Genomic DNA, 57,671 nt, shown 5'->3' with positions numbered 1-57,671 from the left:
AGCATCAGCGCCAGCCCCAGGATGAGGTGCGAGCGGATCGAGCGGCGCGCGCCTTTCAGCTCCGCGGTCATGATTTCTTCACGGCTCCCGCTTCGGACACGATCTTGATCGGCGGCGGCGCCGGCACCCGCTGGAGCACCTGGCCAAGCACGGTCTCCTTCGGACCGAACGCCTGCATGCGGCCGTCCTTCAAGACCAGCAATTGATCGACCGCCTCGATGCCGATCGGCCGGTGCGCCACCACGACCACGATGGCGCCGCGCTCGCGCGCGGCACGCACAGCGCGGGTCAGCGCCTCGTCGCCCTCGCTGTCGAGGTTGGAGTTCGGCTCGTCGAGCACGATCAGGAACGGATGGCCATACAGCGCGCGCGCCAGCGCCACCCGCTGCGCCTGCCCGGCCGAGAGCGAAGCGCCCTGCTCGCCGATCTGGGTATCGTAACCCTCGCGCATCTTGATGATCATGTCATGCACGCCGGCTTCCTTGGCGGCGGCGATGATGTCCTCCGATTTCGCCTCAGGGTCGAAGCGGCAGATGTTCTGCGCCACGGTGCCGGCGAACAATTCGACATCCTGCGGTAGATAGCCGATGTGGCGGCCCAGCACGTCCGACGACCATTGGTCGAGCGCCGCACCGTCGAGCCGCACCTTGCCACGGGCGGGCGTCCAGACGCCGACCAGCGCGCGCACCAGCGACGATTTTCCGGAGCCGCTCGGCCCGATGACGCCGACGCCGGTGCCGGCCTCGACGGCGAAATTGACGTCCTGGACGATGACGCGCTGCTCGCCCGGCGGCACGATGCTGACGGCCTCGACCGACAGTCGCCTGGTCGGCGCCTGCAACAGCGTCTGCGCGTTCGACGCCGGCATCTGCTCCAGGAGCTTGGAAAGCCGATGCCAGCTCTGCCGCGCGGCGACAAAGCCTTTCCAGTGCGCGATGGCGAGATCGACCGGCGCCAGCGCGCGGGCGCTCAGGATCGAGCCGGCGATGATGATACCGGCGGTGGCCTCCTGATGGATCACGAGGTAGGCGCCGACCGCGAGCACCGCCGATTGCAGCATCATGCGCAGCACCTTGGCGACGGCCCCCAATCCGCCGGCGATGTCGCTGGCGCGCTGGTTGCCGGCCAGATAGGTCTCGTTGGCCTCGCCCCAGCGCTTCATCAGCCGCCCCGACATGCCCATCGCGACCAGCACTTCGGCGTTGCGCCGGCTGGTTGCGGCGAGATCGTTGCGCCGCGCCGCCAGCGTCATCGCCTCCTTGGCCGGCGTGCGCGACAGGAACTCGGTGATCAGCGTCAGCGTCACCAGGATGATGGCGCCGGCCAGCGCGGTGACGCCGAGCAGCCAGTGAAACGCAAAGCAGATCGCGAGATAGAACGGCAGCCACGGCAGATCGAAGAACGCACCCGGTCCCATGCTGCCGAGGAAAGACCTGACATTGTCGAGGTCGCGCAGCGGCTGCAGCCCCTCGTTCCGGCTGCCGACCATCAGCGGCAGGCGCACCACGGTTTCGAACACGCGCGCATTGATGGCCTCATCGAGCGCGGTGCCGATGCGGCCGAGGATGCGGCCACGAATCAGATCGAGGCCACCTTGTGCGATGTAGAGGCCGGCGGCGAGAATCACGAGGCCGACCAGGGTCGGCACGCTGCGGCTCGGCAGCACGCGGTCGTAGACCTCCAGCATGAAGATCGAGCCGGTGAGATACAGCAGATTGATCATGCAGCTCATGACGCCGACGCCGATAAAAGCGTTGCGGCAGGCGCGCAGCGCCTCACCGAGCTCGGACTTCCGGACGCCGGGAGCGGCTGCCATTTATGCGTATCTCTTCAAACGGATAAGGTACGTGCTGATTTTATCGGTGTTTTCGTACACCGTCCATTTTAAGTCACGTTAACCTACATCCAGTTCACCGCCATAAAGGGGGTGAAGCGCGGTTTTCGGCAGCTATTTTGACGCCGGCGCCAGTCCCGCCGCGGGTTCGGGCCGGGGGCTGGGGAAAAGGCAATCCCTGTCGAGACCCAGCCGATTCGCCGCATACGTCGGGCTGGACGCCGCTATCGCCCCCAGCCCGTCAACCTCCACCTGGCTTGTGCGAGGACGCCGCGGCGCGGCGCTGGGTTGTCGACGCAGTGGCGCACGGGAAATTGCGGCGCGCTACCACCGACCGCCCGTTCGGAGCAGCCGCACGATCACCAGCAGGATGATGGCGCCGATGGTGGAATAGACGATCTCGGACACCAGGCCGGTGCCGAGACGAATGCCGAGCTTGGGAAACAGCAGGCTCGCCAGCAGCGCGCCGGCGATGCCGACGAGAATATCGCCGATGATGCCAAAGCCGGTGCCGCGCACGATCTTGCCGGCGAGCCAGCCGGCCACCAGGCCGACAAAGAGAATGACGAGAATGCCTTCGTTGGAAATCACCATTTAAAGCCCCCAAGGTTTGCTGCGCAAGCCGACGGCCGCCTGTCCATCATGGTCTGATGTGACGAGCCGTCCGCGCGCTTTGCCAATGCGGCCAGCGAAGTGAAACTTTTTTATGTCACGCGCGTTATGTCGGCATGAAACAGAACGATATTTGGTACGTCACTTTTGGTCCGGACAAGACGGATGAGACCGCGGAGAGCATGGCCCGTTCGACCCGCACCTTCAAATCCGAGATCGACGCCAAATTGTTTGCGATGCAAATCCTCGCCAAGGGCTGGTCCGCCAGCGCCGGCACGCTCAATCCGCATCAGCCGAAGCAGGTGGTCGGGCCGGCGCAGATCGAGCAATGGGCCGATCCGGGATTGGGTGGGTAAGGCAAGCGCAATCGGAGAGCCGATTCCTTTGTCATGGCCGGGCTTGTCCCGGCCATCCACGTCTTTGTCACAACGAGCCGCTAAGACGTGGATGCCCAGGACATCTAGAGCGAGACGCGCTTCTGCCCGGGCATGACGAATTCAATTGCACCATCACTTGTCAGGTAACAGCAGCGTCAGCCGACTCCGCCAGCACGCAACGCGCCGTGCGATCCGCCGACACCTGCACGTTGGGCGGCAGGCGCTCGCTGCAGCGGGGCTGCGCGACGCTGCAACGCGGCGCGAACGAGCAACTGGCGGGCGCCTTGTCCAGCGAGGGCGGCGTGCCCGGGATGGTTTCGAGGCGCTGGCCGCGCTTGGCGCCGTGGACGGTCGAGGCCAGCAGGCCCTTGACGTAGGGATGCACGGGCGTGCGGACGATATCGCGCAAACGGCCCTGCTCCACGATCTGGCCGGCATACATCACCGCAACGCGGTCGCAGATTTCAATGGCGACGCCGATATCGTGGGTCACGAAGATCACGGACATGCCGAACTCGCGCTGCAATTCGCGGAGCAGCAGCAGGATCTGGATCTGCACGGTGGCGTCCAGCGCCGTGGTCGGCTCGTCGGCCAGCAGGATCTTCGGCTTGCAGGCCAAGGCAAGCGCGATCATCGCGCGCTGGCGCATGCCGCCGCTCATTTCATGCGGATAGGCTTCGAGGCGGCGCTTGGCGGAGGGAATGCGGACCACCTCCAGCATTTCCAGCGCGCGGGCCGTCGCCTCCTTTTCGCTCTTGCCTTCGTGACGGATCACGCTTTCGGCGATCTGGCGGCCGATCGTGTAGACGGGATCGAGCGCCAGCGCCGGCTCCTGAAAGATCATCGAGACGGTCTGGCCCCGAAACGCCGATAGCTCCTCGTCGTTCATCGCCAGCACGTCGCGGCCCAGGACTTTCACCGTGCCCGAAATCTGCGTCCGCTTCCTCGGCAATAGCCGCATCAGCGCGCGGAGCGTCACGCTCTTGCCCGAGCCGGATTCACCGAGCAGGCCAAGCACCTCGCCCTGGCCCAGCGAAAGCGAGATGTCGTTGACGGCATGAACCGTGCGCTCGCCGGTGAAGCGGATGTTGAGGTCGCGGATGTCGACGAGGTTGCTCATGCCAGCTTGGGGACCTTTTGGTGATGGTCGGTGGCGCGCTGGAAGGCGGCGCCGATCCGCACCAGTCCGGCTTCATCGAAGGGACGACCGATCAACTGCATGCCGACCGGCAGGCCCTTTCCGGTGAAGCCCGTGGGAATCGAGAGCGACGGCAGGCCAAGATAGTTGATCGGACGGGTGAACTTCGTGATGCGCTGGATCACGGCCTCCGCATCGAGGCTGTTGCCGACATCGCTTTCGGCAATGGTCACTGCGGGCATCGGCGCCACCGGCGCGATCACGGCATCGGTGCCTTCCACCGCCGCGACGTAGGCGGCCAGCGCCGGGCCACGCCAGCGCATCGCTTCGAGATAGGTCACGGCCGGAATCGCGAGCCCGTTCTGCAGCCGCATCAACACTTGCGCGCCGTAATCCTGCGGACGCTCGATCATCCAGCGCTTGTGGAAGGCGGCAGCCTCGGTGGCGAGCACGATCTGGCAGGCGGCGGTGAGCTGGCGCTGGTCAGGGAGTTCGACCTTGACGATTTCGGCCCCCTCTTGTCTGAGGGTAGCGATCGTCTCATCGAGTACGCGCGCGACTTCGGAATCGAGATCGTCGACATAGAAGGCGGTCGGCACGCCGATCTTCAGGCCCTTCATCGAGCCTGTGGTCGCGGCCATATAGTTCGGCACCGGCCGCGACGACGTGGTCGGATCCAGGGGATCGGCGCCCGCCATCAAGCCCACCAGCAGCGCGCAGTCCTCGACCGTCTGTGCGAGCGGGCCTACGGTATCGAGCGATTGCGACAGCGGCATTGCGCCGGCGCGGCTGATCAGGCCGACCGTGGTCTTGAAGCCGCTGACGCCGCAGAAATGCGCGGGCATCCGGATCGAGCCGCCGGTATCGGAACCGAGCGCTGCAAACGTCAGCCGCGCCCCGACCGCCGAGCCGGAGCCGGATGACGAGCCGCCGGTGATGTAATCGACGTTCCAAGGATTGCGCACCGCGCCATAGTGCGGGTTGTGGCCGGTGGGACCGTAGGCGAACTCGACCATCTGCAGCGAGCCGAGCCGAACGGAGCCGGCGTCCTTCAGGCGCTGCAGCGCGGTCGAGGTCGTCGTCGGCACGAAATCGCGGCGGATCTTCGAGCCGCAGGTCACGACCTTACCGGCGTCGTAATACATGTCCTTGTGCGCCAGCGGCACGCCGTGCAGCACGCCGGCAATATTGCCCTTGGCAAGCGCCGCATCCGCGGCGTCCGCAGCGGCCAGCGCCGCATCAGCCTCGATCGCCATGAAGGCGTTGACGCGCGGCTGCCACTGCGCGATCCGGTCGAGGCAGGACTGCGTCGCCTCGCGCGAGGAGATTTTCCTGGCTCCGATCACCTTGGCGACCGCAACCAGCGACATCAGGGCCGGTTCGCCGCTCATGTCGACACCTTCGCATTCTGCACCAGCAGGAAGCTTGCGGGCTCGAGATCCATCGGCAGCGTGCCGGCGACCGGCGCAAAGCCGTCAAAAGCCGGGCCGATGGAATTGGCGATGCGGGCGGCTACTTCCGCATCCTGCGGCACGCCGGCGATTTCAGTCATTACCTTGACCTGTTTGGGATCGGGTCTTGTCATGCGGCGCTTGCTCCCATGTTGTTCTTGTTGGCCGATGCGCGGCTGTGCCCGGAGCCCGGGATGGCCATGTAGCACGCCGCCTGATGGCCCATTGTATCGACATCGCTGAGGTCTGGTGTCGCATTTGCGCAGAGCGGCTCCGCAAACGGACAGCGGGTGTGAAACCGGCAGCCGGATGGCGGGTCGATCGGGTTGGGCGGATCGCCTGAAATCGGCGGCGTCTTGGTGCGATTGTCAGGGTCGGACGACGGCATGGCGGCGAGCAGCGCCCGCGTATAGGGATGCGCCGGCGCGTCCCAGACCTTGTCGACCGGGCCGAGTTCGACCACCTCGCCGAGATACATCACGAGCACGCGGTCCGAGATGTAGCGCACGACGTTGAGATCGTGGCTGATGAACAGATAGGTCAGGCCGAATTCGCGCTTGAGATCGGCAAGCAGATTGAGCACCTGCGCCTCGACCGATTTGTCCAGCGCCGAGACCGCTTCATCCAGGATCACCAGCCGCGGCGACAGCGCCAGCGCACGCGCGATGTTGACGCGCTGGCGCTGGCCGCCGGAAATCTCGTGCGGGTAGCGGTTGGCGAAAGTTTCCGGCCGCAGGCCCACCTTGCCGAGCAGTTCGCGCGCCAGCGTGCGCGCGGCGGCATCGGCCATGCCGTGCACCTTTGGGCCGAACGCGATCGATTCCTCGATGGTGAGGCGCGGATTCAGCGAGGCGTAGCTGTCCTGAAACACCATCTGCATGCCGCGGCGCAGTTCGCGCAGGGAAAGCTCGCGGCCGACTTTCATGCCGTCATAGACGATGTCGCCGGCGTCGTGTTTCATCAGGTGCATCAGAAGCCGCGCGGTGGTCGACTTGCCGCAGCCGGACTCGCCGACGATGCCCACGGTCTCGCCCTTGGCGATCGAGAACGAGACATTATCGACCGCGCGCACGGTCTTGCGCGGGCTGAACAGGTCGCCCCGCACCGGGAAATGCTTGGTGAGGCCCATGACCTGCAGCAGCGGCTGCGCCGCGCCGCCGACGTCCTCGACCTGCTCCAGATGATCGACTGACTGATACGTCTCACTCATCACGTCAGTTCCTGATATCCATGGCGCTGCGCATGCCGTCGCTGAGCAGATTGAAACAGATCGACACCGCAAAGATCATCACGCCCGGCAGCGCCGCCACCCATGGGTTGACATAGATCGCCGTGCGCAGCGTGTTGAGCATGAGACCCCATTCCGGCTCCGGCGGCTTGGTGCCGAGGCCGAGGAACGAGAGGCCGGCGGCGAGGATCATCGACACCGAGATCAATCCCGTCGCGTAGACGAAGATCGGCCCCAGAACGTTGCCGAGCATGTGCACGCGCATGATCGTGAAGGGACCGGCACCGGAGGCACGTGCGGCCTCGACGAAATCCATGTTGCGCACGCCGGTGGTGACGCTTTCGGCGACGCGGGTGATCTGCGGCACGAACACGATGGTCAGCGACACGATCGAGTTGACGATGCCCGCGCCGAGCGCGCCCGAGATCGCGATTGCCAGCAGCACCGAGGGGAAGGCGTAGAACACGTCGATCGTGCGCATGATCGCGGTGTTGAGCCGGCCGCCGACATAGCCGGCGACAAGGCCGAGCGAGGTGCCGATCACGAAGGCGAAGATCACCGGAAGAATGCCGATGATCAGCGACAGCCGCCCGCCGTAAATCAGCCGGGCCAGCATGTCGCGGCCGAGCTCGTCGGTGCCGAGCGGATAGTTCGGCGTGCCGATGTGGCGAAGCCTTCGGATCATCGAGCCCTGGTAGGGATCGGCGAGACCGAGCCATGGCGCCAGCAGCGCAGAAGCAAAGATCAGCACCAGCACAAATGCGCAGACCATGCTGACCTTGTCGCGCACGATACGGCGGCCGACGGTCGCCCAATAGCCGCGCGCCTTGGTGATGGGTGCGGCCTGTAGTGCGGTATCCGACATCACGCTCATGATCAGCCCCGCTTGATGCGCGGATCGATCGCGGCCTGCGCGATATCGACCAGGAGATTGAGGGTGACGAAGAACAGCGCCAGCACCAGGATGGTGCCCTGCAACAGCGGCAGATCGCGCTGGAAGATCGCCGAATTGAGCAGCAGGCCCGAACCAGGCCAGGAGAACACGGTCTCGATCAGGATCGAGCCGCCGAGCATGTAGCCGAGCTGCAGGCCCATCACCGCCAGCGCAGTCGGCGCGGCGTTTTTGATGACGTGCTTGAACACATCCCATTCGCGCAGGCCTTTGGCGCGCAATGCCTCGACGAAATCCTGCGAGAGGATGTCGCCGGTGAGCGCGCGCACCGTGCGGGTGACGATACCCATCGGGATGACCGAGGTCGTGATCGCCGGCAGGATCAGATATTTCATGTGCTCCCAATCCCAGCCCCACGAACCGGAGCCGCCGGGACCGGCGCCGACCGCGGGGAGCCAGTTGAGCTGCACCGAGAAGATGATGACCATCACCATGCCGAGCCAGTAATGCGGCACCGACACGCCGGCGATGGCGACGGAGGTCGCGACCTTGTCGACCCAGGTGTCGCGGAAATAGCCGGCGATCAGGCCGAACAACAGCCCGAGCGTGAAGCCGATCAGCGCCGCGGCAATCGCAAGCGTCACGGTGTTGCCGACAGCGCGCAACACTTCCGACAGCACCGGGCGGCCGGTGGCGATCGAGGCGCCGAGATCGCCGTGGAGCGCGCGCCAGATCCACAGCCCGAACTGCACCGGCAGTGGCCGGTCGAAGCCGTACGCGGTGCGCATCTGTGCGGCGAGTTCCTGCGACGCATCCGCCGGCAGCACCGCCACCAGCGGATCGCCGGGCGTGATATGCACGAGCAGAAAACACACCAGCGCGACGCTGAGCACGATCGGGATGACGTAGACGATACGTCGGGCGATATAAGCAAACACGAGCGACTCTTTATCTTCCCTTCTCCCCTTGTGGGAGAAGGTGGCGCGGACAACGTCCGCGCCGGATGAGGGGTTCTATCCGCGGATGCAGACATTGCAGACGAGAGAGGGATGTCCGCGGAGAGAACCCCTCACCCGTCTTGAATGAGCTTCGCTCATTCGATCCACCCTCTCCCACAAGGGGAGAGGGGAAACGAGCGAGCGGAAGCGTCCCTTCCTTACGGCGCCATCGTTACCGGCGAGAAGTCGACGAACCAGCTCTTCGGCTGCACGAAGCCCTTGACCTTCTGGCTCATCGCGCGCGGCGAGACGTCGTGGGCGACATAGAGGAACGCCGCATCATCGACCGATGCCGCATGCAGTTCGGCCAGCGCCGCGTCACGCGCCGCGGGATCGAAGGTCTGGCGGGCCTTGGTCACCAGCTCGTCGAACTTGGGGTTGTTGATGAAACCCCAATTGTTCGACACCGGTGGCGCCATCGACGACTGCAGGAAGCGCACCAGCGCGAAGAACGGGTCCATCGCCGCATAGGTGACGTTGGTGGCGTTGGCGCCGTTGGCGGTCGGATCCTTGGCGCCACGGCGCCAGTTGGTGAACAGCGTGTTCCACTCGATGACGTCGAGCTGGACGTCGAAGTAGCACTCGGCCAGCGCCTGCTGCAGATATTCGTTCATCGGCAAGGGCTGCATCTGGCCCGATCCCGACGCCGAGGTCTGCGTCTTCACCGTCAGCTTCTTGCTCGGGCCGTAGCCGGCTTCCTGCATCAGCTTCTGGGCGGCCTTCAGATCATACTTGATCTCGAAGGTCGGCTTGCCGCGCCAGGGATGGCCGGCCTCGAAGGTGCCGGTGGCCGGCACCATCAGGCCGGCAAGCAGGCCCTCCTTGAGACCTTCGCGGTCGATGCAGAGATTGGCGGCCTTGCGGACGCGGATGTCGTTCCAGGGCGAACCTTCGATGCGCGAGAACTGCCAGGGCCAGACGTGCGGCGATTCATTGGCCTTGAGCTGGAAGCCGCGCTGCTTGATTTCCTTGACGGCATCCGGCGCCGGCGCCTCGACCCAGTCGACCTGGCCGGACAGCAGCGCCGCGGTGCGGGCATTGGCCTCCGGCATCGGCAGCAGCACCATCTTGTCGACCTTGGGCACGCGCGCCTTGTCCCAATAGCCGTCGTTCTTGACGAGTTCGAGCCGTTCGCGCGGCGTGAACTTCGACATCTTCCATGGGCCGGTGCCCGACGCGTCCCTGGCGAAGGCCGCCCACGCGGCCTGCGACTTGGCCTTGGCGTCGGCGCCCTCAGCCTTGTCATAGAACGCCTGCCACTTGGCGGGGCTCGCCATGAACAGGTTGGTCAGGTTGATGGGCAGGAAACTGTCCGGCTCCTTGGTGGTCAATTCCACCGTCAGGTCGTCGATCTTGCGCGCGGAAGCGAGCGTCGGCATGCGCGAGGCGGTGACGCCGACCTGGCTCGCGTCGAAATGCGGCGCATCCTGCTTCAGCACCTTCTCGACGTTCCAGACCACGGCATCGGCATTGAAGTCGCTGCCATCGTGGAATTTGACGCCGGGACGAAGCTTGAAGGTCCATTTCTTCTTGTCGGCCTCATCGACCTTCCACTCGGTCGCGAGCCCGGGAATCATCACGCTCGCCTTGTCCGCCGAGGAGAGGTCCCACATCGTCAGACCGTCATACATGGTCAGGCCGGTGAAGCGGTTGCCCTCGAACCCCTGATCGGGCTGGCCGAGCGTGCGCGGAATATCGGCCGCCGTCATGCCGATCCGCAGCACGGTCTCGGCGCTTGCGAGCTGCGGCAGACCCACCACCAGGGCGGTCGCCAGCAGCCACGCGGTGGCCGTCTTCTTTGATGTCTCGTTACGCATATGCAGCAATTCCTTCTCGACTTGGGTGACTAATTCTTATGCAAAGGTATGCAACGCCTGTGCCAAAGACGGCGCCTTGCGGGAGGCCATTAGCCGCACAACTCCCGTGAGTGCGCGCATGCAAGTGCGCCTTCCATGCTCCATTTGGCACCAAGTTTGCATTTTTTAGCTCCAACCCCTGCCCGATGGAGCTTAAATCATGCGCACCCGATATTCGATGCTTCTTGCTGCCGCGGCAATAGCCCTCGGATTCCCTCTTGGCTTGCCCACGATTTCGGCGCAGGCGGAAACCGTTGTGCGCTACGGCATATCGATGGCGGACATTCCGCTGACCACCGGCCAGCCCGACCGCGGCGCCGGCGCCTACCAGTTTTCGGCCTATACGATCTATGACCCGCTGGTGGCCTGGGAGATGGACGTATCCGACCGGCCGGGCAAGCTGGTGCCGGGGCTGGCGACCGAATGGAAGGTCGACGAGGCGGACAAGAAGAAGTGGCGCTTCACCTTGCGCAAGGGCGTCAAATTTCATGACGGCAGCGAATTCAATGCCGATGCAGTGATCTGGAATCTGGACAAGGTGCTCAACGACAAGGCACCGCAGTTCGACAAGCGGCAGAGCGCACAGGTAAGGACCCGCCTGCCCTCGGTCGCCAGCTATGCCAAGGTCGACGACGGCACGATCGAGATCACGACCAAGACGGTGGATTCGTTCTTCCCGTATCAGATGCTCTGGTTTCTGGTCTCCAGCCCCGCGCAATATGAAAAGCTCGGCAAGGACTGGGACAAGTTCGCCAGCCAGCCCTCCGGCACCGGGCCGTTCAAGCTGACAAAGCTCGTCCCGCGCGAACTCGCGGAGCTGACGAAGAATGCCGACTATTGGGACAAGAAGCGGCTTCCGAAGGCCGACAAGATCGTGCTGATCCCGATGCCGGAAGCTCTGACGCGCACCAATGCGTTGTTGGCCGGCCAGGTCGACCTGATCGAAACGCCGGCGCCGGATGCGGTGCCGCAGCTCAAATCCGCCGGCATGAAGATCGTCGACAACGTCACCCCGCATGTCTGGAATTATCATTTGAGCGTGCTGCCGGGATCACCCTGGACCGACATTCGCCTGCGCAAGGCGCTCAATCTCGCGATCGACCGCGATGCGGTGGTCGGCCTGATGAACGGATTGGCAAAGCCCGCCAAGGGCCAGGTCGACCCGTCGAGCCCGTGGTTTGGCAAGCCGTCGTTCGAGCTCAAATACGATGTCGCGGCGGCGAAGAAGCTGGTGCAGGAGGCAGGCTATTCGAAGGAAAAGCCGCTGAAGACGACCTTCGTCATCGCGCAGGGCGGCACCGGGCAGATGCTGTCGCTGCCGATGAACGAATTCCTGCAACAGAGTTTCAAGGAAATCGGCATCGACATCGACTTCAAGGTGGTGGAACTCGAGACGTTATATACGGCGTGGCGCAAGGGCGCGGCTGACGAGATGAACGCAGGCATCACCTCCAACAACATCGCTTATGTGACGTCAGACCCGCTCTACGCCATCGTGCGTTTCTTCCACTCCGGCCAGATCGCGCCTGTCGGCGTCAACTGGGGCGGCTACAAGAACCCGAAGGTCGATGCGCTGATCGATGAGGCGAAGCAGACCTTCGATGTCGCCAAGCAGGACGAACTCCTGGCACAAGCGCATGCGCTGATCGTCGATGACGCCACGCTCGTATGGGTGGTGCACGACACCAACCCGCACGCGCTGTCGCCAAAGGTGAAGAAGTTCGTGCAGGCCCAGCACTGGTTTCAGGATCTGACGCAGATTGGGCTGGAGTAGGAATCGTAGGGTGGGCAAAGGCGCATAGCGCCGTGCCCACCATTCCATACCGCGCTCGTGATGTGGGCACGCTTCGCTTTGCCTACCCTATGATTCTGCGATTTGCGACTCCCGTAGGATGGGTAGAGCGCAGCGAAACCCATCATGCTTCCGCGCAAGGATTTGATGGGTATCGCTTCGCTCCACCCATCCTACGGCCCTCACTTCGTCAGCAGCGCGAAGGCGCCGTTCCAGTCTTCCGGCGGCGGGTTTTCGAGATAGTTGCGAATCCGGGCTTCGTACAAATTGTAGAGCAGCTCCAGAGAACGCGCCTCGTCGGTCTTGCGGCCGCGTTCGATCGCGGCCAGCGTGCCGTTCCAGTCGCGGTTGCGATAGCAGGAGAGCATCTCGATGGTCAGGTTGCGCAGGCGCTGGAAGCGGCCGGACTGCGCGGTGTCCGCGCGGCCGGCGATGGCGTAGATCACCTCCGGCTCCTTCTTGCCCTTCACCATGATGAAGTCGAGCTCGAGGATGGCGAACTTGTCCTTGACCGCCAGCGCGGTCCTGGAGCCGACGATGATCGGGAAGCCGTATTCCTTGGATTGCCCTTCGAGGCGCGAGGCCAGATTGACACTGTCGCCGAACACCGAATAATTGAACTTGAGGTCGGAGCCCATGTTTCCGACCACGCAAATGCCGGTATTGAGCCCGATGCCGGCATTGAGCGGAATGAACGGACGCCCCTCTTCCTTCGCCTCTTGCTCGCGCGCCTCGTTGAGCTCATCGACGCGCTCCAGCATGTCGACCGCCGCCTCGCAGGCATTGAGCTCATGGTTCTTGTCGTCAAGCGGCGCGTTCCAGAACGCCATGATGGCGTCGCCCATATATTTGTCGATGTAGCCCTTGCGCGCGAGGATCGCGTTGGTCAGCGGCGTCAGGAAACGGTTCATCAGCGCGGTGAGGCCCTGCGGATCGTTTTTGTAGGTCTCCGAGATCGAGGTGAAGCCGCGCATGTCGGAGAACATGATGGTCAACTCACGCTCCTCGCCGCCGAGCACGAGCTTTTCCGGCGACTGCGCGAGCTGTTCGACCAGCACGGGCGACATGTATTGCGCGAAGGCGCCACGGATCTGCTTACGCTGTTGCTGCTCGCGCACGAAGCTGGAAAAGATCAGCGTAAGATAGATCGCGGTAGTCGACATCAGGGGATAGGTGAAATCGATCAGCAAGCGGTGCTGCGCGTAGAAATACGCCGAAGTTCCGACCAGCACGGTTGCAAACGCGCCGCCGACGATGACCAGCGTGACCGGCCCGAACAGCGGCGCGAACGCAATCACCAGTAGCCCGAACAACATCGCTGCCGTGAATTCGAGGACGATACCGTAGATCGGCTGCGAGATTACTTCGCCGGTCAGCGCGCTCTCCAGCACCTGGGCATGGATCTCGACCCCGGGCATGGCGCGCGACACCGGCGTGGTCTTGATGTCGTTGAGGCCGACCGCCGACGTGCCGATCAGAACCAGCTTGCCGGCGATCATGTCGGGCGCGACGCTCTTCTCCAGCACGTTGAAGGCAGGAACGTAGATCGAGGCGTCGTTGCGGGCATAGTGAACCCAGAGCTGGCCGTTGTGGTCGGTCGGAATCTGGACGCCCTTGATGCCGAGGCTCTTGATGCCGGCCTTCTCGGCCTTGATCAGGATGGTGCCGGAGCCGGTGGCGACGCGGAGCATCTCGAAGGTCAGCGAGGGCATGGTCTGGCCCTGCGCCTGCATGATCATCGGCACCCGCCGCACGATGCCGTCGCGCTCGGGCTTGATGGTAAACAGGCCGCGCCCGGCGGCGGCATGCTCCAGCACTGGCACGTTGCGCAACAAGCCTGGAAATTCGAACATGAAGCGCTGCGGCTCCTCGCCGAGCATCGCGAGGCCCGTGACCGGCAGCGTCTTGTCGAGGGCCGTGATTTCCTCCGGCAGGCCGGACTCGCCGAGCACGACGCGCGATTTCCGGATCGCATCGGCGAAGATCTGATCGTTGCTCGGCAACGAACGCAGCTTGGCGCGTGTTTCCTCGTCGAGCTGCGGGATCGCATCGGCCGCGACGGCGGGATTGAGCCGGTCGGGCTCCGAAAACACCGCGTCGAAGGCGATCACTACGGCGCCCAGCCCGGTCAGCTCGTTGACGAGCGCTGCGATCCGCGTCCGCGGCCATGGCCACTGCCCGAGCTTCTCGAGGCTCTTGTCGTCGATATCGACGATGGTAACCGGCCTTGCGGTCTTCTTGCGGGGATCGATACGCTGGAAAGCGTCAAAGGTCCTGACGCGAATTTCCTCGACCGGCGCCGGATCGGCGATGCGCAGCGCCGCGAACCCGATCAGCAGCACAAGGCACAGCAGCCTCGCATAGCCGATGCGCCGCTTGAACCACCTCGGTAAGGCCCGTAGTCGCTTCATGCTCTCGATTGTTCGCTAACTGGCGGCGCCAGACAAGCGGGAAGATGGCACCGATATCCCTAAGTTAGCGAGTGGCGAAGCGCCATATTAGTGATGCGGCGACACGATGAAGTCGCTCGCATGCAGACTGGCGGTGGCGAGCCCCTTAAGGGTGATGGTGTCGCCAGTATCGAGCATGATCAGCTTGTCACCGCCACTGACTGTCACATGGTCTGGATTTGCAAGCCACGTAGCGATGTTTTCGGCGTTCACGAACTGGGCGAACGCACGGAGATCGATATGGTCCTCGCCCTGCGTGAAGTCGGTGATCACGTCGGCGCTCGGGTCGTATTGGGGTTCCGACGCAAACACGAACTGGTCAGCTTTGGCGTTGCCGGTCAGCGTATCATTGCCTTCCGTTGCAAAGATGACGTCCTTTTCGTCCGTACCCTCGAGCGCGGCGCCATTCCATCCGGATTGCTGGAACACGAAGTTCAGGGTGTCGCTGTGGCCATTGGCGTCCGTTGCGGTCACCGTGACGATGTCGTTCAGGTGGCTATCGCCGTTGTAGTCCGTCGGTGTGTAAATGATGCCGTTGGCAAACTGGGTATTGATTTCCGAAACGTTGCCGACCTCCACCGGGGAGAGCGTGCCGTGCAAGGCGCTCGCCGTGATCGTGACGTCCGAGTTCTCATCGTCATCGGACAATTTGATATCGAACATGGTGCTGGTAACGGCGGTATCGTCGTTCTCCACCACGCTGATGCTTTCGGCGCTCAGGACCGGGGCCTGATTGGTATCGGCCTCGACGTCGACCTTCGCGGTGAAATAGGCCGAATCCTGCGCGCCATTGGCAGTGCCGCCGCCGTCCTGAAGCGTGAAGGTCACGGTGCGCTCGCCGGCGACAGGGTCGGGCGTGGAATTCGAGAATTGGATCGCCTGCGCCAGCGCGGCGACGGCGGCATCGTTGGCGATTCCGTTCAACGTCACCGTCAGGCTGTTGGTATCATAATCCGAAAGCGTTCCGACGATCTGGGCGCTGGCGGGGCCGGCCACCCCGTCGGCGTCGTACAGGATATCGGTGCCGCTGAGCGAAATGAGGTCGCCATTCGCGATGGTGAGCGTGTCGCCCTGGTGTCCGCCATCCGCCACGGTCGCGGTGAACGATCCGCCGGCGTAGTTGCTGCTGTCGACGTCGCTGGCCGAGACGCTGCCGGCCAGAGCCACCGCCGCCTCGCCTGCCTGATAGGTCGGCGCGAGATCGATGCCGGTGAACACCGGGGCGTCGTTGGTGCCGGTAACGGTGATCGTGAAAGTCTTGGACGCGGTTCCGCCGTCGCCGTCGTCGATCGCAACCGTGTAGGTCAGTGCGACCGACTGGTTCGCCGCGAGATAATCGAAAAGCGTCGAATTCGCCGAGAAGTCGAGGTTGACCGATCCGACCGACGAGCCCGCGGCTTTGACGACTGTTCCCGGCGTCACGAGCTGAATCAGATCGGCCTCACTCAGGCCGGCCAGGCCGTCCGTATCGCCTGCAAGCGTCACGCCGGTAATATCAGCGGCATGGTCGACATCGGCCAGGTCGACATCCGTGAAAGTTACCGGAATCGTCGCCGTGAGCGGCGCGGCATCTGCCTGTTCGGTGAGATCGACCTGCGCCACCGCTGCAATGACCGGCGCGTCGTTGGTGCCGGTGATGGTAACGTCAAACGTCTTCGACGTAGTTCCGCCGTCGCCGTCGTCGATCGCAACCGTGTAGGTCAGCGTCAGGACCTCGCCCTTGGCCAGATAGTCGAACGCCGTCGAGGCCGCGGAGAACGACAGCCCGACCGAGCCGGACGAGGAGCCCGCGGCCTTGGTCACCGCACCCGGCGTCACCAGCGCAATCAGCGACGCCTCGTCAAGCGCAAGGCCAGACGTGGTGCCGGACGCCACCGCGTCGATGATGGTGGCGGTGTGGCCGACGTCAGACAAATCGCGGTCGGTGAAGGCGACCGACATCGTCGTCGTCAGCGCCGCGGTATTGGTCGGCTCCGTCAGGTCCTGCGGCGCGATATCGGCGATTTCAGGCGCGTCGTTGCTGCCGTTGATGGTAACGACGACATCCTGCGACGTGACACCGCCATGATGGTCGTCGACCTGCACCGTATAGGTCAGCGTGACCGCCTCACCATCGGCGAGATAGTCGAAATATTTGTCCGGCGCCGAGAACGACCAGATATTCGAGCCCTGCACGCCATTCGTGGAATCGGTCAGCGGCCCCAGCGACAGCCAGCTCAGTTGAACCGCGCCATTGGTGAGGCCCGTCATCACGCCGGAAGCGCTGACGCCGGTGATCTTGACCTCATGCGTATCGGTCAGGTCGGCATCGGTGAACGTGATCGCGCCGCTGGCGGTATCCAGCGCCGACGAATTGTGGCTGTCGGCCTTCTCCGCAATCGTCGCGACCTGCGGATCGCTGATGATCCCGGCCGTATCGTTACTGCCGGTGACCGCAACGGTAAACGGCTTGGTCACCACGCCGCCATGCCCATCATCGACGGTTGCCGTGTAGGTCAGGTTGAGGATTTCGCCATCGGCGAGAAAGTCGAACGCGCCGTCGGCCACGCTGTAACTCCAGCTCGCCGAACCGTTGTTGGTATTGCCGCCTGCCTGCACCACCGTCAGCGGCACATCCACATTCGCGATCACGGCGAGCTGGGCTGCGGTGAGCGATGAGGTGACGTCGGTGTGGGCGGCGTTGGCATAGGAGAAAGACGTGAACGCCGCGCTCGCCACTGGACGGTCGGTCAGGTCGACATCGGTGAAGCCGATGGTGCCCGATACGGTATGAAGCGCTGGTGATCCGGTCGGATTCGGCTGGCTGGGATTCGACAGCTCGGGAAACGCAGCGCTCGTCGCCTCAACAGTCGGAAGGTCATTGGTGCCGGAGACGGCAACGTCCGCGCCGTCGATGGAGACCGTGATCGACGTGGTGATGACGCCGCCATGGCCGTCATCGACCTCAGCGACATAGTTGAGCACCAGCGTCTCGCCCTTGGCGAGGAAGTCGAACTTGCTGTCCTCGATGCTGTAGGTCCAGCTCGCCGAGCCGTTGTTGGTGTTTCCGTCCCCCTGCACCACGCTGAGCGGCACCTTGACGGCCTGGATCGCCGCCAGCTGCTCCGGCGTCAGCGTCGCCGTGACGTCGTTGCCCTCGGCGTCGTAATAGCGGAACGGATCGGTCGTGGAGATCGCCACGCTGACGACGGGACGGTCGGTCAGGTCGACGTCGCCGAAGGTGACGGTGCCGGATACGACGTCGATCGCGGTGTTGCCGGTGCCGATCCGCTCCGTGATCACGCCGCCGGTCGCCGAGATCGTCGGCTTGTCGTTGGTGCCGGTGATGACGATCGTAAACGGCACGAATGTCGTTTCGTTGAACGGCGCGTAGTTGTTGTCGACCCGCGCCAGGTAGGTGAGCTCCAGCTTCTCGCCGGCGGCGAGGAAGTCGAACGCGCCGTCGGCGATATCGTAGGTCCAGGTCGCCGTCCCGAAATTCTTGCTGTTGGGATCCTGCGCCACGGACAGCGGCACTTCGACCCCCTTGATCGCAGCGAGCTGCTCCGCCGTCAGCGTGGCGGTAACGTCGGCGCCCTGCGCATTCTGATAGATGAAGGAAGAAAACTGCGCACTGACGCTCGGTATGTCGCCGCGGTTGAGGTCGAGATAGCTGACGCTGCCGGAGATGCTGTTGAGCGCGGCGCTCGCGGTCACATCGATGCGTTCGGTAACGGCGCCGTCGGATGCATCGGCCTGCGGCGGGCCCGGAATGTGCTCGAGCCTGGGCGGCGGGCCCGAATCCGAGGTGGAGGTGACCCTGTTCGGGATGTTGACCAGCGCAACAGTCACGGGAATGAACTCCCCGCCGGTCAGCTTGACGAACAACGTTTCCGGAATGATCGAGTCGGTAAAATTGGTGGTGAGCTTGGTGTTCGGGTTATTCAGGTCGGTGAACTTCAGCGAGAACACGTCGCTGATGATCTTCTGTGCGTCGGGCGATAGCTGCACCGACGATTGGAAGCTGACACCGCCCTGGCCATTGATGATCGTCTGCGTGCCGGCCCGGTTGACGGTCGCAATCGGCGTCAGCGTGGTCTTGTCGAACAGGATGTAGGAGCCGGTGGTGCCGTCGGGCTCGACCAGCACCTGGAATTTCGCCGGCGGCGCGACGCCGGAGCCAGGCACCTCGAAGTCGATCTCGACCAGCACCGCGGTGCCGCGGATGCCCATGGTCGCAACCGGCGTGTCGACCTTCATGTCGCCCTTCTTGGCGGTGGCGCCGGCGACGAAGGAGATCGTGCCCTGCACCAGGCTGAGCAGCGATTTGTTGTCCGACCCGTTGGGGTCGTAGACCATCTCGTTCAGCACCATCCTGGCGTTCGACGCGAGGCCGAACACGGTGCCGTCGATGAAGGTGATGCCAAGCGTCGAGTCGGAGCCGGACTGAACGACGTCGCCTTTGTGGACGGTGTCGCCCTGGTTCAGGATGATCGACACGCCGTTGCGGATCGCGGTCGCATTGCCGACCAGCTTCGTCACATGGCCGATCATTTGCGGCGCGACGCTGGCGGTGCCGCCGGCCTGCGCGAACTGGGTGTGCCCGGCCAGCGCATTGACGATGTCGCCGGTGAGGTGGGCGCCATCGGGCGAGGCGAGCGCGGCGCGCTTCTCGCCCTTGAAGTAGTCGGGCAGCACGAGCTCGCGCTCGCCGCTCGAGAGGATCAGGTCGACGCCTGACCGCTTGAAGTCGCCGCTGAACAGCAGATGCGCATCAGGAACAACAATGGCGTCGGACGGCGCATGTGTCGAAACTTTGTCGACCTGGACCTTGCCGGGAGATGAAAGATGGCCGTGCGGTGACAGCGATGACCCAAGACCGATATCCGCGCCGGAAAAAGGGCCGAGTTCGCCCGATCCGAATTTGCCGGCGTAGTTCAATGGACCACCGATCTAAATGGTTAAGAAGTATGAAATTTCCCCACGTGGTTTTCATACCACGCAGGTAAGGAACACAAAAGTACGCCCGCAGAGAACACCCTCTATATGGGGTAAGTCTGCAACAGGACCGAAAAGGTCCGGAAAAAGTGTCGGGCGAGAGTGTGGCAGGGAAAAGGCGGGGCCTGCCCCGCGCCGATCGAAAAATGGGCGCGGCCTTCCCAGGCCATAAAGATAAGCAGCCATAGTACTTTATCGTTGCCGAACCGCAGCGGTGCTGCTTCCTGAGGGAGGCGACAGCCGCCTGACGGCCGATCACTTCCCCCAGTCCGATCAATGCCGCCATCCCTTCGAGGCGTCGGGACAGGTTGCAATCGCCCCACAGAGCGACCCAGCGGACACGGTTAATTCGGTGACGCTGTGACCCTTTCGCAACCGTAAACTTTGCGCCGTATCCCGCCGGCCCATCCCGGTAACCGAGCGGCTTTGACGAGCGCCAATCCGAGTGGATCGATAAAATTAGCCGTAACTGGCAAGGCCACGTTCAGGCTGTTTCGCCCTTTGGGGCTGGGAGTACCCCGTTTTAAGCAGATCAAAAGCCCCCTCGCCCATCCTTTCCCCCTGCGAAATGATCCGGTCGCGAGCAGGCAGAACAAGCCAGCCGATGCCCGGACAAGGGGCGTCAGATGGGGTTGTCAGTGTTTTCGCGCGCATGGCGCGCGGGCATCATTGCGTGCGGCATGGCCTGTTTCGGCCCGGGTGATCTGCGCGCCGAAATGCAGCCGCTGCCCAATTCTGCGGAATCGATGACACGATCGACCGAGCCGTTCGGACTTCCGGTCTCCGCGCTCACCAGTGGCGGACTGCGCGACAAATGGCTCGGCGTTCAGCACCGGCTCGACGACGAAATGGTGCAGCTTGCGCTCTGCGAGGGCGACCGTGACGGCTGCGCCTCTCCGGCCGCGCTGACATTCCTCGACATCGTCGACGCCGCGCGCTTGCGCGAAGGCCGCGCCCGACTTGGCGAAATCAACCGCGCCATCAATCTCGCGATCCGGCCGGCCGGCGATCTCGCCCAGCACGGCCAGATCGACGTCTGGATGCCGCCGCTCGCAACGCTCGCCCGCGGCGGCGGTGACTGCGAGGATTATGCGATTGCGAAATTCGTGGCCTTGCGCCGCGCCGGCCTAGCGCCCGACGATCTCAGGATCGTGGTGCTGCGCGATACCATCCGCGGCGAGGATCATGCGGTGGCTGCCGCGCGGCTGGATGGACGCTGGCTGATGCTCGATAACCGCCGCATGGCGATGGTTGCGGACGCCGATGTCAGAAACTTCCGGCCGACATTCGTGATCGGCCAGCACGGCGTGATGCGATATGCCGATGCTCCCGCGCTCGCCGACGCCTCGGGCAATAATTCTGTGGCTTCGCTCGTCGTGACGTCTCTGGCCGACTCCGCTTCCCGACCATTCGAACGCGCCGATTGACGAATAGCGGCGCGCAACTATTGCGCGGCGACGGTCGACAACAATCTGCTTTTCTTGCCTGATCTTCCTTCCGATCGTCCTTGCCCTCGCGACCATGCTGCGCTGCAGCCAGTATACCAGCTTGCACTCGTCCGCTCAAAACACGACGAGACGAATCTTCTCTTTTACATTTCGCGCATCGCTTTGATTGACGCGATCCTTCTCACCGGCATAGCATTCCACCAGATCCGCTAGAGATCACTTGGGAGGAATGAGATGATACGTTCGCGCGTTGATTCCGCTCGCCGTTTTTTTCCTGACACTGCCGCTACTTCCCGCCGGTCGGCGCGCCTTGCGCAGGCCGCGACCGCCATCGCTCTCGGCCTGACGCTGTCCTGCAGCACAGCCCTTGCGCAGACACCCGCCAAGGGATCGCCCGAGCACATCAAGGCCGTCACCTCGGCGGTCGACGGCGCTTCGATCAAGGCCAACACCGCGACCTCGAACGACTGGCCGACCATCGGCCTCGACTATGCCGAGACGCGCTTTTCCAAGCTCAACAAGATCAACGCCGATAACGTCAAGCAACTCGGGCTGGTGTGGAGCTATCCGCTCGAATCCTCCCGCGGCGTCGAGGCGACGCCGGTCGTGGTCGACGGCATCATGTACCAGACCGCGTCATGGAGCGTGGTGCACGCCATCGACGCCCGCACCGGCAAGCGGATCTGGACGTTCGATCCGAAGATCGACCGCGAGAAGGGCTATCGGGGCTGCTGCGACGTGGTCAACCGCGGCGTCGCGCTCTGGAAGGGCAAGGTTTATTTCGGCGCCTATGACGGCCGGCTGTTCGCGCTCGATGCTGCGACTGGCAAGGTGGTCTGGGAAAAAGATACCATCGTCAGCAAGGAGCACTCCTACACCATCACTGGCGCGCCGCGCGTATTCAACGGCAAGGTGGTGATCGGCAATGGCGGCGCGGAATTCGGCGTGCGCGGCTATGTCACCGCCTACGACGCGGAGACTGGTAACCAGGCGTGGCGCTGGTTCACAGTACCAGGCGATCCGTCCAAGCCGTTCGAGGATGAATCGATGGCGGCGGCGGCCAAGACCTGGGATCCGGCCGGCAAGTACTGGATCAACGGCGGCGGCGGCACGGCCTGGGACACCATCACCTTCGACCCTGATCTAAACCTCGTCTATATCGGCACCGGCAACGGCGCGCCCTGGAACCAGAAGGTTCGCAGCCCCGCCGGCGGCGACAACCTCTATCTGTCCTCGATCGTCGCGCTGAACGCCGATACCGGTAAGTACGCCTGGCACTATCAGGAAACACCCGGCGATCACTGGGACTACACCGCGACCCAGCCGATGATCCTGGCCGACATCACGCTCGATGGCGCGCCGCGCAAGGTGATCCTGCACGCGCCAAAGAATGGCTTCTTCTTCGTCATCGACCGCACCAACGGCAAGTTCATCTCGGCGAAGAACTTCGTCGATGTGAACTGGGCGACCGGTTACGACGCCAACGGCCGCCCGATCGAGGTGAAAGAGGCGCGCGGCGAAGAAGCGTATGACAGCATTCCCGGCCCCGCCGGCGCCCACAACTGGCATCCGATGTCGTTCAATCCGCAGACCGGTCTGGTCTACTTGCCGGCGCAGGGCATACCGATCAACCTCACACCGGAGAAGGCCTTCAAGCACAATGCCGTTGAGCCCGGCAAATTCGCCAGCGCGACGGGCTGGAATCTCGGCTTCCTGATGAATGCCACGCCACCGAAGAACCCGGCGTTCGGACGGCTGCTGGCCTGGGATCCCGTCAAGCAGAAGGAGGCCTGGCGCGTCGAGCATGTGGCGCCGTGGAATGGCGGCACCCTCACCACCGCGGGCAATTTGGTGTTCCAGGGCACGGCCGACGGGCGCTTCGTCGCCTACAACGCCACGACGGGCGAAAAGCTTTGGGAAAGCCCGACCGGCACCGGCGTGGTGGCGGCGGCCTCGACCTACATGATCGACGACCAGCAATATGTGTCGATCGCGGTCGGTTGGGGCGGTGTGCTCGGCCAGTGGATCCGGGTCACCGAGTTGAGCAGCCCCGGCACGGTCTACACCTTTGCGCTCGGCGGCAAGACGCCGCTGCCCGCCTTCACGAAGTACCAGACCGAAGGCCTGTTGAAGGGCGTGAAGTATGACCCGAAGGATATCCCTGAAGGCACCGCTATCTATGTCGCCGCCTGCGCTGCCTGCCACAGCGTGCCCGGCGTCGACAACGGCGGCAACATCAGGAACCTCGGTTATGTTGCGCCCGAAACCATCACCAACCTGAAGGACATCGTGTTCAACGGCCCGTTCCGCGACCGCGGCATGCCCGACTTCACCGGCAAGCTGAAGGAAGAGGATATCCCGAAGCTGCAGGCCTTCATCCAGGGCACCGCCGACGCGATCCGGCCGAAGTAGCAAAGCACGCTCGCCCCGGGCAAAAGCGCGAAGCCCGTCTTCGCGCAGATGTCCGGGGCATCACGTCCCGAGCCAGATGGGACTTTCAGCCGCGAACGCTGCGATCCAGTTCGCGTCTTGTCCGAGTTCAGCAAATAACATCGACCCGGCTTTAGATTGGCCAGCGGCAACGCGCCGGTTGCATGCGCTCGCCCGTTGTCCGTTCAAGGCGAACGGAATGAAGCAGCACATGCCAGCTAGCCCCTCTGCGCAGTTTTGATCTGGCGCAAAGCGCCAGACATCTCCCGCGCGCATTCTGTTCGGGCTCATCTCCTTGAGATGGGCTCGACCCGGATGACGCCAGTATGAAATATCTGCGCATCATCGTTCGCCGTCTTGGCGGGCCCGAGGTCCTGGAGACGGTTGAGGAAGAGGCACCGGAACCGGCGCGCGGCGAGGTACGGGTGCGCGTATTCGCTGCTGGCGTCTCCTTTGCAGACCTGCTGATGCGGGAGGGTATCCATCCAGAGAAAACGCTGCTCCCCTTCACGCCGGGATGGGACATCGTGGGAGCCGTGGACAAGGTCGGAGAAGACGCGCTGCAAGCCATGCTCGGTCAGATGGTTGCTGCAATGCCAATCCATGGTGGCTACGCCCAATACATCTGCCTGCCATTGAGTGAACTCACCCTTGTTCCGGCCGGCCTTGACCCCGATGAGGCCGTGAGCCTCGTGCTCAATTACATCACGGCCTACCAAATGATCCATCGCGTTGCCCATGTCCTGCCCGGCCAGCGCGTGCTCATTCATGGTGCGGCCGGAGGACTGGGCACTGCTTTGCTGCAGCTTGGCCGCCTGGCCGGCCTCGAAATGTATGGCACCGCATCACTCGCAACCCATCGGATCGTATCCGATCTGGGCGCCACCCCGATCGACTACCAGAAAGTCGACTTTGTCGAAGAGATTCATCGCCTGACAGGCGACGGCGTGGATGTCGTTTTCGACGGGGTTGGCGAGGCAAACGTCTGGCGCTCATTCCAAACGTTGAGACAGGGCGGCCGTGTCATCGTCTATGGCTTCACTTCATTTCTGCGAAAGGGCCAGCTGACGGGTGGCTTGCGGTACCGTTTTCGAGGCATTGTGCGGCCTGCGTGGTACGCGCTCCGTGCACTCCTTTCACCTGGCAGGAGGCGCATCCTCCCATACAGCATACAGATGCTGAAGCGGCAAAAACCCGAATGGTTTCGGGAAGATTTGAGCAAGCTCCTTGATCTGCTTCGTGACCGGAAGATCCAGCCGATCATTGCGGAACGCATTCCATTGCGCGACGCCCGTCACGCGCAAGAACTCCTCGGCCAGGGATCGGTAAGGGGCAAGCTTGTGCTGGTCTGCGATTGAGCAGAAATGCAGCTCGAAAAGTTTTCGTCGCACCGCGCAATAGAGCAGCGTCGATTCGCCTGTCAGTCCTCGTCCTCAACCCAAAGACAACCGGCTTTGGTCGTCCCTATCACGAGAACACCCATGTCAAACGTGGCTGGTGTTGCCGGCATCCAGGAGTCACACTCAGATCCAGCGTTCGAGACAAACACAACGTCCTTTCCCTCGAACAGCGACATGAACTGCCGCCAGAGATCGGCCGCCTCGGACACACTCATGATTTCCAGGCTATAGGCGAGATCGGCGCACAGCACGTGGGTTGCGATCTTGTTTGCCTCGACGCTTCCGATCGATCGGTAGATCGCGCCATCATCAGCCAACCCAAAGGCGCGGGCGACCTCAGTAACGCTCATCCGGCCTTCAACGACGCCGCATCGGATGTAGCCGGCCCGGCGCTCGCGTTGAATCCGGCTGCAAATGTCAGCGTCCTGGCCCGTCAGAGCTGGCTCCTCTCCGTTCGTCATCTGCACTCACCCCACCATCGAGGTGTGTTAGCAGAGCGAATGCGCTATCCAAAGCAAAAGGGCTGCGCGATCGTCTCGCGCAGCCCTTTGTCGTCTAGCTCAGTGTCGTTGGAGCCACCGCTCCCTCAGAACATCAGGCCTTCCTTGATCAGCACCCAGCGGCCGTTCTTGACCTGCTGGACCTGGGTGATCGTAGTGGCGAGATGATCGGTCTTGGAGAACTTGGTCGGCGGCGAATTGAAGATGTCGCGGAACTGCTCGCCTGACTCCAGCGAGTTCATCATCTTCTGGCCAGTCAGGTCCTTGCCGGCCTTCTCGGCGTAGAACGCAAACGTCATCATGGCGTTGTAGCCGATGATCGCTTGGGTGTTGGCATCCGAACCGAACATCTTCTTGTAGTTCGCGAGCCAGTCCTTGACCTTGCCCTTCGCGGTGTCTTCGTACGGGATTTCGAAGCCGGACGCGGCGTAGAGGCCTTCGACGGCTTCCTTGCCGAGCGCCGGCACTTCCAGCACGTTGGTCGGCGTGGCGCCGAGGAAGGTGACGTCCCAGCCGAGTTTCTTGGCTTCGCCCATCGCGCCGATGGTCTCGCGAATAACGGTGCCGAGCACGACCACATCACAGCCGTCGGCCTTCATCTTGGCGACCTGCGCGCTGAAGTCGGAAGCGCCTCGCTTGTAGCTCGTGACCGACGCCGGCGTCAGCTTCATCGCGGTGAGTTGCTGGGTGAAGCCGTCGAGCACGTTCTTTCCGTACTCGTCGTCCTGATGCATAATGCAGGGCTTCTTGAAGTTTTTCGTCTCCAGCATGTACTTGACGGCGGCGCGGGTGCTCTCGACGTAAGGCAGGAGGTTGTTGAACTTCAGCCTTTCCTGCGGCTTCGCCGGATCGAACTTGAAGGTGAACTCGGCTGCCGTCAGCGGGAAGAGCTGCAGCACGCCGGCATCGAACAGGATGTCCTGCGCGGCGAGCACGGTCGGCGAGCCCATCGGACCGACCATGGCGAAAACCTTGTCGCGCTCGACCATCTTCTGCGACGCCAGCACGGCGCGCTTCGGATCGTAGCCGGAGTCCTCCAGGATCAGCTTGATCTTGCGGCCATGGATGCCGCCGGCGGCGTTGATTTCCTCGGCCGCCATCTTCATGCCGTTGGAGACCGGAACACCCCAGGTCTTGATCGGGCCGGACAGGTCCTGATGCGTGCCGATGACGATCTCGCTCGCCGAGATGCCTTGATCGGTAACCTTGGTCTGGGCTGCGGCCGGCAGCCCGGTCAGCGCAAGGGCGCTCACCGCAAGGCCCAACGCCCTAAACGATTTCGACATTGCAATATCCTCCTAGTTGGCCCGTGTTGAGCGAAGGGTAGGGCCTTGTTGTCCTTCGCCGCTTACTTGATTTCGCTTTCGAACTTACGTTTCGCCTACGCCACCGCCCGCTCGCCATACATGGCGTTGATTTCGGCGGCATAGCGCTTATTCACGAAGCTGCGCTTCAGCTTCATGGTCGGCGTCAGCTCCTCGTCCTCGGGCGTGAGCTGACGTTCGATCAGGTAGAACTTCTTGATGGTTTCGACGCGCGCGAAGTTGACGTTGACGGCCTCGATCTCGCGCTGGATCAGGTCCTGGATTTCCTGCGCACGGCACAGGCTCGCGTAATTGGTGAACGGGATGTCGTGATCCTGCGCGAACTTCTCAACATTCTCCTGGTCGATCATGACCAGACACGTCAGATACGGCCGCTTGTCGCCGATCACGACGGCATCGGAAACGTAAGGCGAGAACTTCAACTGGTTCTCGATCTCCGACGGTGTGACGTTCTTGCCGCCCGAGGTGATGATGATGTCCTTCATCCGGTCGGTGATCCTGACGAAGCCCTCATTGTCGATCGAGCCGACATCGCCGGTATGCAGCCATCCCTTGGTGTCGATGGTCTCGGCGGTCTTCTCCGGCTGGTTCAGGTAACCCATGAACAGGAAATCGCCGCGGATCAGGATTTCACCCTGCGGTGAAATCGCCACCTCGCCCCACGGCGCGGCCTTGCCGACCGAACCGAGCTTGATGCGATCGGGCGGCATCACGGTGGCCACACCGCAATTTTCCGTCTGCCCGTAGACCTCGCGCATGTCGATGCCAAGCGCGAGATACCAGCGGATCAGATCGGGTGCGATCGGGGCCGCGCCGGTAAAAGCCAGCCGGCAACGGTCGAGACCGAGCATGCGGCGGATGTTGCGGAACACCAGATAGTAGGCGGCGCTGTTGGCGAGCCGCAGCGACAATGGCGGTGTGTCGCCTTGCAGCTTGTACTCCGTCACGCGATTGCCGATCGCGAGCGCGTTGCGGTACATCCAGTTCTGGAACGTGGTCGCATCCTTCAACGCGATCGTGATTCCGGAATAGAATTTTTCCCAGACCCTGGGCACCGCGAGGAAGGCGGTCGGCTGCACCTCGCGCAGATTGTCCGGCACGGTCTCCGGGCTCTCGGCGAAATTCATCACCGATCCCAGCGCCAGCGAGATGTAATAGCCGCCGATCCGCTCAGCGACGTGGCAGAGCGGCAGGAACACCAGCCGCTCTTCGTTATCGCTCGACGGAAACAGATCGTTGGCGTGGCGCATCTGATGCGTCACGCTGCGGTTGGAATGCATCGCGCCCTTTGGCGGGCCGGTGGTGCCGGAGGTGTAGACGAGGATGGCGAGATCGTTCGCGTTGCGGCTCCCGATCATCTCGTCCCACAGCGCCTCATTGCCTTGCGCGTGGTTGCGCCCGAGCGCCATGAATTCGGCCAGCGACAGCACCATCGGATCGCTGAAGCCGTGGAGGCCTTCCATGTCGAACACGACGATCTTCTGCAGCGTCGGACAGCGCGAGCGGCAGGCCAGGATCTTGTCGAGCTGTTCTTCGTCTTCCGCGAAGATCACCTTGGTCGAGGAGTCGTTGATGAGATATTCGACCTGTGACGAGGAGTCGGTCGGATAGATGCCGGAAGAAACGCCGCCGGCGCACAGGATGCCCATGTCGGCATAGACCCATTCCGGCACCGCGTTGGCGATGATCGAGGCGACGTCGCCGGGCCGGAAGCCGGACGCATGCAGGCCGAAGGCGATATCCTTTGATATCTGCAGCCACTCGCGCCAACTGGTCGGCTGCCAGATGCCGAATTTCTTCTCGCGGATCGCCGGCCGATCGCCGCGCGCCTCCACGGACTTCAGAAAGCTCCTCGCGATCGTGTCGGCGACCGTCAGCACTGCCGGTCTGGCCATGCGTCTTCCTCCCTCTGTCGCTGCCTCGACCGCCGGTCTTGAGAGCCGGTATTGTCTTTCGAGGCAGGCTCGAATTTAGCTCGAATTCCCTCGTAACGCCAATGCCTTAACTGCGACATCTTTGAACTTGAGCATGATCTTGCCGGAAAACCGGTGTCCACTTTTCCGGATCATGCTCTAGCGCCAGGTTTTCTTCTTTTTCCAGCGCCGTTCGCCGCGGGCGCCCTCTTCCTTGGCGCCGAGATAGAATTCCTGGATGTCCTTTGAATTCATCAGCCGCTCGCAGGTGTCGTTCATCACGACGCGGCCGATCTCCAGCACATAGCCGTAATGTGCCGTCTCCAGCGCCACCTTGGCGTTCTGCTCGACGAGGAGGATGGACATGCCCTGCTCCTCGTTGACGCGCTTGATGATGGTAAATATTTCCTTCACCAGGATCGGCGACAGGCCGAGCGACGGCTCGTCCAGAAGCAGCAGCGTCGGCCGGTTCATCAGCGCCCGCCCGATCGCCAGCATCTGCTGCTCGCCGCCGGAAAGCTGCCCGGCAGGCTGGTTGATGCGCTCCTTCAGCCGCGGGAAATAGCCGTAGACGCGGTCGAGATCCTCGACGACCCCGTCGCGATCCTTGCGCGGATAGGCACCCATCATCAGGTTCTCGCGCACCGACAGGAACGGAAACACCTCGCGTCCCTCCGGCACGTGGCTCAGGCCCAGCCGCACGATCTTGTCGGCCTCCATGCGCTGGATCGGCTTGCCCAGGAATTCGATCGAACCCTTCTGGGGATCGAGAATGCCGGAGATGGTCTTGAGCACGGTGGTCTTGCCGGCGCCGTTGGCGCCAAGCAGCGTCACGATGCGGCCGCGCGGCACTTCCAGGCTGATACCGCGGATGGCCATGATCGGCCCGTAATAGCTCTCGATATTGCTGAGCTTGAGGATGATGTCGGAAGCACTCATGGCATCATCCTCATGCGCCGAGATAGGCGGCGACGACGTCGGGATGGCGCTGCACCTCCGACGGCGAGCCCATTGCGAGCACGCGGCCATAGTTGAGCGCGATCACACGGTCGGAGACGCGATTGACCAGCGTCATGTCGTGCTCGACCATCAGGACCGTGATGCCAAGCTCGCTCTTCATGTCGCGGATCCAGAACGACATGTCCTCGGTTTCCTCGACATTGAGCCCGGACGATGGCTCGTCCAACAGGATCAGCTTCGGCTCCGAGCACAGCGCGCGCGCCAGCTCGATCACCTTGCGGACGCCGTAGGGAAGTCCGGAGATCAGCTTGTCGCGATAGGCTTCGAGATCGAGGAACTCGATCACCTGCTCGACGCGGCGGCGATGAAGCTTTTCGCCAGCGCGCACGCTCGGCAGGAACAGCAATTCCTGCCAGAGCTGCGTGGTGGAATGGCGATGGCGGCCGACCAGCAGATTGCTCAGCATGGTCGCATTCTCGAACAGTTCGATGTTCTGAAAGGTGCGGGCGATGCCGAGACCGGCGATGTCATACGCAGGCTGGTCGGTGATGTCCTGGTCCTCGAAGAAGATCTTGCCTGATGTGGGCGGATAGATCCGCGATATCAGGTTGAAGATCGAACTCTTGCCCGCGCCATTCGGGCCGATGATCGAAAGGATCTCGCCCTTCTCCACCGCGAAGCTGACGGAATCGACCGCCTTCAGGCCGCCGAAATGCAGCGACAGGTTTTCTGCACGGAAATAGCTCATCGGTTCCGCTCCGATTTCACGTAGATCTTCTGGCGTTTGAAGGTGGCGCGCTTGTAGAGCGGGAAGAGCTGGAAGAAGAGTTTTATCTTCAGCCATCGTCCGTAGAGGCCGAGCGGCTCGAACAGCACGAACAGCACGATGATGACGCCGTAGATGGCCCCCTTGAGGCCGTTAGCGGATGCAATTGCGGCAACGTTGCTGTGAACTTTCCCCGCCGTCACGCTGTCGGCGCCGAACGTTGCGGCCAACCCTGAGATGATGCCCGGCAGGTCGTCCTTCAGATAGGTCAGGAACGGATCGATCATGACCAGGAAGATCGCGCCGAGCACCGCGCCGTGCAGGCTGAAGGCGCCGCCGATCAGGATCACGATGATGAACTCGATCGAAAGCTGCAGCGTGAACATTTCCGGGGAGATGAAGGAGAGCTTGTGGGCGAACAGCACGCCGGCGAGGCCCGTAATCGCCGCGCTGATCGCAAACGACTTCACCTTGTAGAGCGAGACGTTGACGCCCATGCTGCGCGCTGCCGTCTCGCTGTCGCGGATCGCGACGAAGGCACGTCCCGTCGGTGAGCGCAGCAGATTGAGGGTGCCGACGATGGTGAGGACCAGGACGGCAAGACAGAGATAGTAGAAGGTCGGGCCGTTCTGCGGCACCGCCTGCCCGAACAGGCTCAGCGTCTTGACCCGCATGCCCTCGTTGCCGTGGGTTACCGACTCCCACCGGGCCAGCACTTCCTCGACGATGAAGGCAAAGGAAATCGTCGCAATGACGAGGTAGATGCCGGTCAGCCGCAGCGCCGGAAATCCGACCAGCGCGCCGACCACGCCGGTGAGCAGGCCGCCGGCCAGGAAGTAGACCGGAAACGGCACGTTATATTGCTGCAGATAGGCCGCCGTATAGGCGCCGATTGCCAGGAACGCAGCATGGCCGAGCGATGCCTGACCGGTAAAGCCGGTAAGGATCATCAACCCGACGCCGACGGTGGCGTAGATGCAGACGAACACCAGCTGGCTGACCAGGTAGCTGGACAGCACGAACGGCGCGATCAGCAGAAACGCGATCAGGATGCCGTAGGAGACGTAGTAGCCGCTGTGCGGAAACAGCTTGATGTCGTCTTCGTAGTCCGTTTTGAAAAGAAATCGCATCAGACCTTCTTCCGCGTATGAACACCGAACAGGCCTTCGGGCTTGAGCAACAGCACCACCAGAAGAACGATATAGGGCGCGACGTCCTTCCAGCCCTGCGGCAGGTAGAAGCCGGCCATGCTCTCGATCACGCCGATCAGCACGCCGCCGACCACGGCGCCGGGGATCGAGCCGAATCCGCCGAGCACCGCGGCGGGAAACGCCTTCAGACCCAGCACCAGACCGACATTGGAGTGAATGAAGGTAATCGGCGCGAGCAGCACGCCGGCAGCGGTCGCGACCGCCGCCGAGATCGCCCACACGATCGACACCACGCGCTTGACCGGAATGCCCATGTAGTAGGCAGCCAGCATGTTTTCGGAGCTGGCACGCATCGCCGTGCCGAGCGTGGTGCGGTTGAAGAAGAGATAAAGCAGCGCGCAAAGGATGATGGTGGCCGCGATCACCGACAGCTTGTCATAGGCCAGCACCAGCGAGCCGATACGCAACACGCCGTCGCTGAACGGCGTCTCGATCTTGAAATCGTCGGTGCCCCAGATCATGCCGACCACCGAGCGCAGGAAATATCCGAGCCCGATCGTCGCCATGATGATCGAAAACTGCGGATAGCCGAGGATCGGACGCACGACGACGCGCTCCGCCAGCATGCCGAATGCCGCCATGGCCGCGACGGCGCCGGCGAATCCAAGCCAGTAATTGAGGCCAAGCATGCCGATGAACGTGAAGGCGAAGAACCCGCCCAGCATCATCAAATCGCCCTGAGCGAAATTGACGACCTCGGTTGCCTTGTAAACGAGCACGAAACCGAGCGCGATCAGGCCATAAACGCAGCCGAGCGCGATGCCACTCACCAGCTGCTGAACGAAGTCCAGCATCATTTCCCTCCCCAGATGCCGGGCGATTCTGTCGATCGCCTCTTCCGCATCTTGTGTCTACACGCTGCGTGGTATTCCACGAAGCAGCCGCACATGTCCCGCGGCATTGAGCCCAAAGCGCTAAGCGCTGTCAACAAAGCGCTGCGTTCTGCGCCGTTAACAATTGCGGAGAAATGCCGCAGCCCGGGAAGTTGCGGGGTTTGGCGCGATTTGGTCCACCAGATTCACCGCACCGAAAGTTCTTCGGTTCATGGTCCACAGCGAACAACTGGATCGCTCCGAAATCATGAAAGCGGATGTACCGGCGCTCGAAGTGCGAGGGTTAACGAAGCGTTTTGACCGCCCGGCGGTCGATTCGCTCGATCTCACTATTCGCACCGGCGAGTTCTATGCCCTGCTCGGCCCTAACGGCGCCGGCAAGACCACGACCTTGCGCATGGTCGCCGGCCTTCTACGGCCCGATGCCGGCTCCGTCTCGATACTGGGCATCGATGCCCTCGCCGATCCCGTCGCCGCCAAGCAGATCATGGCCTGGGTTTCCGACGAGCCGATGATCTATGACAAGCTGACGCCGCTGGAATATCTCGAATTCGTCGCCGGCCTTTGGGGTGTCGATCCCTCAGTTTCCGAAACCTCCGCGCACCAGCTTCTGGTGTCGCTCGGCCTCGAGCCGCATCTGCACGAGCGCTGCGAGGGATTTTCCAAAGGCATGCGCCAGAAGGTGGCGCTGGCCGGCGCGCTGGTTCACGATCCCCGGCTGATCATCCTGGACGAACCGCTGACCGGGCTCGACGCGCTCTCGGCGCGTCACGTCAAGGGATTGTTGCAGGAGCGCGTGCGCTCCGGCTGCACCGTGATCATGACGACGCATATTCTCGAGGTCGCCGAGCGGATGGCCGACCGGATCGGCGTCATCGCCGCCGGCCGGCTGGTCGCCGAGGGCACGCTCACCGAGTTGCGTCAGCAGAACGGCCGCGGCGACACCAGCCTCGAAGACATGTTCATCGCGCTCGTCGATGCCGAGGCGGCAGCCGCATGAGTTCGGCGGCTGCGCTCACCTGGTTTGCCCGGCACGAAATCCGGCTGGCGTGGCGCGAATGGATGGCGATGATCGCCGGCAGGCGGGGAAAACGGAAGCGCGCGATCATCGCGCTGATCGTGTTTGCCGCCGTCATGCACCTGCCGGCCTACGCCGTGATCGGCCGCTTCGCCGATCTGGAGGCCCCGCTCGACACGCCCGAGCTGATCGTCATCACCGCGACTATCTTCCTCGCCTGGGCGTTGATGCTGTCGCAGGCGATCGAATCGGTGACGCGGGTGTTTTACGCCCGCGCCGATCTCGACCTCCTCATGTCGTCGCCGGCCAACCTCGCCAACGTGTTCTCGGTGCGGATCGCGGCGATCGCATTGTCTGTCACCGGAATGGCGCTGCTGCTGTCGACGCCCTTTGTCGACGTGCTCGTATTCAGCGGCGGCGCGCGCTGGCTCTCGGCGTTCGGCGTCGTCATCGCCATCGGCCTTTCGGCCGCAGCCGTTGCGATCGCGATCACGGTCGCGCTGTTCAGGTTGATCGGCCCGAGCCGCACCCGCCTGGTCGCGCAGATCGTGGCGGCGGTCATCGGCGCCGGCTTCGTCATCGCGCTCCAGGTCGCCGCCATTCTTTCGTATGGCACATTGTCCCGCTTTGCAGTGCTGACCTCAGATGCGGTTTCCGCTTATGCGCCGGATCTCGACAGCCCGCTGTGGTGGCCGGCGCGCGCGGCGATCGGCGACGGAATGGTGCTGTCGTGGCTGATGGCCGGCGGACTGCTGCTGCTCGGCGCCGTGATGGCGATTTTCTCGCCGCGATTTGCCGATACCGTCGTCCGCGTCGCCGCAACCGCGCGCTCTGTCCGTCATGGTCCGCGCGCAACGGCGTTTCGCGGCGGCTCGCGCCAACAGGCGCTGCGCACCAAGGAGTTCTTGCTGCTGCGGCGCGACCCGTGGCTGTTGTCGCAAAGCCTGATGCAATTATTGTATCTGGTGCCGCCGGCCCTGATGCTGTGGCGAAGCTTTTCCGAAAGCTCGGCCGCGATCGTGCTGATCACGCCCGTCATCGTGATGGCGGCGGGCCAGCTCGCCGGCGGCCTCGCCTGGCTGACGATCTCGGGCGAAGACGCCGCCGACCTGGTCGCGACCGCCCCGTTGCCACCGTCACGCGTGATCCGCGCCAAGATCGAGGTAGTGCTGATCTCGATCGGCGTCATCTTCGCGCCATTGATTGCAGCACTTGCGTTTGCATCCATGACGCAGGCGATCGTCACCGCGCTCGGCGTCATCGTCGCCACCATCTCCGCCGCCGCGATCCAGCTCTGGTTCCGCGTGCAAGCCAAACGCAGCCAATTCCGCCGCCGCCAGACTTCGTCGCGTCTGGCGACATTTGCGGAGGCCTTCTGCTCGATCGGCTGGGCCGCGACCTCTGCGCTTGCCGTCACGATCCCAATCGCCGCCGTGATCAGCGGTGCGCTCACTGCCGGCATTTTGGCCGTGACGTGGAAGATCAGCCCTCAGCGGGGCTAGTCCTACTGCTTCTCCACCCCTGCCCGCTCGATCACGTCGCCCTAGCGCTTTATCTCCTTCTCGATGAACGGGATCATCATCTCGGCTTTCTGCAGCAACATCGGGCGGGTGCCGAATTCTGTCCTTCTGGAGAGGACTTGCTGGACGAAGATGACGGTTTTCGGAACGGCTTGCCATGCGGCAAAGTCGACCTAGGCGCGGATCAGATCCATCACCGCCGCCGCAAAATCCTCCGGCGCTTCCTGTGGCAGATTGTGTCCGATGCCGGCGAGCACGCGATGGCCGCGGCGGCCGGCGAATTTCGGCGCGCTGGCCGTGCCGTCGGTAGCGGCAATGACGCCGTCGCCCGCGCCGTCGAGCGTGATTGATGGCACCGTGATAACAGGCAACGCAGCCAGCCTGCGCTGGATGTCGGCATATCGTGGATCGCCGTCGGCCAGACCGAAGCGGTGGCGATAGCTGTGGATCACCACATCGACGTAATCGGGATTATCGTGGGCGACTACAGTGCGTTCGAAACAGGCATCGTCGAACGTCCAGTTCGGCGACCATTGCGCCCACAATATTCTGGCGATCTCGCGCCGGTTGGCGGCAAGCCCGGCGCGGCCGCGCTTGAGCTGGAAATAATACTGATACCACAACGCCACCTCGCGTTCGGGACGCATCGGCACCATGGCGTTGGCGATGTCCTGGATCAGATAGGAGTTGACCGAAACCAGTCCGATGCAGCGCTCCGGCCACAGCGCCGCGCCGACGCAGGCCGCGCGGCCGCCCCAGTCATAGCCCGCGAACACGGCTCGCTTGATGCCGAGCGCATCCATCAGCGCCATCATGTCGGCGCCGACCGCCGCCTGCTCGCCCGAGCGCGGCGTCGCGGCATCGCGAAACCGGGTGGGACCGTAGCCGCGCACATAGGGAACGATGACGCGGCAGCCTTGCGCGGCCAGCTGCGGCGCGACGTCGACATAGGAATGAATGTCGTAGGGAAAGCCGTGCATCAGCATCACGGCCGGTCCATCGGCGGGACCCGCCTCGTAATACGCGATGCTCAGCGGGCCGGCGTCAACCTGCCGCAACGGTTCGAGGCGTTTCGACGACGGGGCGCGCGCGGCGGGGGCGTTTTCGGTCACGGCGAACTCCCTGGTTGAATTTCACCATATGACGTGGCTGCCTGCCGATGAAGCAATTCCGGCGCAGAGCTGTGCTCGAATGTCAGCATGACGGCTGCAAAATTCGGCGATACAGTGTCGCGCCTTTGCCGCGAGAATGGGTCAAGCCATGTTGCGATCCTCTGCCGTTGCCCTCGCCCTCCTCGGTTCGCTGATCGTCCCGGCGGCCGCTCAACAACAACCGCTGCGCAGCGAGTGCCTGGCGATGGCCAACGCGCCGCCACGCGCGACCCCCGTCAGCCTGCGCCGCACCGCCGCCAAGGCCGAAGAGGTCGCAATCACCTATGTCGGGCATTCCACCTATTACATCGACACGCCCGGCGGCATTCGGATCGGGACCGACTTCAACGGCGCCTACCGGACCGGCAGGCTGCCCGACGTCGTCACCATGAACCGCGCGCATTCGACGCACTACACGTTGTTTCCCGACCCAAAGATCCCGCATGTCCTGCATGGCTGGGGCGAGAACGGACAGGCGGCGCATGTCTCGACGCGCGTCGGCGACGTCTATATCCGCAACGTGCCGACCGACATTCGCCGCTACTATGGCGAAGGCTCCGGCGCCATGCTCAAGGACGGCAACTCGATCTTCATCTTCGAGGTCGCCGGCCTCTGCATCGGCCATCTCGGACATCTCCATCACAAGCTGGATGAGACGCATTTCGCGGCGATCGGCCGGCTCGATATCGTGATGGTGCCGATCGACGGCACCTATACGATGTCGCTCGACGGCGTCTCCGACATCACCCGGCGCCTGCGCTCCTCGATCGTGCTGCCGATGCACCGCTTCGCCACTCCGCTCGATGAATTCATGCGCCTGATCGGCCAGCAATTCACGATCGACCAGCGGAGCGAGCGGACGCTGAAGATTTCGCGCGAGACGCTGCCGGGTACGCCGACGGTGATCATTCTGGAAGGGGTGTAAATTCAGGCGCTACTGGCAACCGCCGTCATTGCGAGCGCAGCGAAGCAATCCATACCTCAACACGGGGATAGATGGATTGCTTCGTCGCTTCGCTCCTCGCAATGACGAATAACAACAATCAACAAGGGAGCGGATCTTGAGCGCACCTTCGCAGCGGCTGATCGAGAGCAACGGCATCCGTCTCAACATCGCCGAGCAGGGCGACGGGCCGTTGGTGCTGTTGTGCCACGGCTTCCCTGAATCCTGGTATTCCTGGCGGCATCAAATCGCTGCGCTGGCGGAAGCGGGCTTCCACGCTGTCGCCCCTGATATGCGCGGTTACGGCAAGAGCGACCGGCCGGAGGCGATCGATCAATACACGATCTTCCATCTGATCGCCGACCTCGTGGGGCTGCTCGACGCCCTCGAAGCGCCGACGGCTGTCGTCGTCGGCCACGACTGGGGCGCGCAGATCGCCTGGCAGGCGGCACGGCTGCGTCCCGACCGCTTCCGCGCCGTTGCAAGCCTCAGCGTACCGCTTCGGCCGCGCGGCCCGGTGCGCCCGACCAGCATGATGCCGCAGACCGCAGACGCGCAATTCTATCAGTTGTATTTTCAGGAGCCTGGCGTGGCCGAAGCCGAGATGGAGCGGGATCCGCGAATTACCGTGCTGAGCTCGCTTTATGGCATATCAGGCGAAGGCGCTGCGGCATTTCGCGCGGCCGTCGCCCGCGGTGATAAAGTAGGAACTCCTGGCATGGTGCCGCGCAACGGGAGTTGGCTGCGCGAACCGGCGTTGCCGTCGACATTGCCTGCATGGCTTACCGACGAGGACATCGACTTCTATGCCGGCGAATTCAAACGCACCGGCTTCCGCGGCCCGCTCAATTATTACCGCAACGTCGACCGCAACTGGGAGCTGATGGCGGCGTTTACGGGCGTCGCGGTGAAAATCCCCGCGCTCTTTGTCGCCGGCGACCACGACATGGTGATGGCGGCTCCTCCCGGCATCGACCAACATCTCGCCAATCTCAGGCAGTTCGTCCCGACGCTGCGCGATGTGCGAATTCTGCCCGGTTGCGGACACTGGACCCAGCAGGAACGCCCAGGCGAGGTCAGCGCCGCGATCATCGATTTCATCCGCGGACTGCCGGGCTGAGGCGTTCACGGCAGCGGCTACCAACAAACAAAAAATCAAAGGAGTGAAACTCATGGCCACCAGCACTGCACCCGCCTCCAGAAGCGGGCTTTTTGCCGATCCCCGCGAAGACTGGCTGGCGCAGCACACCGAGGACATCATCGATCCCGCGCGGCCGATCGTCGATCCGCATCACCATCTCTGGGATCGCGGCGGCCTGCGCTACATGATCGAGGAGATGGCGGCCGACATCGCCTCCGGCCACAACGTCATCGCGACAGTCTATGTTGACTGCCGCTCGATGTATCGCGCGCACGGGCCCGAAGCGTTTCGCCCGGTCGGCGAGGTCGAGTTCGCCAATGGCGTTGCTGCGATGGCGGCGAGCGGCGGCTACGGCAAAGCTGCGATCTGCGCCGGCATCGTCAGCCACGTCAATCTCACGCTCGGCGACGGTGCGAAGGCCGTGCTCGAAGCCGAAATCGCCGCCAGCAATGGCCGCTTCCGCGGCATCCGGCATTCCTCGGCATGGGATGCCGATCCCAACGTCGCCGGCATGTATGCGAACAGGCCGAAAGGTCTGTTGCTCGACTCGACCTTCCGCAAGGGCTTTGCCTGCCTTGCGCCGTTGGGCCTGAGCTTCGACGCCTGGCTGTTTCATCCGCAGATCGGCGAACTCACGGATCTCGCCCGCGCCTTTCCCGACACAAAAATCGTGCTGGATCATTGCGGCGGCCCGGCCGGTATCGGCCGTTTTGCCGGGCGGCGCGAGGAGGTCTTTCCGGAATGGAAAGCCTCGATCCAGGAAATCGCGCGATGCCCGAATGTGGTGGTCAAGCTCGGCGGGCTGGCGATGTGCCTGCTTGGGTATGACTTTCATCTGCGGCCGAAGCCGCCGTCATCCGAGGAAGCCGCCGCCGCGTGGCGGCCCTATGTCGAAACCTGCATCGAGGCCTTTGGGCCCGATCGATGCATGTTCGAAAGCAACTTCCCACCCGACAAGGGCCAGTGCAGCTATCAGGTGATCTTCAACGTCTTCAAGCGACTGGCCGCGCAGTACAGCGAAGCCGAAAAGACCGCGCTGTTCTCGAAGACGGCGACGGACTTCTACAAGCTCAAGCTGGACTGATTACGCCCACTCGCCCTTGCGCATGACCGGGACGCGGCGTCCGTCGGCGTGGACGCCGTCGATGTCGGTCTCGGCCGTGCCGATCATCCAGTCGATATGGATGAGGCTCTTGTTGCCGCCCTGGGCCGCGATCTGTTCCGGCGTCAGCTTGTCGCCATTAACGAAGCACTTCGAGTAGCATTGGCCGAGCGCGATGTGGGAGGCAGCGTTCTCGTCGAACAGCGTGTTGAAGAACAACAGCCCGCTCTTGGAGATCGGCGAGGAATGCGGCACCAGCGCCACTTCGCCGAGGCGCGCCGCGCCCTCGTCGGTGTCGAGCACCTTCTTCAGCACCTCCTCGCCGCGCGAAGCCCTTGCCTCGACGATGCGGCCTTCCTCGAACTTCACCTGGATGTTGTCGATCAGCGTGCCCTGATAGGACAGCGGTTTCGACGAGACCACATGCCCGCTCACGCGCCGGCAATGCGGCGTGGTGAAAACTTCCTCGGTCGGGATGTTGGCGTTGCAGGTGATGCCGTTCTTCGCGGTCGAGGCGCCGCCTTCCCACTCATGGCCGTCCGCAAGACCAATGGTCAGGTCGGTGCCGGGCCCGGAATATTTCAGCGCTTGGAAACGCTGGCCGTTCAGCCATTCGGTCCGCTCGCGCAGCACTGCGTTGTGCTTTTCCCATGCGGCCACGGCGCCGTCCTGATCGACGCGGGACGCCGCAAAGATCGCATCCGCCAGTTTTGCCACCGCGACATCCTCCGGCACGTCAGGGAAAACCTGCTTCGCCCAGGACGGACTGGGATATGCGATGATGTTCCAGTTGGTGTCGAAATTGACGATCTTCTCCAGCGCCGGCTGATAGGCGATCGAATTGGCCTTGCTGGCGCGCGCCACCTTCACCGGATCCTCGCCCGACAGCAGCATCGGATTGTCACCAACGATGGCCAGCCGCGCGGTGTTGGCGCTGAATGCCTTCGCCATGCCCTCATAAAGCCAGTTGGCGGCACGATCGAAGCTCGCGTCATGGCCGTGGCGATAGCGCGACAACGTGATCGCCTCATCCGCCAGGAACGGCGTCACGATCCCTGCGCCGGCCTTGTAGGCATGTTCGGCAATCCGGCGCACCAGCGGCAGCGCGACGGAAGGCGCGGTCACCAGCAGGTCTTGTCCCGGCCGCAACTGCAAGCCGACCTTGATCGCGACTTCGGCGAGGCGGTCGAGTTTTACGGGATCGATCGGGGCGTTGCGCTGAACTGCAGTCATGATTGTTTCGGCCAATGCTGAAGGATACTCAGGGCTTCGCCGCCTTCGGCCGTAATCACACCATCAGGCCGAGGGAACGAAGCGCCTGACAACAGCCATAGCACAAGTAGGGCCCGGCGAAACCCGATCTCGTTGATGTTCCGGAATGCAGCAATGCCGAGCGGGGAACCGCTCGCGGCAGCGCCTATATCACAAGCCTCTCACCGTCAGCACGATGGCGTCGGCGCCCGCCTTCCGGTCGACCGATATCTCCTGATACTCCGGCGAGTCCTGAAATTCCCTGGCCGCGGCGTCATCGGGGAACTCCATGATCACGACCTTGTCGCGCGGCCAGTCGCCTTCCAGCACGACGGGATGCTCGTCCGCCACCAGGAGCTTGCCCCTGAACTTCCTGAACACGCCCATGAAGCGCGATTGATAGCGATCGTAGAGTTCGCGGCGGGTGAATTTCAACTGGGCGATGATGTAGACGCTCATGATGGATCCTCATCTGCATGGCAGCTGAGCGTCGGCGCTTTCAGCTGATGTCGCTCCGGTCAGCCACGAAACTTCTTCTTTTTCTTCTTTCCGAATACGGGCTTCGCCGACGCGCCATTTTCATGCCGCGGCTTTCCCGCATGCGCGTGCTCGCCTCGATCCCGCCTTTTGGTATCGTAATGCGCCTTCTTGTCAAACGCCGGCTTGTCGGAGGTCTTGTTCTTGCCGTGCGGCTTTGGCGCCCTTTCCTTCTCGCGCACTTCCTCGTTCGGTGCGGCACTCGTCATCTCCTCGATGCGGATGCTGTCTTCCTTGTCGGGGCGGCGAATGCGCGCGGCGAAGCGGCGGGCGACGCGCGCGGAAATTTCGAATTCGGTGACGGTATCGAGAATGCGGATGGTGCCGATGTCTTCCTTCTTGATGCTGCCGCGGCGGCACAGCATCGGCAGCAGCCAGCGTGCTTCGGCGTTCTTGCGCCGTCCGATCGCGGCCGTGAACCAGACGCTGTCCTCCGCCATGCGATGGCGAGCCGAAGACTTTGCCGGCTTTGATCCGCGTTCGGCTTCGCGATCCGCCCGTTCGCGGGCGCGCTCGGCACGGGATTTGACCCGATCCTCGCCGGGATCGACGATGTCCTCAGGCGAAGGCAATCGCGCGCGGTAGAGCCGCGCCAGCGCGGTAGCGATCTGTTCCGGCGACCGTTCGGCCAACAGGACTTGCGCAAGCGCCTGGTCCTCAGGCGTTATCTCGCCTGCGAACACATCGTCGCGCAGCAGCCGCTCCTGATCGAGCTTTCGGATCTCATCGGGCTGCGGCGCCACGCCCCAGGCCGCGTCGATGCCGGCCAGCTTCAGCAGCATGTCGGCGCGGCGGCGCCGGGCCGAGGACACCAGGAGAATGCTGACGCCCTTGCGGCCGGCCCGCCCGGTGCGGCCGGAGCGATGCTGCATGACTTCGGGGTCGTTCGGCAGGTCGGCGTGGATCACGAGATCGAGGTTCGGCAGGTCGATGCCGCGCGCGGCGACATCGGTCGCGACGCAGACCCGGGCGCGGCCATCGCGCAAGGCCTGCAGCGCCAGCGTCCGCTCGTTCTGGGTCAATTCGCCCGACAGCGCCACCACCGAGAAACCGCGCTCCAGCAGCGTCGCCTGCAGGTGCCGCACGGCCTCGCGCGTATTGCAGAAGACCAGCGTGCCCGGCGATTCGAAGTAGCGCAAAATATTGACGACGGCGTGCTCGACATCGCCGGCCGCGATCCGGATGGCGCGGTACTCGATATCGGCGTGTCCGCCCTCCTCGCCCGCGACTTCGACGCGAAAGGCGTCCTGCTGATAGTCCTTCGCCAGCGCGACGATGCCCGGCGGCAAGGTCGCCGAGAACAACAGCGTGCGGCGGTCCTCCGGCGTCGCCTGCAGGATGAATTCCATGTCCTCGCGAAAACCGAGATCGAGCATTTCGTCGGCTTCGTCGAGCACGATGGCCTTCAGTTCCGACACGTCGAGCCGGCCGCGCCGCAGGTGATCGCAGAGCCGCCCCGGCGTGCCGACCACGATATGCGCGCCCACCGCCAGTTCGCGCTGCTCGCGGCGCGGGTCCATGCCGCCGACGCAGGAAACCACGCGGGCGCCCGCATGCTGATAAAGCCAGGCAAGCTCGCGATGCACCTGAAGCGCCAGCTCGCGCGTCGGCGCCACGATCAGCGCCAGCGGAGCCGCGGCCTGACCGAACCGCTCGGCGCCTTCCAGCAGGTTGCTCGCGACCGCCAGGCCATAGGCAACGGTCTTGCCCGAGCCAGTTTGCGCGGAAACCAAGAGGTCGCGGCCGTCGGCATCGTCGGCCAGCACCGCCGTCTGTACCGGCGTCAGGCGGTCGAAATTGCGTTCCGCCAGGGCTCGGGCGAGCGGCGGGTAGGTAGGTAGAAAAGTCACGAGATCTCAGACCTTGCTTGGCTCGATCAGCCGGAAATGTTGAATATCGCCCCGAACCGAAATGGCTCGAAGCCAGCGCAAATGACGCGCGGCAGCACGGCCCGACGGATGTGAATGAGGTGGGGATGCTTTAGGCGAAATCTGCCCCGTGCGCCATCCCTTCTTTGCAGGTCAGCCGATCACTTCTAAATTATAGTTTCAGGGCATTTCACCGGGGGCCGTGCACCGTGACCGCATTCAAGACCATTCGCGCCCGCGCCGAGAAGCGCAAGGGCGGGCCGAAGGCGCTGGCCAAGCTGCTGCCGGCCAAGCCCGATCCGAAGGCGCTTGCCAGGCTCGGCGACGACCGGATTCTTGCCGAAATGGCCAGGCGGGTGTTCTGCGCGGGCTTTGCCTGGAGCGTGATCGAGACCAAATGGCCGGGCTTCGAAAAGGCGTTTCTCGGCTTCAAGCCCGGCCCGCTGTCGCTGAAGCCGGACGAGTTCTGGGACGATCTGATGAAGGACACGCGCATCGTCCGCAACGGCGCCAAGATCATGTCTGTGCGCGCCAATGCAAGCTTCGTCAGGGACATCGCCAGGGAGCACGGCAGTTTCGGCAAGTTCCTCGCCAACTGGCCGTCCTCCGACGAAGCCGGGCTGCTGGAACTGCTGGCGAAACGCGGCAGCCGGCTCGGCGGCAATACCGGGCAGATGATGTTGCGCTTTCTCGGCTGGGACGGGTTTGTCACCTCCCGCGATGTCGTGCTCTGCCTGCGCGATGCCGGGCTCGATATCGCGGAGACCGTCACCTCCAAGCGCGATCTGGCCAAGGTGCAGGCGCAGTTCAATGCGTGGGCTGAGGAGACAGGGCTTTCATACGTGCAGATCTCGCGGATCTGCGCGCTGTCGATCGGGGAGAACTACACCGCGGAGAAGCTCGAGAGCATGATGGGCGGCGATGATTGATGGGTATCGCTTACGCTCCACCCATCCTGCGCGATCTCAAATGACGAAGAATCCGTGCGTGGCGTCGCGGCGGAGCTGGTCGACGAGGCCGTATTCCCAGTCGAGATAGGCCTGCATCGCGCTCTCTTTGACATCGGTGCCCTCATAGGGGCGGCGATAGCGGTGTGACGGATCGGGCTTTGGGATGACGCGCGGCGGTCCGACTTCCAGCGCCCCGTCGTAGCCGCCCTCGAGCACGTAAACTTCCCAGCCCATCTGCGCGAGCCAGGAGGCGGTCATGTCGGCGCGGACACTTCTGTTGTCCGTCAGCACGATGCGGGCGCCGCGCACTGGGGCTGCCATGTCGACCTCCTGCACCAGCTGTCCGCCGGCGTAATGGCGAAAGCCTGCGAGGTGACCGGCGGTGTACTCCTCTTCCGAGCGTACGTCGAAGCGATAGAGCGTGCGGTCGCCCTGCGCCTGCAGCGCCGCTAATTCCGCAAGGCCGATGTGGCGAACGCCGGCGCGATAGGCGACGTCGCGCGCGTTGGTCTCGCCGCCTGCGATGGCGCCGATCTCGCCGCGGCGGTCGGACCCATGTTCGAGCTTCTGCTTTGCCAGCGTCCAGCCGATGGTTCCGTTGCGCAGCGCCATCACGTTGTTCGTGACGCCGGCATTGATCAGCGACTGGGTGCCGATGATCGAGCGGGTGCGGCCGGCGCAATTGACAATGATGGTGGTCTCGGGGTCCGGCGCCGCGCGACCGGCGCGCAGCACCAGTTCCGCGCCGGGCACGCTCATGGAGCCGGGGATATTCATGGTCGCATATTCGTCGAAGCGGCGGACATCAAGAATTTGGATGTTGGCCCCGCTCGCGATCAGCGCGCCGACTTCCTCGGCGGCCAGCGACGGCGTGTGGCGGCGCGACGCGACCAGTTCGCCGAAGGCCTTGGCGTAGGAATTGACGTCCTCGAACACCTCATGGCCCGCCGACTTCCAGCCCTGCAGCCCGCCATCGAGCTGGCGGACATTGGAGTAGCCCAATGCGGCCAGCCGTTCCGCGGCCTGCGGCACGAGGCCCTCGCCGTTATCATAGATCACGATCGGCACGTCCTTGCGCGGCAGCCGCGCTTCGGCCTCCAGCGCGATGCGGTCGGCCGCCATGTTGGCGGCGAACAGGGGGTGGCCGGTGGCGAAGGCGGCTTCGTGCCTGACGTCGAGCAGCGCGATCTCCTGGCGCAGCAGCAGCGCGGTGCGGACTTGCGAGGGGGTGACTGAGGGTGTGGTCATGGACGGGATTTCCGAAAACGGCATATGATCGCTGGCATCATGGGCATGCTGAGCAGGCGATGGATCTCAAACAATTGCGGACATTCCGGGCCGTAGCCGAACTCGGAAGCTTGAGCAAGGCCGCGGACCGGCTACGTGCCGCGCAGCCGGCGCTGAGCCGGCATATCAAGCTGCTCGAACATGAACTTCGGGTCGAGCTGTTCGTGCGCAACGGCCGCGGCATGCTGCTCACCAGCGCCGGCCGGATGCTGCTCGACCGCACCACCGGCCTGATCCGCCAGATCGAGCAGGTCAGCGACGACCTCAAATCGGCCAACGGCAACCCTTCGGGCCGCGTCATCCTCGGCATGGTGCCGACGGTGAGCGCCGTGTTGTCCGGCCGGTTTGCCCGCCGTGTCCTCAACGAATTTCCCGACGTCTCGCTGCGCATCGTCGAGAGTTATGGCGGCCATCTGGTCGAATGGCTGCACCGCGGCGAAATGGACCTCGCGATCATCTATGGCCCGGCCGTCGATCTCCATCTGCAGGTCCAGTCGATCGGCCGCGAAGACATCGTCGCGGTGGGGCCGCCGGGGTCGGGCCTCAGCAAGCGCAAGCAGGTTGATCTCAAATGGCTGGTGAAGCAGAAGCTGATTCTGCCGAGCATCTCGCATGGACTGCGGGCGCTCTTGGAAAAGGCGCTGGCGCGCGAGAAACTGAAGCTCGACGCCATGATCGAGGTGGACTCCTACCGCGCCCAGATCAGCCTGATGGAGGAAGGGCTCGGCTATACGCTGCTGCCGCCCTCGGCGATCCGCACTGAAGTGGCGGCGAAGCGGCTGGAGATGGCCGCCGTCAGTCCCTCGGTATCGCGCGAACTGATTCTCGCCTCGCCAATCGCGCATCCGCCGTCGATTGCGACGACGACGATCGGAACGTTGATTGTATCAGAGATTCAGCAGCTTTCGAAGGAAGGGCTCTGGAAGATCAACATGACGGCGTAGTGAGGCCGAGCACTCTCTCCGTCATGGCCGGGCTTGTCCCGGCCATCCACTTCTTTCGCTCGCCGCGATAGCTAAAGACGTGGATGCCCGGCACAAGGCCGGGCATGACGACGTCGTGTGGGTAGCTATCCTCAATTAAACAGCGCCTCGTCTCCCAACACCGATTGCCGAAAGCGCGTCGTCAGGATCACGCCATCGGCGGGCGGCATCACGAACACCAGCGCCTCGGGATTGATCTTGATCTGCGCGAAGGCCGTTCCCCTGCCCTCATGCGCGAGATCGCGCAGCTCGGTCACTTCGGCCATCGTGCGAACGATGCGCGAGGTGCGGATGCCGCAAGCGGTGGCGATGGCGGCGAGGTCGACGCCGGAAGCCGTCGGAGTCTTCTGCATGCCGGTCTCGCCGAAGCGCTCATTGTCGAGCACGGCGATTGTCAGATTCTTCGGCGCTTCCACCGCAATCGACGCGAGCGAGCCTATATTCATCAGCATCTCGCCGTCGCCGGTGATGACCAGCACCTTGCGCTTCGGCTGCGCCAGCGCCAGGCCAAGCCCGATCATGGAAGCGCCGCCCATCGCGCCCCAGAGCGGGAAATTGTTGGGATGATCGCCGGCAGCCGAGACGTCCCAGTTCGGCGCGCCGAGGCCGCCGATGACGAGAAGATCGGCGCGGTCGCGCAGCAATTCGTTGACGACGTCGCGGCGATGCAGAAGCGCGTTCGGATTGCTCATTTGCGGGCCAGCTCCTTGAAGTTCTTGGCGCCGAGCACGCGCTGTCCGATCAGGACCGCCACCGGCTTCCAGGTGTTGAAGGCGAGGTTCGCCGCGCCCTGCACGGCGGAAGCGACGAGATGCGGCTCATCGACCTTGTTCACGATCACGCCCATGGCTTCCAGCGAAGGACGCGTGCCCTGCCCCATCGGGATCTGCCACGGGTTGAACTCGCCCCAGTCGCCGCGCATGGTGACGATCATCAGAAGCGGCATGTGGCAGATGACGGGCAGCGACAGCATGTTGATGCAATTGCCGACGCCGCTCGACTGCAACAGCAGAACGCCGCGCTCGCCGCCGAGCCACGCGCCCGCCAGCATCGCCACGCCCTCTTCCTCCGTCGTCAGCGTGACGACGCGGGTTTCGGGATCGGCCTCGAATGAACGAATGAGGCGGCTATGGCCGGCGTCCGGCACCATGGCGACCTGACGGATGCCGGCGTCCTTCAGCACGCGGTAGATCTCGTCCGGCCAGGTCGGGAGCGCCGCCGCGGCCTCGCTCCGTGATTTCGCTGCTTCCGCCATCGGGCTCAATTTCCTCTGCGATTCCCGGTTGATTTGCCGCGAGAGTAGATCGCTGCGGGGGTTCGAGGAATTTGAATGTGGACATGGCTTCTATCGCAAAATTGAAAGGCTGGAGGGCACACGCTCTTCAGGTGTTACGAGCCACAGGATCGCGCGCATGCGCACCCGATCACAGGCTCCGCGATGCAATCCATCGCGCCGTATCGTCGACATGGATTCCACGCCATGACGGCGGATACAATTTAGCATTGCCGTAGCGCGATCGCCGCGGCGTTCGGGAAGCGCGCCCTCCGCACGACATCATCAATGTGCCGATGATTTGAGATGGTAAGCGCAAGAACTTGTTGATGTCTGAGCCTTAGAGGTACGCCGCGCGCTGCGCCGAATGGCCATAACGCCGCGCCAGCCGTTACAACCTTAGCGTTTAAGTTGAAAAACGTTCTTGATCTGTTCCGAATATTTCGGCACGCTGCTTACATTCAATTTCGGGGGCTTTCGATGAACCGCATCCAGACTGGTCACACCAGGCTCGTCATCCATAACGACAAGGATACTCCTCAGGATTTTGTCATCGGCCTTCTCCGCTCCGTATTCAGTCAGTCGCCGGGCGACGCGATCGAATTGATGGCGGCAATCGAGATGAAGGGCAAAGCGGTCTGCGGAACATATCCCAGCGCCGTTGCCGAAGCGCTCCTGAGAGTTTCCGAGGAGCGCATCGAGGCATCGGGCCATCGTTTGATGATCAAGGCCGAGTCGAGTGGCGACTTACACGGAGACCGGTGCAAACTGTGCGGGAATTTTGCCGGTGAGCAGATCCGCCTGATGAGCAACGCGGCGCTGATTTGCGACGACTGCACACTGGCAGTTGCGGGCAATTTGCGTGATCTCACGCGAACAAAGCAGTTCAATTTTGCAAGTGCCGCCCTTGAGTGGCACTTCGCCGGAGTTCCTCGGGACCAGCTGATCGCAACGTCGCGACAATTTCCCGGGCATATGCGCCCGGAAGTTCAAGCGGCGGTGGACAAGTTGTTTTCGGCCTCGCCAATCCGCTTCTTTGGCATTCACGAGCGCCACCGCTACGAAACACTCACATTCGCCTCGCTGAGCCGGTTTGCCGAGACCGCGCATGCCATCGCGCCAGTACAGTATCAGGATGTCGAGATCGGCGAGGCGGAGCCGGTGAAATGTCTCGACAATGGATTATGGCTGTGTGCCACCGATAGCGATCTGCACTATGCGGTGCTGCTGTCGGCTCATCGCGAGCACGGCGAAGAAACTGGCGTTCGCATCGAAATTCTGGCTCCTGCCGGGCCGGCAAGTGCCGAACTCGTGAAGCGCTCATTTTCCGACATCGAGAACGCGGTCGACGCCGCGCGTTGCTATCGGGGCAAGGTTCTTTCATTTGATGCCGACGCGAGCTATCGCCGAAGCTCGCGGGGCCTCATGGTTCACAAGCTGCCGCGCATCGAACGCGCCAACGTGATCCTGCCCGAGGCGACGTTGAAGCTGCTTGACCGCAACGTCCTCCATTTTGTCGAAGGCCGCGCACAACTGCGCCGGCTCGGACAGTCCACCCGCAAGGGCATCTTGCTCTAAGGGCCGCCCGGCACCGGCAAGACGCACACCATCCGGTACCTCGCCAGCAACCTGGCCGGCCACACGACATTGATCATTACGGCGGGCCAGGTAGCGTTGCTCGGCACCTACATGAACCTCGCCCGCCTCCTGCAGCCGAGCATGGTGGTGATCGAGGACGTCGATCTCATCGCGCGCGATCGCGAAATGATGGGAGGACCTTGCGAGGAGAGCCTGCTGAACAGGCTTCTCAACGAAATGGACGGCCTGAAGGAGGATGCCGACATCCTTTTTGTCCTCACCACCAATCGCCCCGAACAACTCGAGGGCGCGCTGGCCGATCGGCCGGGCCGGATCGACCAGGCGATCGAGATCCCGCTGCCCGACGACGTCGGAAGAAGGAAGCTGATCCAGCTCTACGGCCAGGGGTTGGCGCTCGATGAATCTCTCATCAGCGAGGCTACACGTCGCACCAAGGGCGTCAGCGCTGCCTTTATCAAGGAATTGATGCGACGCACCGCACAGGCCAGCATCGGTCGGGATGGCGGGACAACGATCCAATCCCCCGATCTCGGCGAAGCACTCGATGACATGCTGTTCGCGAGCGGCAGGCTGAACGTCAAATTGCTCGGCGGGACCCAGAGCGTTGCGATCGATGCATGAATGGGCTGAGATGCCGATCCTGATCGAGTTCGATTGCTGACACTACTTCGGCGTGGAATCCGGCGGGCAATCCGGCGAGACTTTCAACGGCTTGTTGCCGCTCTGTACCGTCGGCGCGGCGGAGTTCGCGCCGCCTGCATCAGGCAGCACGGCGCTCTTGCCAACAGTCTGCGAGTTCGGCGTCTTCTCTTCACCGTGTCCCGTCGTCGCAGACGGTGACGTGGTGGTACAGGCCGTCTCCTGCATGTCGGCCGATCCCGCCGCGGTTTGGGCCGAGGCCGCACTCACTCCCATTACCGTTGCGAGAATCGTTGCCGCGACGCGGTTCATTTTCGTCTCCAATGGCTCAAAAATAGCTTGCTCGGAGCAAAACGTTCTGCTGCAACGAAGGTTCCGGTTAGCCCTGATGCGGCGACGCCGGGATTAAAACCGGCGCAGGATTTGCTTCGGCGAACCGGCCGGAAAAGGAAAATTTCATGACCATCGACCTGACCCGCCGCACGCTGCTTCACCTTGCCGGCGCCTCGTCGCTGAGCGCGGCCGCGATTGCCGCGGCGCGGGCGGAGGGAAATACGGCAGGCTCGGGCGGGCCGACTTTCGCCAACCGCACGCCGATGCGGATCGGCATGGTGACGTTGCGCGTGCGCGACCTCGACAAGGTCGCCGACTACTACCGCGACGCGATCGGGCTCACCGTCATGGCGCGCTCCGAGACGGGCGCGCAGCTCGGCTCGGGTGGCGTGCCGCTGCTCAACCTGCAGCGGCGCGAGAACGCGGCGCGCGAGGAGCGCAACGCGGCCGGCCTCTATCACACCGCGTTCCTGATGCCGACGCGCAAGGACCTCGGGCGCTGGCTGGTGCATGCGGCGAAAAACCGGGTGCCGCTCTCCGGCTTCGCCGACCACCTCGTCAGCGAATCCGTCTATCTCGATGACCCCGAAGGCAACGGCATCGAGGTCTATGCCGACCGTGCGCCCGAACTCTGGAAGTGGGAAGCCGGGACGGTCGCGATGGCAACCAACCAGCTCGACATCGACGGCCTGCTGGCGCTCGCGGGTACGCAGACGACCAACTATGCCAAGGCGCCCGACGGCCTGCGCATCGGCCACATGCATCTGCGCGTCGGCGATCTCGAACGGGCGGACCGCTTCTATGCCGGCACCATCGGCTTCGCCCCGACCCGCAAGCGGACCGGCGCGGCGTTCCTGTCCTCGGGGCGCTATCACCATCACCTCGGCATCAACGTCTGGCAGAGCGCCGGCGCCGGGCCGCGGGACGACGCGGCCACCGGGCTTGCCTGGTTCTCGCTCGAGATCGAGGCACAGCAAATTCTCGAAGCCCAGCAGCAGCGCCTGCGGCAGGCGGGTGCAGCAGTCGAGGCCATCGCCAACGGCATCGAGACATCAGATCCCTGGGGCACCAGGGTGCGGCTGATCAAGGTTTGACAGCGCGACAACGAATGAGCGCGGCGTCCCATGCGCTGGGGCCAAAGCTGCGCCGAAAGGATGACTCCAAATGAACTTGCCGATGAGCTGGGACGAATGGGCCGCACATGACGGCGTTGCACTGGCTGCGCGTGTCGCCAAGGGCGAGCTGACGGCTACAGAGTTGGCGGCGCAGGCGGCCGCCGGCATTGCCAAGGTTGACCCTGCGCTTTCAGCCGTCGTCGAATTGTTCGAGGACGCGATCGCCGATCCCGCAACCGACGGCACCGCGCTCGATGGTCCGTTTGCCGGGCTGCCTTTCCTGATGAAGGACCTGGGGCCGACGCTGAAAGGCCGGCTGCAGGAAATGGGCTCGCTCTATATGCGCGGCAATCGCGCCACGGCCGATACGTTCATGACCAAAAAGATGCGCGGGGCCGGGCTCAACCTGATCGGGCGCACCACGACGCCGGAGTTCGGCGTCTGCAGTTCGGCTGACAATCCCGCCGTCTATGTCACGCGCAATCCCTGGAATACCGACTACACCACCTGCGGATCGTCGGCCGGCAGTGCGGCGATGGTCGCGGCCGGCGCGGTGCCGATCGCGCATGCGACCGACGGCGGCGGATCGATCCGGATTCCCGCCGGTGTCAACGGCAATATCGGGCTGAAGGTCTCGCGCGGCGTGTTCTCGCTGTCGCCGCTTCTGTCCGACCTCAGCGGGCTGGTTTCGATTCAGGGCTGCCAGTCGCGCTCGGTGCGCGACACCGCGGCCTTCGTCGATGCCTGCCGCGGGCCGGCGCCGGGCGAGTTCATGCCGTTCTGGTCTCCGCCCGAGCCCTATACGCGGATGATCACGCGCGATCCGGGCCGGCTGAAGATCGCACTGTCATACAAATGGGGTGACTACCAGGCGACGCCGCATATCGCGGCCGAGCTGCAAAAGGCCGGGCGTTTCCTCGAAGGCCTCGGCCATCACGTCGACTATGCCCTGCCCGAGCTGGACTACAGTGAAGCCTTTGCGGCGCAGACCACCTGCTACATCAGCAACTTCGCCGTGGTCATCTCCAACATGCTGGCGGCGCGCGGGCTGGAGCGGCCGCCGGAAGACCTGATCGAGCCGATCAACACCCGGATCTGGGAGCACGGCCGGCACACGAGCTACGCCGACCGCGCCCGCATGCAGGCGGTGTTCAACACGACCTCGCGCGGCTTCGGCGCATTCTTCGAGGATTGGGACATTATCCTCACGCCGATCACCGCGCTGCCGACGCCGAAGGTCGGCACCACGGAGTACCTGACCATCAGCGAAAACCCTGATGTGCTCGACTGGTTCGGCCATCTCTGGCGCAATTTTGCCTTTACGCCGCTCGCCAACCTCTGCGGCATCCCCGCGATCTCGCTGCCGCTCGCCACCCACGAGCACGGCCTGCCGCTCGGCATCCAGGCGATCGCCAAGCAGGCCAATGACGGGTTGCTGTTGCAGCTCGCGGCGCAGATCGAGCGGGCGATTGGCGGCAAGTGGAATGCGGGCGAGAGGCCCGGCGTTCATGTGACGAAGGGCTGATCTCAACCGTCATTGGGAGCCAACGGGTCGGCGCCGCCCGCGACGAGCGCATTTGCGCTCGCGCAGTGATGATAGGCACAGACATAAAATCGCGAAAACAACCCCATGCAAAGTAGAATGGGCCCCGGCTCGCAGCACTCCGTCGTCACGGCCCGACCTAATCTGATCCTGCTCTAGGATATTCGTGCGACTGAGCCCCCCGTGACTTCATCTCCTCTATCAAGGAGAGCGTCGCGGGCTTCCTTCAGGCGCTTCAAGCTCGCCACGTTGGTCTCGCGTCTTTCCTCCAGACGCGCAAGATAGGACAATTCGGCCATGACCTGGGCGAGGTTCAGGACATCGTCCATGCTGTTCGGACCTTGCTCTGCGGGCTGATCGGCTTGTTCAAAGGGCTGGTCGGAAAAAGACTGGTCGTAGGCGGGGCAGACCGACTTTAGCATCAAAGTTCCAGTCCATTTGTGAAATTTACCACACATAGCGCACGACGCCTTTGCCGGAGTAGCTGCGGGTGACGCTGGAAAACTCGCCTTCGAAAGTGGCGCCAACCGCGAACCCGTTGCGCCATTTCACTTCGGCGGACGCGCTGGTGAGCGCAGCATCGCGGGCCTGTGCGGCGCCGTTGACCGTGAAGGCGGCGCCGGGAAGCGTCTGGAAGGTCGCCGCGACGGCGCGATCGGGATTGAAATCGTGCGCCCATGCGGCGCGGCCGCGCAGGGTCAGGATGGCGTCGTTGACGGCCCATGAGCGGTCGGTACGCAATCCCAATTCACTGCGCGTGGCGGTGACGGTTTTCGCGCCATAGCTCAACGCAAACGTATTGGCCCCGGACAGCACGCTTTCCGCATAGGCCGGAAGCTGGAATGCCGTGGCCTGGCCGGCGGCATAAGGTGTGACGCCCATCCAGGGCGTTGCGAAGCGGTAGCCGCCTTCGATGCGGCCCGCGAAGGTGTTGGCCTGGAAGCGCGCCTGCAGCTTGTCGATGCCCGCGACCGTCACCGCGCGATCGGTGGTGATGTCCTGCCAGCCATAGGCCAGCGCGGCGGAGAGATAAGCGGGACCATTGTGGTGGCGCACGAATGCGCCGGCCTGGAACAGGTCCGATCGTCCCGTGCCGCCACCCGCGACGGAAAAATTGGTACCGCCGCCGGCCAGCGCAAAGCCGGCGAGCGTATGTGCCGAGAACCGGTAATCGGCCCCGGCGGCGGTCCCAAACAGACGGCTCGTCACGCTGTTCGATCCAAGTGCGGTGTTGCCGGATGATGTCTGCGATCCACCGAAACCTGCGGCCCACACGTTCCAGCGCTGCTCGAAGTTCGTCGGCACAGAAGGCGGGATCGCGGCAAAGGCATCGCGCGCCACGGCGGCACGCCGTGCCGCGCCATCGGCGGCATACGAGGATGCGCCCTGAACGGAAGCGCCCATGTCGCCGCGCCCGTCGATGAACGGGTCGGTCATCTGCCCCATGAACATAGTCATCGCGTTGAACGTGCTCTGCTGGGCACCGGTCGCCGTCTCGCCGGAGATCTGCGTCAGCGCATTCTTCAGCGGCGTACCGTCGAGATTGAGCAGGACGTCAAAGCCCGCCGGCGGCGTCGCGCCGCCGAGCACCGCGCGGTTGATGCCGCCGGCGACGCTCGCCTGGTTGGCGTTCGTGCCCGACGGCAGGATGATCTCGCCGGGATCGAGCACGAGATAGACATTGTTGGCGTCATAGGTCAGGCGCGGATTGCGCGCGGGACGAAAACTGCCGGTGACGTTGAAGCCTGCGAACTGCGTGCCGCCAAGCCCGCCGCTGGCGTTGAGGATGGTGTAGGTCTGGCCGCGGAAGCTGCCGGGCAGCGTCACCGCTTGAACGGTGGCGCCGGTGAGCGTCGCGGTGCCCGTGACATTGGTGCGGTCCGCCGCGCTGGGCGAGACTTCGACCGTGTAGATGCCGCCGGCATTGAAGGTCAGATTGCCGTTAATCGAGAGCGAGCCGATCGAATTGCCGGCCGCGAGGTTGCCGCCACTCATGATGGTGGTGTTGCCGACGATGCCGGTCCCGCCGAGCGTACCGCCGGCGTTCACGGTCACCGCCGACAGGATCGAGCCGTTCACCGCCAGCGTGCCGCCGTCAACAGTGGTGGCGCCGGTATAGGTGTTGACGCCCGACAGGGTCAGCATGCCGGTGCCGACCTTGATCAGGGATGTTCCGGTGACGATCCCGTCGCCGGCGAGCACGCCGGTGACGATGGTCGACAGATTGTTGCCGCCAACTGTCAGTTCTATGCTGTTGAGGTCGAAGCGGCCGCTGCCGGCGAGTGAGCCGGCGCTGATTTTGCCGTCGCTGTTCGGGCCGGGGGTGAAAAAGTTGACAACGGCGCCGGGCGCGTTGTTGATCAACTGCGCGCTGTCGGGCGTGGAGTTGCCGTCGAACAGCACGGTGCCCTTGTTGGTGATGACAGCGCTGCCGGCCGTGGTGTTGCCATAGAACGTCAACTGGTTGTCGTTTGTGATCGATGCGGTGCCGGCGGTGGAGCTGTTACTGAAAATAATAGTGCCGGCATTGGCGATGCGCGCACTGCCTGCGGTGCCGCTGTTGCGGAATTCGATCGTGCCGCTGGCATTGTTGGTGATGGTCGCGTTGCCAGCCGTGGGGACGTCGCCGAGATTGGGGCCCCAGAAACTCATCTGACCGCTGTTGATGACCGTAGCGTTGGCCAGTGTGGAGCTGTTGACGATTTCGAGCGTGCCCGCGGCGGCGTTGGTGATGCGCGCGCTGCCGGCGCTGGAGTCACTCCAGAAATTCAGGCTGTGATTGTTGGCGATCGTGGCGGTTCCAGCCGTCGAACTGGAATAGAAGTAGATCCAGCGGTTATTGGTGATCGTCGCGCTGCCGGCCGAGCTGCTGTCTTCCAGATAGAAGCCCCAGTTATTGGTGATGGTGGCGTTGCCCAGCGTGGCACTGTTCCAGGTGTCGAGGCCGCCGTTATTGACAATGGTGGCGTTGCCGGCCGTGCTGAAGTCGTTGAAACTCAGCAAGCCGCCGCTGTTGTTGGTGATACTTGCGCTGCCAGCGGCGCTGGTGTTGTAGAAATACAGGTTGCCGGCGTTGGTGATGCTGGCGCTGCCGGCCGTGCTGGTGTTGTTGAAATTCAGCGTGCCGCCGCCGTTGTTGGTGACATTGGCGTTGCCCGCGGTACTATGGTCGCGAAATGCGGTCGTGCCACCGTTGTTGTTTGTAATGGTGGCGCTGCCGGCCGTGCTCGTGCTGTAGAAATTCACGATGCCGACGTTGGTCATGGCGTTGGTAATGGTGGAGTTTCCGGCCGTGCTGGTGCCGTAGAAGCCAAGGAAGTTGCTGTTGGTAATGGCAGCGCTGCCCGCCGTGCTGGTGCCGTTGAAGTTGAGGTCGCTGTCGTTGGTAATGGTCGAGCTGCCGGCCGACGCGGCGTGCCAGAAATAGAGATTGGAGTTGTTGGTGATCGCGGCGCTGCCTGCGCTGCTCGAATTATTGAACGTCAGGTTGCCGTCGTTGGTGATGGTGGCGGTGCCGCCGGTGCTCGTGTCATGGAAATTCAACTGGCCGGTATTGGCGATGCTGGCGTTGCCGGCGCTGGAGCTGTTGCGAAAGTTTGCGAGCCCGCCATTCGCAAGGTTGGTAATGCCGCTCGTGTCGGCGTTGACGACCTCGAATGTGGCCCCACTGTTGACGGTGACTGTACCCAGAATGGAGCCGGTCACACCGCTGTTGCCGATCTGGAGCGTGCCGCCCGACACCGTCGTGCCGCCGCTATAGGTGTTCTGTCCGGTCAGGATGAGCGTGCCGGCACCAGCCTTGGTGAGCGATTTGCCGTCCCAGCCTGTCGCGGGGTTCGCCGCCTGATCCGTCAGTGCTGTCCCCACCGTGAAACTGTCGCTGACGTTGGTCAGCGTGAAGGTACCATGGGCAAGGGAGTTGCCTGCCGTCCAGCTCAGACCGTAGCTGGCGAGGTATTGCAGGCCGTCGACCGATTTGCGGACGGACATCGTGAGATAATCCACCGTGCCGCTGAAACCGCCGATGGTGATGTTGGCGAAGTCGCCGCTGATGCCCGATCGTGTGTCGATCAGCACCTTGTCGAGCTGGCTCGCATCGTTGATGCCGCTGACGTTGAAGGCAACGCCGTTGCCGATCGCGACGCCGTCAGCGGACAGCGCCGGGCTGTTCGTGCCCGCGACGATGGAGAGTGCGGTGTTGTTGCCGAAGGTCACCGCCTGCGCGACGTTCAGGGTCGCCGGCGCCTGGATCGCCAGCGTGCCGCCTGTTACGTTGATGTTGCCGGCCAGATTGGTGCTGCCGCTTGCGCTGCCGTCGCCGAACTGCAACCGGCCGCCGGAGACGATCGTGTCGCCGCTATAGGTGTTCGTGCCGGTCAGGATCGTGGTACCCGAACCGACCTGCTGCACGGAACCGCTGCCGGAAATATTGACGGCCAGGGTGAGCGTGTTGCTGCGGTTGAAGGCGAGCACGCCGTCGTTGGCGACATCGCCGACGATCGAGCCGGTCGTCCCGCCATTGCCGATCTGCAAGGTGCCGGCCGCGATCGTGGTGCCGCCCGTGTAGCTGTTGCTGCCGGTCAGGATCGTGGCGCCCGAACCGACCTGCCGCAGGGAACCGCTGCCGGAAATATCGCCGGGCAGGGTGACCGCGTCACTGCGGTCGATGGTGAGAACGCCGTCGTTGACGACATTGCCGGCGATCGAGCCGGTCGTCCCGCCATTGCCGATCTGCAAGGTGCCGGCCGCGACCGTGGTGGTGCCCGTGTAGCTGTTGTTTCCTGTCAGGATCGCGGTGTTCGAGCCGAGTTTCTGCACGGCGCCGCTGCCGGAAATCTCGCCGGCGAAGGTGATCGTGTCGCTGCGGTTGAAGGCGAGCACGCTGTCGTTGACGACATTGCCGACGATCCAGCCGGTCGTCCCGCCATTGCCGATCTGCAAAGTGCCGGCCGCGATCGTGGTGCCGCCGCCATAGGTGTTGGTGCCTGACAGCACCAGCGTTCCAGCGCCCAGCTTGGTGAGGCCGC

General features: G+C 63.5%; 44 protein-coding genes and 1 pseudogene (1 of these 45 running past the window's edge). 16 read left to right on the top strand and 29 right to left on the bottom strand.

Features of this window, described 5'->3' with window-relative positions; all coding sequences use genetic code 11:
* The 3 genes from CQ12_RS04140 to CQ12_RS04130 form a co-directional block, all read right to left on the bottom strand.
* Positions 1 to 71, bottom strand: partial view of an HlyD family type I secretion periplasmic adaptor subunit gene (locus CQ12_RS04140; protein ID WP_057834091.1) — the start only. The gene continues 1,240 nt to the left of window position 1, outside the view; only the first 71 of its 1,311 coding nucleotides appear in the window; it begins with the start codon at positions 69 to 71; the stop codon falls past the left edge of the window.
* Positions 68 to 1,816 (bottom strand): type I secretion system permease/ATPase, encoded by a 1,749-nt coding sequence (locus CQ12_RS04135; RefSeq protein ID WP_057834090.1) that lies wholly within the window; start codon positions 1,814 to 1,816, stop codon positions 68 to 70. The genes CQ12_RS04140 and CQ12_RS04135 overlap by 4 nt, the downstream gene beginning before the upstream one ends.
* Positions 1,817 to 2,158: 342 nt before the next feature.
* Positions 2,159 to 2,428, bottom strand: coding sequence for a GlsB/YeaQ/YmgE family stress response membrane protein (locus tag CQ12_RS04130; protein WP_057834089.1), 270 nt, complete (start codon positions 2,426 to 2,428; stop codon positions 2,159 to 2,161).
* Positions 2,429 to 2,562: 134 nt separating this feature from the next.
* Between CQ12_RS04130 and CQ12_RS04125 the strand changes: the two genes are divergently transcribed.
* Entirely contained in the window at positions 2,563 to 2,802 is a 240-nt protein-coding gene (locus tag CQ12_RS04125; protein WP_057834088.1) for a Sec-independent protein translocase family protein, read from the top strand.
* Positions 2,803 to 2,962: 160 nt separating this feature from the next.
* Here the strand turns inward: CQ12_RS04125 and CQ12_RS04120 are convergent, their stop codons facing one another.
* The 7 genes from CQ12_RS04120 to CQ12_RS04090 form a co-directional block, all read right to left on the bottom strand.
* Positions 2,963 to 3,943, bottom strand: a complete 981-nt coding sequence (locus CQ12_RS04120) for an ABC transporter ATP-binding protein (RefSeq protein ID WP_057834087.1) — start codon at positions 3,941 to 3,943, stop codon at positions 2,963 to 2,965.
* A complete protein-coding gene (locus CQ12_RS04115; protein ID WP_057834086.1) occupies positions 3,940 to 5,352 on the bottom strand; it encodes an Asp-tRNA(Asn)/Glu-tRNA(Gln) amidotransferase GatCAB subunit A in 1,413 nt (470 codons plus the stop codon). Before CQ12_RS04115 ends, CQ12_RS04120 begins: the two co-directional genes overlap by 4 nt.
* The gene (locus CQ12_RS04110) at positions 5,349 to 5,546 is read right to left on the bottom strand and encodes a hypothetical protein (protein WP_057834085.1); all 198 of its coding nucleotides are present in this window, start codon (positions 5,544 to 5,546) and stop codon (positions 5,349 to 5,351) included. The genes CQ12_RS04115 and CQ12_RS04110 overlap by 4 nt, the downstream gene beginning before the upstream one ends.
* Positions 5,543 to 6,622 (bottom strand): ABC transporter ATP-binding protein, encoded by a 1,080-nt coding sequence (locus CQ12_RS04105; protein ID WP_057834084.1) that lies wholly within the window; start codon positions 6,620 to 6,622, stop codon positions 5,543 to 5,545. The genes CQ12_RS04110 and CQ12_RS04105 overlap by 4 nt, the downstream gene beginning before the upstream one ends.
* A 4-nt stretch (positions 6,623 to 6,626) precedes the next feature.
* Positions 6,627 to 7,505: an ABC transporter permease gene (locus tag CQ12_RS04100; protein ID WP_057834135.1), complete on the bottom strand. Its 879-nt coding sequence runs from the start codon at positions 7,503 to 7,505 to the stop codon at positions 6,627 to 6,629.
* Between the two features lie 11 nt (positions 7,506 to 7,516).
* Positions 7,517 to 8,470, bottom strand: a complete 954-nt coding sequence (locus tag CQ12_RS04095; RefSeq protein WP_057834083.1) for an ABC transporter permease — start codon at positions 8,468 to 8,470, stop codon at positions 7,517 to 7,519.
* Positions 8,471 to 8,688: 218 nt separating this feature from the next.
* Positions 8,689 to 10,356: an ABC transporter substrate-binding protein gene (locus tag CQ12_RS04090; RefSeq protein WP_430642180.1), complete on the bottom strand. Its 1,668-nt coding sequence runs from the start codon at positions 10,354 to 10,356 to the stop codon at positions 8,689 to 8,691.
* Positions 10,357 to 10,546: 190 nt separating this feature from the next.
* On the opposite strand from CQ12_RS04090, the gene CQ12_RS04085 reads away from it, so the two are divergent.
* A complete protein-coding gene (locus tag CQ12_RS04085) occupies positions 10,547 to 12,160 on the top strand; it encodes an ABC transporter substrate-binding protein (RefSeq protein ID WP_057834081.1) in 1,614 nt (537 codons plus the stop codon).
* Between the two features lie 200 nt (positions 12,161 to 12,360).
* Here CQ12_RS04085 and CQ12_RS04080 read toward each other — a convergent pair whose 3' ends face one another.
* Together CQ12_RS04080 and CQ12_RS04075 are read right to left on the bottom strand one after the other, a co-directional pair.
* Positions 12,361 to 14,589 (bottom strand): CHASE2 domain-containing protein, encoded by a 2,229-nt coding sequence (locus CQ12_RS04080; RefSeq protein ID WP_057834080.1) that lies wholly within the window; start codon positions 14,587 to 14,589, stop codon positions 12,361 to 12,363.
* A gap of 87 nt (positions 14,590 to 14,676) precedes the next feature.
* Positions 14,677 to 19,548, bottom strand: coding sequence for a VCBS domain-containing protein (locus tag CQ12_RS04075; RefSeq protein WP_057834079.1), 4,872 nt, complete (start codon positions 19,546 to 19,548; stop codon positions 14,677 to 14,679).
* A 683-nt stretch (positions 19,549 to 20,231) separates the two neighbouring features.
* Between CQ12_RS04075 and CQ12_RS04070 the strand changes: the two genes are divergently transcribed.
* The 3 genes from CQ12_RS04070 (at position 20,232) to CQ12_RS04060 (ending at position 24,841) form a co-directional block, all read left to right on the top strand.
* Complete coding sequence (locus CQ12_RS04070; RefSeq protein WP_057834078.1) at positions 20,232 to 21,032, top strand: transglutaminase-like cysteine peptidase; 801 nt, start codon at positions 20,232 to 20,234, stop codon at positions 21,030 to 21,032.
* A 255-nt stretch (positions 21,033 to 21,287) separates the two neighbouring features.
* On the top strand, positions 21,288 to 23,465 hold the full coding sequence (locus CQ12_RS04065) for a PQQ-dependent dehydrogenase, methanol/ethanol family (protein ID WP_057834077.1): 2,178 nt from the start codon (positions 21,288 to 21,290) through the stop codon (positions 23,463 to 23,465).
* Between the two features lie 344 nt (positions 23,466 to 23,809).
* Positions 23,810 to 24,841, top strand: coding sequence for a medium chain dehydrogenase/reductase family protein (locus CQ12_RS04060; protein WP_057834076.1), 1,032 nt, complete (start codon positions 23,810 to 23,812; stop codon positions 24,839 to 24,841).
* A 62-nt stretch (positions 24,842 to 24,903) separates the two neighbouring features.
* Here the strand turns inward: CQ12_RS04060 and CQ12_RS04055 are convergent, their stop codons facing one another.
* The 7 genes from CQ12_RS04055 to CQ12_RS04025 form a co-directional block, all read right to left on the bottom strand.
* Complete coding sequence (locus tag CQ12_RS04055; protein ID WP_157087992.1) at positions 24,904 to 25,344, bottom strand: hypothetical protein; 441 nt, start codon at positions 25,342 to 25,344, stop codon at positions 24,904 to 24,906.
* Between the two features lie 125 nt (positions 25,345 to 25,469).
* The gene (locus CQ12_RS04050) at positions 25,470 to 26,669 is read right to left on the bottom strand and encodes an ABC transporter substrate-binding protein (RefSeq protein ID WP_057834074.1); all 1,200 of its coding nucleotides are present in this window, start codon (positions 26,667 to 26,669) and stop codon (positions 25,470 to 25,472) included.
* Between the two features lie 95 nt (positions 26,670 to 26,764).
* A complete protein-coding gene (locus CQ12_RS04045) occupies positions 26,765 to 28,603 on the bottom strand; it encodes an AMP-dependent synthetase/ligase (protein WP_057834073.1) in 1,839 nt (612 codons plus the stop codon).
* 177 nt (positions 28,604 to 28,780) lie between these two features.
* Entirely contained in the window at positions 28,781 to 29,560 is a 780-nt protein-coding gene (locus CQ12_RS04040) for an ABC transporter ATP-binding protein (RefSeq protein WP_057834072.1), read from the bottom strand.
* A 10-nt stretch (positions 29,561 to 29,570) separates the two neighbouring features.
* Positions 29,571 to 30,329 carry an ABC transporter ATP-binding protein gene (locus tag CQ12_RS04035; protein ID WP_057834071.1) on the bottom strand — a complete coding sequence of 253 codons (759 nt, stop codon included), beginning with the start codon at positions 30,327 to 30,329 and terminating at the stop codon, positions 29,571 to 29,573.
* Positions 30,326 to 31,477, bottom strand: coding sequence for a branched-chain amino acid ABC transporter permease (locus CQ12_RS04030; RefSeq protein ID WP_057834070.1), 1,152 nt, complete (start codon positions 31,475 to 31,477; stop codon positions 30,326 to 30,328). Before CQ12_RS04030 ends, CQ12_RS04035 begins: the two co-directional genes overlap by 4 nt.
* On the bottom strand, positions 31,477 to 32,352 hold the full coding sequence (locus tag CQ12_RS04025) for a branched-chain amino acid ABC transporter permease (protein WP_057834134.1): 876 nt from the start codon (positions 32,350 to 32,352) through the stop codon (positions 31,477 to 31,479). The genes CQ12_RS04030 and CQ12_RS04025 overlap by 1 nt, the downstream gene beginning before the upstream one ends.
* Before the next feature lie 286 nt (positions 32,353 to 32,638).
* Between CQ12_RS04025 and CQ12_RS04020 the strand changes: the two genes are divergently transcribed.
* Both CQ12_RS04020 and CQ12_RS04015 read left to right on the top strand, forming a co-directional pair.
* Positions 32,639 to 33,391 (top strand): ABC transporter ATP-binding protein, encoded by a 753-nt coding sequence (locus tag CQ12_RS04020; protein WP_245309725.1) that lies wholly within the window; start codon positions 32,639 to 32,641, stop codon positions 33,389 to 33,391.
* A complete protein-coding gene (locus CQ12_RS04015) occupies positions 33,388 to 34,911 on the top strand; it encodes a hypothetical protein (RefSeq protein ID WP_057834068.1) in 1,524 nt (507 codons plus the stop codon). The genes CQ12_RS04020 and CQ12_RS04015 overlap by 4 nt, the downstream gene beginning before the upstream one ends.
* Positions 34,912 to 35,102: 191 nt before the next feature.
* Here the strand turns inward: CQ12_RS04015 and CQ12_RS04010 are convergent, their stop codons facing one another.
* Positions 35,103 to 36,041 carry an alpha/beta fold hydrolase gene (locus CQ12_RS04010; protein ID WP_057834067.1) on the bottom strand — a complete coding sequence of 313 codons (939 nt, stop codon included), beginning with the start codon at positions 36,039 to 36,041 and terminating at the stop codon, positions 35,103 to 35,105.
* A gap of 148 nt (positions 36,042 to 36,189) precedes the next feature.
* On the opposite strand from CQ12_RS04010, the gene CQ12_RS04005 reads away from it, so the two are divergent.
* The 3 genes from CQ12_RS04005 to CQ12_RS03995 all read left to right on the top strand — a co-directional run bounded on the left by CQ12_RS04005 (position 36,190) and on the right by CQ12_RS03995 (position 39,248).
* Positions 36,190 to 37,005: an MBL fold metallo-hydrolase gene (locus CQ12_RS04005; RefSeq protein ID WP_057834133.1), complete on the top strand. Its 816-nt coding sequence runs from the start codon at positions 36,190 to 36,192 to the stop codon at positions 37,003 to 37,005.
* A gap of 136 nt (positions 37,006 to 37,141) precedes the next feature.
* Positions 37,142 to 38,143, top strand: a complete 1,002-nt coding sequence (locus tag CQ12_RS04000) for an alpha/beta fold hydrolase (protein WP_057834066.1) — start codon at positions 37,142 to 37,144, stop codon at positions 38,141 to 38,143.
* A 52-nt stretch (positions 38,144 to 38,195) separates the two neighbouring features.
* On the top strand, positions 38,196 to 39,248 hold the full coding sequence (locus CQ12_RS03995) for an amidohydrolase family protein (protein WP_057834065.1): 1,053 nt from the start codon (positions 38,196 to 38,198) through the stop codon (positions 39,246 to 39,248).
* Here the strand turns inward: CQ12_RS03995 and CQ12_RS03990 are convergent, their stop codons facing one another.
* From CQ12_RS03990 to CQ12_RS03980, 3 genes are all read right to left on the bottom strand, one after another.
* Entirely contained in the window at positions 39,249 to 40,499 is a 1,251-nt protein-coding gene (locus tag CQ12_RS03990) for an aminopeptidase (RefSeq protein WP_057834064.1), read from the bottom strand. It abuts the gene before it with no gap.
* Between the two features lie 189 nt (positions 40,500 to 40,688).
* The gene (locus tag CQ12_RS03985) at positions 40,689 to 40,976 is read right to left on the bottom strand and encodes a DUF1330 domain-containing protein (protein WP_057834063.1); all 288 of its coding nucleotides are present in this window, start codon (positions 40,974 to 40,976) and stop codon (positions 40,689 to 40,691) included.
* Positions 40,977 to 41,035: 59 nt separating this feature from the next.
* Positions 41,036 to 42,904 carry a DEAD/DEAH box helicase gene (locus tag CQ12_RS03980; protein ID WP_057834062.1) on the bottom strand — a complete coding sequence of 623 codons (1,869 nt, stop codon included), beginning with the start codon at positions 42,902 to 42,904 and terminating at the stop codon, positions 41,036 to 41,038.
* 227 nt (positions 42,905 to 43,131) lie between these two features.
* Here CQ12_RS03980 and CQ12_RS03975 point away from each other — a divergent pair, with 227 nt between their 5' ends.
* The gene (locus CQ12_RS03975) at positions 43,132 to 43,851 is read left to right on the top strand and encodes a DNA-3-methyladenine glycosylase I (RefSeq protein ID WP_057834061.1); all 720 of its coding nucleotides are present in this window, start codon (positions 43,132 to 43,134) and stop codon (positions 43,849 to 43,851) included.
* A gap of 36 nt (positions 43,852 to 43,887) precedes the next feature.
* Here CQ12_RS03975 and CQ12_RS03970 read toward each other — a convergent pair whose 3' ends face one another.
* Positions 43,888 to 45,120: a rhodanese-like domain-containing protein gene (locus CQ12_RS03970; protein ID WP_057834132.1), complete on the bottom strand. Its 1,233-nt coding sequence runs from the start codon at positions 45,118 to 45,120 to the stop codon at positions 43,888 to 43,890.
* A 59-nt stretch (positions 45,121 to 45,179) separates the two neighbouring features.
* On the opposite strand from CQ12_RS03970, the gene CQ12_RS03965 reads away from it, so the two are divergent.
* Positions 45,180 to 46,103: a LysR family transcriptional regulator gene (locus tag CQ12_RS03965; RefSeq protein WP_057834060.1), complete on the top strand. Its 924-nt coding sequence runs from the start codon at positions 45,180 to 45,182 to the stop codon at positions 46,101 to 46,103.
* A 131-nt stretch (positions 46,104 to 46,234) separates the two neighbouring features.
* Here the strand turns inward: CQ12_RS03965 and CQ12_RS03960 are convergent, their stop codons facing one another.
* Positions 46,235 to 46,834 (bottom strand): thiamine pyrophosphate-dependent enzyme, encoded by a 600-nt coding sequence (locus CQ12_RS03960; RefSeq protein ID WP_057834059.1) that lies wholly within the window; start codon positions 46,832 to 46,834, stop codon positions 46,235 to 46,237.
* Positions 46,831 to 47,397, bottom strand: coding sequence for a thiamine pyrophosphate-binding protein (locus CQ12_RS03955; RefSeq protein WP_057834058.1), 567 nt, complete (start codon positions 47,395 to 47,397; stop codon positions 46,831 to 46,833). The genes CQ12_RS03960 and CQ12_RS03955 overlap by 4 nt, the downstream gene beginning before the upstream one ends.
* Before the next feature lie 498 nt (positions 47,398 to 47,895).
* Here CQ12_RS03955 and CQ12_RS45975 point away from each other — a divergent pair, with 498 nt between their 5' ends.
* Both CQ12_RS45975 and CQ12_RS45970 read left to right on the top strand, forming a co-directional pair.
* On the top strand, positions 47,896 to 48,993 hold the full coding sequence (locus CQ12_RS45975) for an ATP-dependent Clp protease adaptor ClpS (RefSeq protein ID WP_245309724.1): 1,098 nt from the start codon (positions 47,896 to 47,898) through the stop codon (positions 48,991 to 48,993).
* A gap of 12 nt (positions 48,994 to 49,005) precedes the next feature.
* Positions 49,006 to 49,635 (top strand): annotated as a pseudogene (locus CQ12_RS45970) (AAA family ATPase); the annotation flags it as partial.
* Positions 49,636 to 49,677: 42 nt separating this feature from the next.
* Here CQ12_RS45970 and CQ12_RS03945 read toward each other — a convergent pair.
* Positions 49,678 to 49,965, bottom strand: coding sequence for a hypothetical protein (locus CQ12_RS03945; protein ID WP_057834057.1), 288 nt, complete (start codon positions 49,963 to 49,965; stop codon positions 49,678 to 49,680).
* Positions 49,966 to 50,111: 146 nt separating this feature from the next.
* Between CQ12_RS03945 and CQ12_RS03940 the strand changes: the two genes are divergently transcribed.
* Both CQ12_RS03940 and CQ12_RS03935 read left to right on the top strand, forming a co-directional pair.
* Positions 50,112 to 51,080 carry a VOC family protein gene (locus CQ12_RS03940; protein ID WP_057834056.1) on the top strand — a complete coding sequence of 323 codons (969 nt, stop codon included), beginning with the start codon at positions 50,112 to 50,114 and terminating at the stop codon, positions 51,078 to 51,080.
* Between the two features lie 70 nt (positions 51,081 to 51,150).
* Positions 51,151 to 52,626 carry an amidase gene (locus CQ12_RS03935; protein ID WP_057834055.1) on the top strand — a complete coding sequence of 492 codons (1,476 nt, stop codon included), beginning with the start codon at positions 51,151 to 51,153 and terminating at the stop codon, positions 52,624 to 52,626.
* A gap of 173 nt (positions 52,627 to 52,799) precedes the next feature.
* Here CQ12_RS03935 and CQ12_RS03930 read toward each other — a convergent pair whose 3' ends face one another.
* Together CQ12_RS03930 and CQ12_RS03925 are read right to left on the bottom strand one after the other, a co-directional pair.
* Positions 52,800 to 53,066: a hypothetical protein gene (locus tag CQ12_RS03930; RefSeq protein ID WP_057834054.1), complete on the bottom strand. Its 267-nt coding sequence runs from the start codon at positions 53,064 to 53,066 to the stop codon at positions 52,800 to 52,802.
* A gap of 25 nt (positions 53,067 to 53,091) precedes the next feature.
* On the bottom strand, positions 53,092 to 57,671 hold a 4,580-nt coding region (locus CQ12_RS03925), incomplete at its 5' end, for an autotransporter-associated beta strand repeat-containing protein (RefSeq protein ID WP_057834053.1).

Origin of the sequence: Bradyrhizobium jicamae, from assembly GCF_001440395.1 — a bacterium.
GTDB classification, from domain to species: Bacteria; Pseudomonadota; Alphaproteobacteria; order Rhizobiales; family Xanthobacteraceae; genus Bradyrhizobium; species Bradyrhizobium jicamae.
This window is presented reverse-complemented; position numbering and strand designations above follow the sequence as displayed.

Bases quoted from the DNA above. Each gene is read 5' to 3' on its own strand.
- CQ12_RS04005 (WP_057834133.1), top strand. From the start codon at position 36,190: ATGTTGCGATCCTCTGCCGTTGCCCTCGCCCTCCTCGGTTCGCTGATC.
- CQ12_RS04020 (WP_245309725.1), top strand. From the start codon at position 32,639: ATGAAAGCGGATGTACCGGCGCTCGAAGTGCGAGGGTTAACGAAGCGT.
- CQ12_RS45975 (WP_245309724.1), top strand. From the start codon at position 47,896: ATGAACCGCATCCAGACTGGTCACACCAGGCTCGTCATCCATAACGAC.
- CQ12_RS04115 (WP_057834086.1), bottom strand. From the start codon at position 5,352: ATGAGCGGCGAACCGGCCCTGATGTCGCTGGTTGCGGTCGCCAAGGTG.
- CQ12_RS04100 (WP_057834135.1), bottom strand. From the start codon at position 7,505: ATGTCGGATACCGCACTACAGGCCGCACCCATCACCAAGGCGCGCGGC.
- CQ12_RS04085 (WP_057834081.1), top strand. From the start codon at position 10,547: ATGCGCACCCGATATTCGATGCTTCTTGCTGCCGCGGCAATAGCCCTC.
- CQ12_RS04070 (WP_057834078.1), top strand. From the start codon at position 20,232: ATGGGGTTGTCAGTGTTTTCGCGCGCATGGCGCGCGGGCATCATTGCG.
- CQ12_RS04080 (WP_057834080.1), bottom strand. From the start codon at position 14,589: ATGAAGCGACTACGGGCCTTACCGAGGTGGTTCAAGCGGCGCATCGGC.
- CQ12_RS04045 (WP_057834073.1), bottom strand. From the start codon at position 28,603: ATGGCCAGACCGGCAGTGCTGACGGTCGCCGACACGATCGCGAGGAGC.
- CQ12_RS03960 (WP_057834059.1), bottom strand. From the start codon at position 46,834: ATGAGCAATCCGAACGCGCTTCTGCATCGCCGCGACGTCGTCAACGAA.
- CQ12_RS03940 (WP_057834056.1), top strand. From the start codon at position 50,112: ATGACCATCGACCTGACCCGCCGCACGCTGCTTCACCTTGCCGGCGCC.
- CQ12_RS03985 (WP_057834063.1), bottom strand. From the start codon at position 40,976: ATGAGCGTCTACATCATCGCCCAGTTGAAATTCACCCGCCGCGAACTC.
- CQ12_RS03965 (WP_057834060.1), top strand. From the start codon at position 45,180: ATGGATCTCAAACAATTGCGGACATTCCGGGCCGTAGCCGAACTCGGA.
- CQ12_RS03955 (WP_057834058.1), bottom strand. From the start codon at position 47,397: ATGGCGGAAGCAGCGAAATCACGGAGCGAGGCCGCGGCGGCGCTCCCG.
- CQ12_RS03970 (WP_057834132.1), bottom strand. From the start codon at position 45,120: ATGACCACACCCTCAGTCACCCCCTCGCAAGTCCGCACCGCGCTGCTG.
- CQ12_RS03995 (WP_057834065.1), top strand. From the start codon at position 38,196: ATGGCCACCAGCACTGCACCCGCCTCCAGAAGCGGGCTTTTTGCCGAT.
- CQ12_RS04040 (WP_057834072.1), bottom strand. From the start codon at position 29,560: ATGAGTGCTTCCGACATCATCCTCAAGCTCAGCAATATCGAGAGCTAT.
- CQ12_RS03930 (WP_057834054.1), bottom strand. From the start codon at position 53,066: ATGCTAAAGTCGGTCTGCCCCGCCTACGACCAGTCTTTTTCCGACCAG.
- CQ12_RS04120 (WP_057834087.1), bottom strand. From the start codon at position 3,943: ATGAGCAACCTCGTCGACATCCGCGACCTCAACATCCGCTTCACCGGC.
- CQ12_RS04035 (WP_057834071.1), bottom strand. From the start codon at position 30,329: ATGAGCTATTTCCGTGCAGAAAACCTGTCGCTGCATTTCGGCGGCCTG.
- CQ12_RS04130 (WP_057834089.1), bottom strand. From the start codon at position 2,428: ATGGTGATTTCCAACGAAGGCATTCTCGTCATTCTCTTTGTCGGCCTG.
- CQ12_RS04015 (WP_057834068.1), top strand. From the start codon at position 33,388: ATGAGTTCGGCGGCTGCGCTCACCTGGTTTGCCCGGCACGAAATCCGG.
- CQ12_RS04030 (WP_057834070.1), bottom strand. From the start codon at position 31,477: ATGCGATTTCTTTTCAAAACGGACTACGAAGACGACATCAAGCTGTTT.
- CQ12_RS03990 (WP_057834064.1), bottom strand. From the start codon at position 40,499: ATGACTGCAGTTCAGCGCAACGCCCCGATCGATCCCGTAAAACTCGAC.
- CQ12_RS04055 (WP_157087992.1), bottom strand. From the start codon at position 25,344: ATGACGAACGGAGAGGAGCCAGCTCTGACGGGCCAGGACGCTGACATT.
- CQ12_RS03945 (WP_057834057.1), bottom strand. From the start codon at position 49,965: ATGAACCGCGTCGCGGCAACGATTCTCGCAACGGTAATGGGAGTGAGT.
- CQ12_RS04025 (WP_057834134.1), bottom strand. From the start codon at position 32,352: ATGCTGGACTTCGTTCAGCAGCTGGTGAGTGGCATCGCGCTCGGCTGC.
- CQ12_RS04125 (WP_057834088.1), top strand. From the start codon at position 2,563: ATGAAACAGAACGATATTTGGTACGTCACTTTTGGTCCGGACAAGACG.
- CQ12_RS04135 (WP_057834090.1), bottom strand. From the start codon at position 1,816: ATGGCAGCCGCTCCCGGCGTCCGGAAGTCCGAGCTCGGTGAGGCGCTG.
- CQ12_RS03935 (WP_057834055.1), top strand. From the start codon at position 51,151: ATGAACTTGCCGATGAGCTGGGACGAATGGGCCGCACATGACGGCGTT.
- CQ12_RS04065 (WP_057834077.1), top strand. From the start codon at position 21,288: ATGATACGTTCGCGCGTTGATTCCGCTCGCCGTTTTTTTCCTGACACT.
- CQ12_RS04060 (WP_057834076.1), top strand. From the start codon at position 23,810: ATGAAATATCTGCGCATCATCGTTCGCCGTCTTGGCGGGCCCGAGGTC.
- CQ12_RS04110 (WP_057834085.1), bottom strand. From the start codon at position 5,546: ATGACAAGACCCGATCCCAAACAGGTCAAGGTAATGACTGAAATCGCC.
- CQ12_RS04105 (WP_057834084.1), bottom strand. From the start codon at position 6,622: ATGAGTGAGACGTATCAGTCAGTCGATCATCTGGAGCAGGTCGAGGAC.
- CQ12_RS04050 (WP_057834074.1), bottom strand. From the start codon at position 26,669: ATGTCGAAATCGTTTAGGGCGTTGGGCCTTGCGGTGAGCGCCCTTGCG.